Genomic DNA, 47,631 nt, shown 5'->3' on the forward strand with positions numbered 1-47,631 from the left:
GGAGGTGGGCGATCCCCAAGCCTCCGGTCGCCGACGCTCCCGGCTCGCCGCGCGTTCGAACACACAAGTCCCGTCACGCCCGGCGTCACTCCACCAGGGAGACGCCGACGCCGCCCTGGAAGATCCGCTCCAGGCACAGCCGCATGTTGTTGATGCGGTTCTCGTAGGTCCCGGTGATGATCTGCGACTCGGGGATGGTCGTCGCCGCGCCGAGGAGCCCGGTCCCGCGGGCCGGCACCGTGGGCGTGCCCGGCCCGGTCCCGCCGGCGGCCGCGACGTCGGCCAGGAACTGCAGCGCGGTGGGCCGGAACGTCGCGTCCGGGGCCAGGCCCGCGTCGAACAGGTCGCCGAACCCGATTGGGTACACCCGGCACGGCGCGTTCGGCAGGCTCAGCCCGCTGTCCCCGGAGGTGACCGGCGACATCGGCTTGCCCATCTGGGTGACGACCTCGACGGCCTTCTGGCCCGGGGTCTCGTCCCCGGTCCACGTCGCCTTGCCCTGGCCGGTCACCGAGAACGTCGAGTTGTACCCGGCCGGGTTGAACTTCACGTCCCGGTGCGCGTTGGGCACCCCGTCGGTCTCGAAGATGACCATCTTGCCGGCCCCGCGGCGGCCCTTCACCGTGCCGTACACGTTGGTCGGCAGGTTCGCCGACGGGGACAACAGGTTGAACGCGTACAGCAGCCCGGTGTTCGGGTCCGTGTACCCGTTGGCGTTGGGGAGCTCGTCGGCGGCGACCGAGTTGAACGACGCGTTGTACGGCCGCACCTCGCACGTCACCGACGACCCGCCGTTGGCCTGGTCGATGGTGTTCAGCAGCGACTTGGGGTAGAACAGCGCGTTCTTCAGGGACCGGAAGTTCTGCCCCATCGGCCGGCGGATCGAGTTGTGCCCGGGCCACCCGAACATGACCAGCCCGACGTAGTGGTTCGGGTGGTTGTTCCGAACGTCGTCGAGGGCCGAGTTCATCCCGGCCTTGAGCTGCCAGCAGTGGGCCTCGTGGCTCGTGCCCGGGAGCCAGTTGCTGTTCGACGTGTTGATGAACCCGATCATCGACAGCGGGCCGAACCAGAAGTGCAGCCGCGGGCGGTTCGGGCTGTCGCCGTACGACTGGTGCGGCTTGACCGCCGGCCACGTCCCGGTCGGCCCGGTCCACGCCTCCACGGTCGCGGTGCCCACGGCCCGGCCGCCCTTGCTCCAGTTGTCCGGGCTCCCGTACAGGTCGCCGCCGCTGTTGCGGTTGTTCGACAGGACGTAGTCGATGTACCGCCGCCACCACACCTTGTCGAGCACCTCCTGGGTGCCCCCCTTGCTGGTGTCCACGTCGTTGGGAATGGACGTGTAGTACACGACGTGCCCGGCCCGGAGGTTGGGCGGGAGCGTCTGCGGGCCGCTCTTGATCCACTTCAGCACCGCCGGGTAGTCCACCTGCCACCGGACGATCTTCGGCACCGGCGGCGGCGACGGGGGCTTCGGCGGCTGCGGCGGGCCGGGCGGCTTCGGCGGTTGCGGGGGCTGGGGCGGCTGCGGCGGCTTCGGCGGCTCCGGCTTGGGGATCGGCTTCTCGCTCTGGCGGGTGCGGAGCCGCCGCCCGCGGGCGGGGCGAACGGGGCCGTCGTCCGTGTCGTCCTCAGCGTCGGCGTCCGCGACGGCCAGGTCGAACGGCTGATCGGCCGCGCCCACCTGGGTGATCGGCACGCTCCCGGCCAGCACCGGGCCGTCGCCGCGGTTCAGCAGGTACGCGTTGATCCCGTTGGGCACGTCCGGGTCCTGCGGGTCGAACCGGACCGTCTTGGTCCCGTCGAACCGCACGAAGAACCGCCGCCGCCAGTCGCCGGCGACGTAGTTGGCGTCGCCCGGCTGGCCGACCGGGGTGCGGGGGTCGGGCGGCCAGACGAAGAACGTCTTGCCCCAGTACCCCGGCCCCATCGAGTACCCCTTGAACGTGTCCTCCGCGGCGACCTGCTCCGAGAAGGTACCCGGTTCCAGCGGCGTCTGGCTCGCCCCCCGGGTCGCGCGGTACTTCGCGACGTCCAGGTCGTACCCGTACTGTTCCCAGGCCGGGTCGCGGAACCGGGCCAGGGGCACGGTCCCGATCTTCCCGCCGCTGACGGTGTACCCGAGCAGTTCGGCGGCGGAGGCGGCCGCCCGCTTGGTGCCGGTCCACGTGGTGTCGGCCTTGTCGATCGCCCCGTCGGTCCGCCGCAACCGGTCGCCGACGTAGGTGACGCCCCCCGCGTCGGTCATCGTGCCGAACGACCCGGGGGCGGGGGTCGGCCCCTTCGGGGTCGCCTCGGTCCCGACGTGGAACGCGTTGTACCCGGCGAAGTCGTAGGTCGGCGGGGCGTACGCGGCCGGGTTCCCGCCGGACTCGGGCGGGCTCCACCGGTGGAACGCGTTCTTCAAATTCGGATACCCGCCCACGAGGGACAGCGGGTACGCGGGGGTCGCCGGCGCGGCAACGTTCGACGGGTCGAAGTGGAAGTCCCGGATGACCGCCGGGCCGCCGTTGGTGGCGATGCAGAAGTTGTTCTGCGGGATCGACTCGCCGTCGCCGTTCGACTGGTTCTGGGTGGCCCGGAGGGCGCTCGCCCCGTTCCCGTTGCCGACCGGGGCGTTGGCGTAGTGCCCGAACGCCGGCACCAGGTTGTCGGGGTTCATCGAGCGGTTCTTGTAGTTGAACGTGCTCCCGTTGGCCATCGACCCGGTCATGTCGAGCACGAACGCCACGTCGATCGGGCGGAACACGGCGGTGGCCTTGGCCCCGACCGGGAGCCCGTTGACCCCGAGCACCCGCATGAAGTACGTCGGCTGGTTGGTGAGGAGCGTGACCCGGATCGCGGTCCACGACGCCCCCGGGGCGGGGACCGCGGGGCCGGCGGTCACGTCGGTCCAGGCGGCGACCCGGAAGATCTGGGCCGTGGTGTCGTAGAGGTACTGCCCGGCCTCGATCTTCTGGATGTTGGCGGCGGTGAACGCGTGGTTCAGGAACCGGTTCGAGGTGACCGCGGCCTTCCCCTTGGCGATCGCCGGGCCGATGTTGTTGGCGACCGCGGCCGGCTTGTTGTGCAGGGTCCGGCACGCGGCCAGGGCGGCCGCGTCGGCCGCGTTCTGGCTCTGGGTCCGGGTGACGGCCACGACCCCGAGGTCGACGGCCAGGCCGACGAACCCGAACAGGCCGACGAGGCACACCGCGAGGAGGGGGAGGATGGTGCCCGTTCGCTGCCGAGTGGGGGGGCGATAGAGCAAGGCTCGCTCCTTCAGAGGTGGTGCCGGTTCGCCTCTCGCGGGCCGGGCCGTCGGGGCTGGGTGAGAGGTGACCCTCAGTACCGACGGCCGCGTCCTTCTCGGGCTCAATCTTTGCCCGTGAGAGGAACGTGATATTAGCCTTCTACGTCAGAATGTCTCCAGAGAAATCCGACAGTTGCGGGTCGTTTCACGATATCTTCACATTATTTGGAGGCAATAATCGATTGCGGGCGAGTGTCTTGAGTACCTAAAGTGATTCCGGTAAACAAGATGTGTTTCAGATCACGGAACGGGAAATGTAAGTAAACACCAAGTAGTTGTCAATCGGTTAAATGCCGCGCACCCGAGCGCGGGCGGGTGGACGCCGTGCGGAGGAGCAACTTCGGTCGCTGGCAGAGGCGGGAGCACCACGGGCCGCGGCGCTCCCGGCTCTGCCGCACGGGCACCGCCGGGTCACACCGAGTTCGATTGATACGTGGGTGTTCTTGAGCCGGCCGCTGTGAGGCCGGGCCTGTGCGAGCCCCCGAGCACCGGCCTCGGAGAGGCCGGCTACTGGAATACATCAACCAGACTCGGTTAGGAGTTACGCAGTTGGGCTCGGATCTGCTTGCTTTTGGTGGGGCAGACATTCGTGTCTGCCTCGTGAGGCGGTTGGAGGCAGACACGAATGTCTGCCCCACCAACCCAACCGCGTAACTCCTCTCGGTATCACTCCGTAACGCAGAAGCACGACGACGGGAGCTTCACGTCGGCCCGCTTCCAGACCTCAGTGAACTTCGCCTTCGCCTTTTCGGCTTCGTCCTTCTTGCCCTGCGCGTCGAGGCTGGCGGCGAGCCCGTACAGCGACCAGCCGTTGTCGGGCCAGCGGCGCAGGTCCTCGCGGTACACGGCCTCGGCGGCGGCTGCCTTCTTGTCGCGGAGCAGCACCGCCCCCAGCGCGTGCCGCGTCGGGACGAACCAGTCCGGCGGCTCGGAGTACCGGAGCTTGTCCTCGCGGGCGACCGCGGCTTCGAGCGCCTTCGCTGCGTCGCTGAGCTTCCCCTCGCGGAGCAGGATCTCGCCCCGGAGGTTGTCGCTCGCGACGGCGAGCACGTCGGCGGCGAGGTTGTTGCCGAACGTCGCGCCCTCGGGGATCTTCGCGGCCGCGGCCTTGAACGCGGCCTCCGCGGTGCGGGCGTCGTCGAGCTTGCCCTTCGCGGCGAACGCCACGCCGCGGCTGTAGTGCCGCATCGCACGGGCGATCGGGAAGATCTCCGCCGGCTCCGGCTCCTTCAGGATGTCGTCCCACCGGCCGAACCGCTTGAGGACCTCGAGCGGCTGCGCGACGAACCCGTCGGCGATGGCGGCGTTCTCCTTCACCGCGAGCCACTCCTTCGGCACGCCGGCGGTCATCTCGCGGATGTGGTTGAGCGCGAGGTCCGACCGCCCCTGCATGACCGCGGCGTACGCGAGCATGTGGTAGTTGTGGGCCATGTACAGCCGGTAGAAGCCCTGCTCGGGGACGGTCTTCTGGTACGCGCGGTCGGCGGCGATGGCCCCGCGGTTGGCCTCGACGGCCTCGTTCCACCGGCCGCGGCGGATGTCGATGTGCGACGGCATGTGGAGCAGGTGCCCCAGTGCCGGCTGCGCGCCGCGGAGCCGGTCGGCCGCGTCGTCGGCCTTCCCGGGCTCGGGCGACGCCTCGGTCGCGTGGATGTAGAGGTGGTTGGCGAGCGGGTGGTCGGGGTTGGCCTTCCGCACGGCTTCGAGCACGCGGAGGATCTCGGGCGTCTCGGGGGCCGGCTTGCCGTCGGCGGTCCACAGTTCCCACGGCCGCAGGTTCATGAGCGACTCGGCGTACAGCGAGCCGACGTCGGCGTCTTTCGGGTGCGCCTCGAACGCGGCCCGCATCGCCTCGGAGTACGCCTTTTCGAGCGGCTTGATGTCCTTCGGGAGCGGGTCGGCGTAGCGGCTGTTCAGCGCCTCGATGAGCGCCTTGTTCGCGGGGGATTCCGCTTTGCTCTTCGCGCGGGCGGCCTTCGCCGCGTCGTAGGCGACCTTGGCCCGCTCGGGCGGGAAGCTCGGGTTGTTGTAGTTCACCCCGCTCGCGAGCGCGACGCCCCAGTGCGCCATCGCGCAGTCGGGGTCGAGCTCGGCGGCGCGGCGAAACGCGCGGACCGCCTCGTCGTGGTTGTAGGCGAACATGAACATGAGCCCCTGGTCGAAGTACCGCTGGGCCTCGGGCTTGCTGGTGGCGACGGGCCGCGTGTGCTTGCCGAGCCCGTCGAACAGCGGGACCGCGGGCGGTTTCGGTGCCTCGGCCGGACACAGGCCCGCGACCGCCGCGAGAGCGAACAGGGACCACGGAGCGAACTTCATGGCGAACTCCTCGGGCGACAACTTGGGTGTCCGATGTTTTAGCGAGGTGCGCAGCGGTCCGCGGGTTCAGCGTCCCTGGTGGGGCAGACATTCGTGTCTGCCTCCCGAGGCGTTTGGAGGCAGACACGAATGTCTGCCCCACCAAAGAAAAGTCGTCAACGCGAACCGTGCCGTCAATCGAGCTGTGCGGCCCCGCTCGCGGCCGGGTCGTAGGGCTCGATCCACTGGATGAGTTCGATGCGGTTGCCGTCCGGGTCGTGGACGAAGAACCGGTCGCAGTGCGGGATCGGGCCGGTTTCGAGGACCTCCACCCCCAGGGCGCGGCAGTGCGAGCGGGCGGCGCTCACGTCGGCGACCCGCAGCGCGAAGTGCCGCGGGCTGCGGGTGTCCGGCTGCGGCTTCTGGAGCAGGTGGAGCGTCTGCCCGGCCCCGAGGTCGAACCACAGCGCGACGAAGTCGAACGTCTTCGGCTTCGGGACCTCCGGCAACCCCAGCACGGTCCGGTAGAACCACCGGGCTTTCGCCAAATCGGTGATCAGAACCGAACAATGATCGAGGGCCGTACAACGAATACCAGTCATTGGGAGGCTCCACGCAGCCGCGGTGGGACGACATGAGCTTTTTGCGACTGAAGACGACGGAGTGCAAGGTCGGCGTGGTCGGCCTGTACAACAGCGGCAAGACCGTGCTGCTGACGTCGTTGATAAACCACCTGCAGGACCACGACCAAGACCGCTTCCCGCTCGGGTCGAAGGCGACGCGGCTCCGCAAGTTCGCGGTGGTGCCGCCCGACGCCGGCTGGGCTGCGTTCAACTACGCCGGCCACCGCGACGCGCTCGTGGGCGCCGGGAAGTGGCCGTCGAAGACCACCGACCGGTCGCAGTTCGCCTGCCGGTTCGAGCGGTCCGACTGGACGTTCAGCGACACGCTGCTGAAGCTGTACGACCTCCCCGGCGAGCGGATCGCCGACGCCGGCATGGTCGGCCGCGACTTCACCGGGTGGTCCGAGAAGGTGCTCGCGCTGTTCGTCAACGACACGGGCTACCGCGCCTGCACGACCCCGTTCCTCGACGCGATCAAGAGGCCGGGCGCGACCGCCGCCGAGTTGCTCCACGCCTACAAGCTGTCGCTCGCGAACCTGATCCTGAACTTCAAGCCGCTCGTGTCGCCGTCGACGTTCCTGCTCGACGTCCACGGGAGCGCCGCCCGACCCGACACGCCCGAGGCCCTCGCCGCGACGCGGTTCAGCGGGGCCGACGCGGAGAACCAGTTCTGCCCGCTGCCGGCCGACCTGCGGACCCCCGGCACCGAACTGTTCGACTCGTTCTCGTTCCGCTACGACCGGTACGTCGAGCGGGTCGTCGAGCCGACGATCGTGGCGTTCCGGTCGTGTACCGCGCTCGTGGTGCTCGTGGACGTGACGATGCTCCTGGCCGGCGGCGTCGGCATGTACGACGACAACCGGCAGATCGTCCGCGACCTGTTCGACGTGCTGTCGCCCGGCGAGAACGCGGTGTTCGGCCCGGTGCTGCGGGGGCTCAGCAAGGTGCTGCTCCCGCACCAGTGGCGGCCGGGGTGGATCACGCGCGTCGCGTTCGCCGCGCCGAAGATGGACCTCGTCCACCCCGCCGACCGCGACCGGATGCTGATGCTGTTGCGGCGGATGGCGGAGCGGTACGCCGCGGATCGCGACGGGCTGAAGTACGACTTCTTCAACCTGTCGTCGGTGGTCTCGACGCGGGCGCTGCCGCTCGAAGCCGGCGGCCGGGTGCTGGTCGGCACGCCGCTCCGCGGGGCCGACGGCCGCAAGATCCCGCCCGGGGCCGAGCAGCGGTTCACGGTGAGCGAACTGCCCGACGACTGGCCGCTGGCGTGGGCACCGGGGGCGTACTCGTTCCCCGAGGTGTACCCGCGAATGCCGGCCCGCAAGGACTACCCGCCCGACCAGGTGAACGTCGACCGGCTGGCGACGTTCGTGATCGAGTGAGTGGTGAGTGGGCAGTACCGGAAGCCACGAGGCACCCGGTGTAGCCGCGGATGCGGCGACCGAGGGTAGCCAGGGGTGGAGCGAGTCTTCGAGCGCGACCCCTGGTCCGGGGAGCAAAGGGAACGCAGCCCCGGAGGGGCGACAGAACCCCGGGGCGATCCGCCTCGCGCCGGGGACCAGGGGTTTGCCCGAAGCGGGCCGCACCCCTGGCTACCCTCGGTCGCCGCTCCGCGGCTCCAAACCACTGCCCACCGCCCACTCACCACTCACGGCCGGTACACGAACTCGTGCGTGTTGAACATCACGACGCACAGGTCGGCCAGGGCTCGCGTGCGTGCCGCGTCGGTGCCCGGCGGTAGCGACTTCGGGTCGAGGCCGATCGGCTGGTTCGCCTTCATGCGGCCGCGGATCGTTTCGGCCTGCGCGTCGAGGAACTCGACAGCGAGCTTCACTTCTTCGGCCCGCGGTGGCCGGCCTACGGTCCTCCGATAGAGCGCCTCCAACTGCTTCGCGGTGTCGGCGTGCTCCTTCACGAGCGCGACGGCGAGCGTACGGCCCTGCTCCTGCACGAACGGGCCGTTCATCAGGATCAGCGCCTGCGGGGCGGACGTGCTGACCGGCCGGAACGCGCAACTGTTCAGCGTGTCCGGCTGGTCGAGCGCCTCCAGCAGCGGGAGCCGCACGTTCCGCTTGTTGAACAGGTACAACGACCGCCGCGTGTGTTGCGTCGCGTCGGGCGTGACCGGCCACAGTCCGTCGGGCTCGCCCTCGGTGAAGATCAGGTCGTACACCTCGGGCTCCAGCGGCACCTTCACCGACGGCCCGCCGACCTGCCGGTTCAGCGTGCCGGCCGCCGCGAGCACCGCGTCGCGCACCGCCTCCGCTTCGAGCCGCCGCCGCGACATCTTCCAGAGCAGCGCGTTGTCGCTGTCGAGTTTCGCGCCGTGGGTCGTGGTGCTGGACTGACGGTACGTGGCCGACGTGACGATCAGGCGGTGGAGGTGCTTGAGGGACCACTTGCGTTCCACCAGTTCGCACGCGAGCCAGTCGAGCAGTTCGGGGTGCGTCGGCTTGTCGCCGCGGAGCCCGAAGTCGTTGGGCGTCGCCACGATCCCGCGGCCGAAGTGCGACTGCCACACGCGGTTCGCCACGACGCGGGCCGTGAGCGGGTGGTCGGGCCGCGTCAGCCACTTCGCGAACTCGATGCGGTTCTTGGGCGCGTTCTCGCCGGTCACCAGAACTCGCGGGAACCCCGGGCCGACGGCGAGCGTGCGGCGGTTCACGTCGCCGCGCTTCAGCACGAACGCCTGCGCCGGGGTGCCGGCCGACGCGACGGCCCACGCCGCGGCGGTCGGCGGCGGTAGCCGCGCTTCGAGTGCGTGGATCTGCTCGCGGAGCTTCGTGCGGGCCTCGCGGTCGGCCGGCGACAGCGCCGCGACGACCTCGTCCCAGGTCACCTTCAGCAGCGTGTTGGCCTGCGACGCGAGCGTCTTCTGCTCGACGGTCCGCTTGTCGGCCGGCGTGTCGAGCGCGTCGCGGAACTTCGGCTCCAGCTTCTCGCGCTTGGCCTTTGCGATCCGGTCGCGGTACGGGGAGTCGAGCGCCGCCACCTTCGCCTTGAGCGGCGAAATCAGCGCGCCGAGCGCGTCGGCGTCCTTCTTGCGCTGGGCCTGCTCGGCCGGCGACGCGAACTCGAAGTCGAGGTACGCGGTCGGGGTGAAGAACGCCTGCATGCGGTAGTAGTCGCCGGCCGAGAACGGGTCGAACTTGTGGTCGTGGCACCGGGCGCACCCGACCGTGAGGCCGAGGAACGCGGACCCGACCCCGTTGACCATCTCCGTGAGCCGCTCCTGCCGCAGCACCTCCGCGTCCTGGTTCCCGCCGACCATGTGGGCCGGCCCGCACCGGTGCATCCCGCTCGCGATCAGTGCGTCGACGCCCGCACTCGGCCGCCGGAACGGTGCGAACAGCGCCCACCCGGTCGCGTTCTTCGCCCGCGACGCCTCGGCCTTCCAGAGTTCGTCGCCCGCGAGTTGCTCGGTCAGGAAGCGGTCGTAGGGCAGGTCGCTGTTGAACGCCGCCACGACGTAGTCGCGGTACCGCCAGGCGTGCGGCCGCTCGCCGTCGGCCTCGTACCCGTTCGACTCCGCGAACCGCACCACGTCGAGCCAGTGCTGCGCCTGCCGCTCGCCGAAGTGCGGGCTCGCGAGCAACCGATCGACGACCTTCTCGTAGGCGTCCGGTGCCGCGTCGTTAACGAACGCTTCCACTTCCGCCGGCGTGGGCGGCAGGCCGGTGAGGTCGAGCGTGACGCGACGGATCAGCGTGACGCGATCGGCCTCGGGCGACGGCTTCAACCCGACCGCGTCGAGCTTCGCGCCAACGAACGCATCGACGGGGTTCCCCGCGGCCGGCGCCTTCGGCCGCACGGGCGGCTTGAACGCCCAGTGCTCGCGGTCCGCGGGAAGGAGCTCGGGATCGGCGTACTTCTCCTGGCCGCCGACGGGCGCGACGAGGGTGAGTGCGAGGAGCAGGAGTGCGAGACGCGGCATCGGGTCGGCTCCGCGGTGGGTAGACGCCCACAGTACCCGCGGACCGGTCCGGAAGGCAAGGACCGACACGGGGCTGCTATCTTTCGACCGCACAGTTGGGCAGCGCCCGTTTGAGGGCCGCGACCCCCTCGTCCGTCACCCGTGTACGGGCCAGCGTCAGGGAGGTCAGCGCCGGGAGCGCGATCAGTTCCTTCAGCCCGTCGTCCGACACCTCCGTGTCGTTGAGTGCGAGCACGGACAGTTTTTTGAGGGGGACCAACTCCTTCAGGCCCGTGTCGGTGACCTTGCTACGCCCCAGGTACAGGGCGGTCAGGTGCGGGAACGTCGCGACGGTCGCGAGGCCGCCATCGGACATCTCGGTGAACGCGAGGTTGAGGGCGGCGAGGTTCTTGAACCCGGCCAGTTCCTTCACCGCCGCACTGGTCGCCCGTGTCCCTCGCAGGTCGAACGCGACGACGTCGTCCGGGCCGCTCGGCCGCCGGCCCTTTGGGCCGGTCGCCGCCTTGAGCGCGTGGAGCACGCCGCCCGCCCGCAGTGCGGCGAGCGACTTGTCGGTAACGTTCAGGTCGGTGAGGACGAGCGAGTTCAACTTCTTGAACTGAGCGAGGTGCCCCAGCCCCGCGTCGGCCAGCGGGACGAGGGACAGATCGAGGTGCGTGAGGTTCCTCAGCGGTGCGAGGTCCTTGAGGCCCTTTTCCGTTACCCGGGCGAACCGGAGGTTGAGCGAAGTGACCTCGTCGGCGCGGGCGGCCCGCGACCCCTCGGCGGTCGTGGCGGCCGGGAGCGCGTGGAGGAGGTTCGCCTCCCGCAGCGCCGCGAGCGTGTCGTCGGACACCTCCGTGCTGAGCGTCACGAGCGTCAACTTCTTCAGGGGAGCCAGTGCCTTCAACCCCGCGTCGGTGACGCGCGTCCCCGAGACGTTCAGAGTTGTGAGGCTCGCCAGCGGTGCGAGGTCCTTCAGCCCCGCGTCGGAGATCGGGTTCCGGCTGACGTCGAGGGCGGTGAGTCGCGTGAGCGCCGCGAGGTCTTTGAGAGAAGCGTCGGTCAGGTTCGCGTCGCGGGCGGTGAGCGACGTGAGGCTCGCGAGCCGCCCGACCTCCTTGACGTGGGCGGGCGACAGCTTGGCCCTGCCGACGTCGAGGGACGTGACGGCCTTGAGCCTCCCGAGGTTGCGGAAGTCGTCGTCCGAGAGCGGGACCGTGAGGCCGCTCAGGTCGAGGGCGGTCACCGCCTTCGCGGGCGAGGCGTCGCGGGCCACCGTCCCGCCCCACCGCTCGACGGTTCGGGCGACGCGGGCCTCGTCGCGCGGGTCCGGCAGTGACCCGTCCCGTTTCGGTGCCGGGGGCAGCAGGGGCGCGGGGCCGGGGGCGGCCGGCTCCGGTTCCGGTGTCTCCGGTGGTTTCGGCTTCGCGCAACCGACGACCCAGATCGACAGGACGAGAACACTCACGGCACGCGACATGGCGGCCTCCGGGCACGAGCGGCCGATCGAAATGGCTCTGCGACGTTCAGACGCTCGCCGGCTATCAGCGTTTCACGCTTCTGGCAGCACCGCGTGCGGTTCGGCGAAGATCGCGGGGACGCCGCCGGTGTGGATGAACACCAGCGCGCTCCCGGGGCGATATTTCCCCGCACGCACGTCCGCTATCAGTGCGGCCAGCGCCTTCGCCGAGTAGACGTGGTCGAGCAGGATCGCCTCCGTCGTCGCGAGCACCTTCAGCGCCTCGCGGCCGCCGGGGGAGGGGTGCCCGTAGCCGGGGGCGACGTGCGACTCGTCCGCGTCAATGTCGGCGGCGGTGAGGCGGTGCGGGAGCCCGAGGCGCGCGGCGGCGGCGTTCGCGTCCTCGGCCATCCGCGTCGGGATGTGCCACGGCCAGTGCATCGGACAGATGAGCCGGGCCTTGCAGTCCCAGCCCAGCAGCGCCTTCCCGAGCGCGACGCCGGCCCCGGTCGCACCCGCGGACGACACGTAGAGCGCGTCGGGCGTCACGCCCCGCGCCGCGAGTTGCTCGGCGATCTCCGCGACGCACAAAGCATAGCTCACGGACGACAGCGGGACCACCCGCGGCGGGTGCCAGAAGTACGGGGTGCGGCCGGCGGCGCGGAACTCGTCGGCTTTTGCAGCCAGCAGCGCGTTCAGTTCGGGGCCGATCGCGTCGTCGGTGAACTCGACGTGCGCGCCGACGAGGTAGTCGAGCAGGAGGTTCCCCTGCGGTTCCGTTCGGTGGTGGGCGCGGCTCAGGTACAGGCGGCACTCCAGGCCGAGCTTCGCGCACCCGGCGGCCGTCTGGCGGCAGTTGTTCGACTGCACCCCGGCCCCCCACACGACCAGGTCGCACCCCTGGTCGACCGCGTCGCCGAGCAGGAACTCGTTGTGGCGGGCCTTGTTGCCGCCGAGGAGGAGCCCCGTGCAGTCGTCGCGCTTCACGAACACGCGGACCCCGCCGCCGATCTTCGCGGCGAACCGCGGAACCTCTTCGAGCGGCGTGGGCAGGTGCGCGAGCCGGGCACGCGGGAGCTTGTCCACCGCGGCGCGGAGTTCGGCCGGCGTCAGGGGCGGGTGCGACATGCGGTCACCTCGGGGAAACGGTCCGGCTATTCTCGCCGCCGCGGGTCCGGCGGCCACAGCGGTTCGGTATCGATCCGGGCGGAACCCATCGGCACCGCCGATGCGCAACGAACGGGCTTTGCGATGTAAGCGCGGGCACCCACGCGAAGAATACCTGTGGCGGGGGGCAACGACCCGCCGCCCCCGCCGGGTTCGCTTCTGTCGAGTTTTCGGGCAAACCGCTCAAGTTGTCGCGCAACTTCGCCGACGACTGACCTTCTTTTCTTGAGCGGTGCCGGGTACTACCAGAACCGGAAAGAACGAATCGAATTCCGCGTCGGGTGTATCGAATAAGTAGTTGAGGCGAGCCACCGAACCTGGTCCGCGTGTCGGGTGTCCGAAGTCCGACCGGTCCTGAATTAACCGGACACGGGAGCGGGCCTGAATCCGAGAAAACCAGGCCCCGCGACATTCCGCCGCGGAAGGCGCTTCTAGAATGGGTTAGCGATAAGGGGTGCTGGCGACCCCATCACCACACACCGGGAGCCGAGATGAGCAACACGCCCAATCGTGCCACCAACCCGGCAGGGAAGCCGAAGAAGAAGGACGTGGCCCTGGACCTGACCACCGCCCGGCAGATGCTCCCGCTCGTGAAGAGCATCGTGTCGGACATCATAAATTCCCGCCAGACCCTCAGCCGCCTCACGCCCGAGCAGGAGCGGCTCGACCGCCACCGCCGCGACCTCGTCTGGCAGGAGCGGCAGCGCCGCTACCAGGTCCGCGACGAGATCGCCGTCGTCGAGCAGGTGCTCCAGACCGCCGAGGGCGAACTCGCCGGCCTGGGCGTGAGCCTGATCGACGAGGACGCCGGCGAGGTGGACTTCCCCACCAAGATCAACGGCCGCCCTGCGGCCTACACCTGGCGGTTCGGCGACGCCGTCGTCGCCCACTGGCACTACCAAGGCGAGGAGCAACTCCGCCCCATCCCCACCGACGGCGGGGACCAGAACATGACCGCCGCGTCACCCGTCCGCTACCGCGGCAACCCGTGACGCCGAACGGAACCTGAACAACACGCACGGGCGGCCAACTCACGTTGGTCGCCCGTGCGGCGTTTCCAGACCTCACTCGCTCTCGTCCGCCTCATCGTTTCGGATTGGTTCCGGCCGCACACGACTGAACCCGCCGTCGCAAACTGCGGCCACGGGCCATGTTACTCGAACTGACGATCTTTCTTACGGTCTTGTGTGGTTGATTCCGGACTTCAGAATGGTTCCGGGCGAGGGGTGTGCCTCTCGTCTGGAACCAATAAGATCTGTTAGATCGACGCAGGGCTCACGCCTCGGCGTTGATGGTGTCGATGAGCTGCCGCAGGCGGCCGATGCCGTGCCGGTCGAACCGGAACTTGAGCCGCGGGAGCTTCGCCAGATCGGGCTCGTTGGCCTCCTCGGGCAGCGCCGCGACCTGCTCGAACTTGCCGCCCGCGAGGATGTCGCCGAACCCCCACTGGACCCGCTCGAGCGTGCGGTCGGTGAGCCCGGTGCGGAGCCGCAGGAGCAGGTTCCCGCGGACGTACCGCATGCTGTGGTACACGCGGTAGAAGTTGGTCACCTCCTTCACCGCGTCCTCGACCGAGTCGGTGACGCGGAACAGGCTCAGGTCGTGCGGGGAGATGTACCCGCGGGTCAGGAGCGCGTCCTCGACGAACCGCTGCCACAGCTTCCAGTAGCACCCGCCGGGCTCGTCCACCATTACGATCGGGAAGATGTGCGACTTGCCGGTCTGCACCAGGGTGAGCGCCTCGTAGGCCTCGTCGTGGGTGCCGAACCCGCCCGGGAACAGGACGACGGCGTCGGCCTCCTTGATGAACATGAGCTTGCGGGTGAAGAAGTACCGCAGCGTGACGAGCTTCGGGTCGCCGTGGACCACCGGGTTGGCCGACTGCTCGAACGGGAGCAGAATGTTGAGGCCGAAGCTGCGGTCGCGGCCCGCCCCCTTGTGCCCGGCCTCCATGATCCCGCTGCCGGCCCCGGTGATCGCCATCCACCCCTCTTCGACGATCCGCCGGCCGAACACCTCCGCGGCGGCGTAGGCCGGGTGGTCGGGCTTCGTGCGGGCGGACCCGAACACGACCGCCTTGCGGGTGCCGCGGTACGCGGCGAACACCTTGAAGCAGTACCGCAACTCGCGGACCGCGGTGGCGACGAGCTTCACGTCGCCGCGGGCGGCCCCGTCGCGGAGCAGCTTGTCGGCCGTCTCCTTGATCTGCGTGGCGAACTCGTCGGCCCTGGCGGTCGGGCGGCCGCTCCGCACGGCGGCCTCGGCGGGCTCGGGGTCAACGACGGCGTCGAACGGGGTGGGCGGGAGAGAGGAATCCATGGTGTGGGCCGCACGGCGGTGAACGGGGGTCCGTAAACGCACCCCATTCTACGCGCGCTCCACGTCTTCCGAGCCACGGGGCTTGCCCCCCGTGGTGCCTGGCGCACGCTGCCACCACGGGGGCAAGCCCCGTGGCTCGACAGCGATCTCCACTACTTCGCGTCGGCGACCGCGGGGACGGGCAGTTCGGGTACCGGGGCGGCCCGGCGGGCGGCCGTCAGGAGCGGCTGCGGGTAGACGCCGAAGAACACCGTCGCGCCGGCCAGCGCGACCGAGGCCATGAGCGTGGGCACGGCCCGTGAACCGACGAGCGGGGTGAGGGCGGTGCGGAGGTACATGACCCCGACGACGCGGAGGTAGTAGTACGCGCCGACCGCGGAGTTCACCGCCGCGACGACCGCGAGCAGCCGGTACAGGTTCCGCATCGCCGCGGTGTCGGCCGGGGCGGTGAACGTGCCGATGAACAGCAGGAGCTTGCCGGCGAACCCGGCCGTGAGCGGCAGGCCGATCAGACTGAGCAGGAACACGGTCATCACCCCGGCCGAGATCGGGTGCGTCTTCCCGAGCCCGGCGAGGTCGTCGATCGCGCCGACCTCGCGGGCCGGCGTGCTGAGGTACAGGATGACCGCGAACGCGCCGAACGTCATCAGGGCGTAGGCGACGAGGTACACGAGTAGGGCGTCGACCCCGCCGACCGTCGGGCCGATGACGCGGGCGGCCCCGTCGATCTTCACCACCTGGCCCGCGGCCTCGGGGAGCGAGCACGCGACGACCACGCCCATGAGCATGTACCCGCCGTGCGCCACGCCGGAGTACGCCAGCATCCGGCGGACGTTGTCCTGCAGCAGCGCCAGCACGTTGCCGACGGTCATGGTCAGGATCGCGAGGATCCACAGCAGCAGCGGGAGCTGCGTGGCGGTGTCAAACGGGAGGTGCCGCACGTCCGCCCCGAACAGGCCGAGCAACCGGGCGAGAGCGGCCAACCCGGCGACCTTCGGCAGCACCGCCAGCATCGCGACCACGCCGGCCGGCCCGCCCTCGTACACGTCCGGGGCGTAGAAGTGGAACGGCACGGCGGTGATCTTGAACCCGATCCCGGCGACCACCAGCACGATGCCGACCAGCGCCATCGACGACAGCGCCTCGGAGTTGGCCTTGGTCAAAGCGTCGGTGACGACCGCGAGGTTGGTGCTGCCGGTCAGTCCGTAGAGGTAGCTGAACCCGAACAGCAGCACGGCCGACGACAGCACGCTGAGCAGGAAGTACTTCGCGGCCGCCTCCTGGCTGGGCCGGGTGCGGGACGGGAGGTACAGCAGGACGTAGGTCGGGATGCTGATCAGTTCGAGCGCCAGGAACAGGCTGATGAGGTCGTTCGCCCGGCCGGTGAGCGACACGCCCGCCACCGCGACGAGGAGCGAGCCGTAGTACTCGGCGGCGTGCCCGCGGTTCACCTCGGGCCACGACAGGAACAGCAGCACCGCGCCGCTGATGAGCGCGACCCAGCGGATGAAGTTGGCGGCCGCGTCGGGCACGATCGGGGCGGCGGTGAGCACCTCGGGCGTCGGGGTCCGCACGGTGCCCGCGAGGACCATCGCCGCGATGACGCCGAGGAGCGACACGGTGAACCAGATCCAGCGGCGGTTGAAGGCGCTGCCGAACAGGAACACGACGCACGCCGTGCCGACCAGGGCGATCTCCGGGACGACGAGCCGGAAGACGCCGGTGAACGTGTGCTGCAACTGCGGGTCGGACAGCGGATTCACGGTTGGTTGGCCCTTGTTGCGGTTCGTCGGCACGAGAAGCGATGGCACGCGGATCGGGCGGATCAGAGCCGGGATTCAATACGGATCAGACAGCACCGACGTTCCGAGAACGGACTCCTCTCCGATCCTCTTCATCCTGCCTTTGATCCGCTTCGTCCGCGTCCCATCGCTTCGATCCCGGTCGCTCACGCTCCCGGCTCGCCAAAACTGTTACCTACCGGTCCGTCTTGCCCGTCTTCGGCGCGGGCGGCGGCTCGGCCGCCACGAGCACCCTGGTGGGCTTCGGGGCGCCGCCGACCCGGGCTCGGGCGTCGTCGCCGATGCGGGTCACGATGCGGACGTCGGCCTTCATGGTGTCGAGCACCGGCTGCGGGTACACCCCGAGCACGAAGCACAGCGCCGCCAGCGAGCCGAACGCGATCAACTCGCGGCCGGTCGCGTCGGCGGGCGGGGCCGCGCCGGGCGTCTCGGCCGGCGGCTCCTTGAGCGGGCTGAAGAACACACGCTGGAGCATCGTCATGATGTACCACGAACTCAGGAAGATGCTGAACGCCGCGATGCCGGCGAGCGCATAGTGGTGGTTCCCCGGCGCGTCGGCCCGGAACAGCCCGGCCAGCATCAGCATCTCGCTCACGAAGTTGTTCAGCCCCGGCAGGCCGACGCTCGCGAGGCACAGCACGAACGCCAGCACCGCGAAGTTCGGGAACCGGCCCATCATGCCGCCGAACTGCGTCATGCTCGTGGTGCGGTACCGGTCGGCGAGGAACGCGAGCAGCGCGAACACGGCCCCGGTGCTGAGCCCGTGGTTGACCATGTGCAGCACCGACCCGGCCACGCCCTCGGTGTTGAACGCGAAGACGGCCAGCACGACGAACCCGAGGTGCGACACGGAGCTGTACGCCGCCATCTGCTTCATGTCCTTCTGCGCGTAGGCACAGAGGGCCGCGTACACGATGCCGAACGCCGCGAGCGTGCCGACGACCGGGAGCCCGTAGGCGATCGCGGCGTCGGGCGTCAGCGGGAGCACGAACCTCAGGATGCCGAACGTGCCGAGCTTCGCCAGCACCGCGGACAGCAGCACGGTGACGCCGACCGGGGCCTCGCCGTACGCGCTCGGGAGCCAGGTGTGGAACGGGAAGATCGGGGTCTTCACCATGAACCCGGCCATGAGAGCGACGAACAGCCAGAGCTGCGTCTGGTGCAGGGCGGCGAGCTTCTCGGGCTTCCCGGCGAGCGCCTCGGCCTGCGCCGCGTGGAGCCAGTGCTGCACGTTGGCCATCAGGTCCGGGAGCGAGAACGTGATCTGGCCGGTCGTCGGGTCCGGGTTGGTCACGACCACGCCGATGACGCCGACGAGGGTGAGCAGGCTCCCGGCGAGGGTGTACAGGAAGAACTTGCGGGCCGCGTCGCGGCGGGCCGAGCCCTGGCCCCACCGGCCGATCAGGAAGAACGCCGGCACCAGCGTCAGCTCGAAGAACACGTAGAAGAGGATCACGTCGAACGAGAGGAACGCGCCCACCGCGGCCCCCTGCAGGACGAACAGCCAGGCGTAGAACGCGCCGCGGCGCTCGGTGACCGACTCCCACGACACGAGGACCGCCGGGATCACCATGAAGCTGGTGAGCGCGACGAGCCACAGGTTCAGGCCGTCCACCCCGACGAAGAACTGCACGAACGGCCCGGCCCGGCCGGCGCTGGGCGGCGTCGCGGTCAGGCTCATGAGGGTCCACGCGGTGCGGCCGTCGTCGCCGGCCCGCGCGCCCGGGACCATCGCCGGCTCGAACTTGGCGAGGTCGGTGCCCTGACCCGCGGAAATTTCGTCCCGGGTGGTCAGGTGCATCGACGCGATGGTGGCGAGGCTCGCCGTCAGCCCGAGGTGGACCAGGGCGAGCAGCAGGGCGACGCGGCGGCCCCGCTTCCCGAACAGGCTGACGAACAGCGCGGCGAGGAACGGGAACAGCACCACCAGCAGCACCAGGGTGCGGCCGGTCCGCGGGGCGGCGACGATCTCGTAGATCTTGTCCATGCGATCCTTACCTGGCACCGAGTCGCGTTGATCGGCGACTGTAGCCGGCCTCTGTGAGGCCGGGCCCGTGCGAGTCCCCCAGCACCGGCCTCACAGAGGCCGGCTACAGACAGAAACGGTCAGCGCGCGATCCGGAACGCCACGAAGCTCAGCAGCACGGTCAGGCCCAGCGCCATCGACAGGGCGTAGAACTGCACCAGCCCGTTCTGCACCGGCCGCACCCACCAGCCCAGGAGCCGGGGCACGGCCGAGACCAGCCGGGCCACCGCGTCGAGGAACCCGTCGAACGCGGCCGACAGGAACGCCAGCACCCCGCCGGGCTTCACGAACACCGCCCCGTAGATCTCGTCGACGTACAGCTTGTTCCGCGACGCCGCGAACACCGGCTCGACCAGCGCCGGCAGCTTCTCGGTCCCGTGGCGGTACATCACCAGCGCCAGCGACAGCCCGAACAGCGACGCCGCGGTGCCCACCCCCGCGAGCGTCCAGTTGAACTTGTGCGGGGGCAACTCGTGGGCCTTCGACGCAACGAACGCCTGCTGGAGCGTCGGCGCGTCGTTGAGGAAGTGGCTGAACGTGTGGTTGAACGGCTCGACGGCGATGCCGACCGCGACCGCCCCGACGGCCAGCACCATCAGCGGGATGGTCATCCGCGGCGGCGACTCGTGGGCGTGGTGCCCGGCCTCCTCGGGGACGCGCTCCGGCCCCCAGAACGTCAGCAGGTACGCCCGGAACGTGTAGAACGCGGTCATGAACGCGGTCACCAGGCCGACGAGCAGCAGCACGAAGTAGCCGCCGGTGTACCTCTCGCCCTCGGCCGCGAACTCCAGCGACTCCAGGACCATGTCCTTCGACCAGAACCCGGAGAGCAGCGGCAGGGCGGCCAGGGACCCGGCGCCGCACAGGAACGTCAGGTGCGTGACCGGCAGGAGCTTCCTCAGCCCGCCGAACCGCCGCATGTCGATCACCCCGCCCATCGCGTGCATCACGCTGCCGGCGGCGAGGAACAACAGGGCCTTGAAGAAGGCGTGGGTGAACAGGTGGAACATCGCGGCCGTCACGGCGAACACCGGGCTGATCGCGCCGCCGGTGCCGAGGGCCATGAACATGTACCCGAGCTGGCTCACCGTTGAGTACGCCAGCACCCGCTTGAGGTCGGTCTGGGCCAGGGCGATGAACGCCGCGAGGATCGCGGTGACGCCGCCGGTCCACGCGACGACGATCTGCGCGTCGGGGCACATCGCGAACAGCGGGGCGCACCGGGCCAGCAGGTACACGCCGGCGGTCACCATCGTGGCCGCGTGGATGAGGGCCGACACGGGGGTCGGGCCCTCCATCGCGTCCGGCAACCAGACGTAGAGCGGGAACTGGGCGCTCTTGCCGACCGCGCCGCAGAACAGCAGCAGGCACGCGGCGGTCAACTCCGCCTGGTCCGGCGGGGTCTTGGTCAGGTAGTCGAACAGCGCCGTCAGGCTCGTGTTCCACCCGCCCATCTTCCACAGGAGGAAGATGCCGAGGATGAACCCGACGTCGCCGAGCCGCGTGACGAGGAACGCCTTGCGGGCCGCGGCGGCCGCCGAGGGCTTCTCGAAGTAGTACCCGACGAGCAGGTACGAGCAGACGCCCACGCCTTCCCAGAACGCGACGAGCAGCAGGAAGTTGTTCGCCAGCACCAACCCGCACATGCTGAACACGAACAGGCTCATGACCGCGAAGAACCGGGCGTACCCCTTCTCGCCGTGCATGTACCCGGAGGCGAACAGCGCGATCCACGTCGAGATGAACGTGACCATCGCGAGCATGACCGCGGAGATCGGGTCCACCACGATCTGGAAGCTGACCTTCAGGTGCCCGGCCGCGAACCACGTCATCGGGTCGGAGATGAACCGGTGGTTCTGCGTGTCGGCTGCGGCGACCTTCGTGAGCACGACGATGCCGAGGACCGCGGCGGTGCCGCACGCCAGCACGAGCGGCAGGTGCGCGAACTTTGCGGCCGGCCCCTTGCGGACCGCGAGCACGGTGGCGAGGACGCACGCGACGAGCGGCAGCGCGAGGGCCGTGAGGGCGAGCGTGATCGGGTCAGACATTCGCGGGCTCCTCCGCCTTCACCGGCGTCGGCCGCACCCCGGCGGGGGCGAGGAGGTCGTCGGGCACGGTCACCTCGGTCGGGAGCGGCTCGGTGTCGATGACCGGGGGCACCCCGGCCTCGCGGAGCGACTGCCAGTCGGACGCGTCGAGCGACTTGCCGCGGCGGTACAGGGTCAGGAACAGGGCCAGGGCGATCCCCGCCTCGCACGCGGCGACGGCGATGATGAACAGCACGAACGCCTGGCCCTGGAGGTTCCCGTGATACCGACCGAACGCGGCGAAGTTGATCGCCACGCCCTGGAACATCATCTCGGCGCACAGGAACATGGTGATCATGTTCCGACGGGTCAGGAACCCGACGAGGCCGATCCCAAACAGCGCGGCGGCGACCGCGAGGTAGTGCCACAAGGTAATCACGCCGCGGCCCCCTTGCGCTGTGCGATGGCGATGGCCCCGATGGTGGCGACCAGCAGCAGCGTGCCGGCCAGTTCGACCGCGAGCAGGTGGTCGGTGTACAGCAGGTACCCGAGGTTGGCGACGTTCCGGGCCGGCAGGTCGCCTGAGCCCGCGAGCAGCAGCGTCTCGTCGCGGAGCTTACGGAGTTCGTCCCTCGCGGCCTGGCGGTCCGGCTTGCCGTCGAGCAGGTGGCCCGACACCGCGTCGTGGGCCTTCTCGTTCAGCCGGCGCACCTCGGCGGCCCGCTTCAGCACGCGGGCGGCCTGCTGGTCGCCCCGGAGCGGCGTCACCTTCCCGCCGGGCTGGGTCGGCACCTTTTCGAGGCGGGCGGTCAGCGAGCCGTCGCGGCTGAGGGCGTCCGACCCGACGACGGTTCCGATCTGGTCGCGGACGGCGTCGAAGTGGTCGCGAACGGCCCCGCGGTCGGCGACCGGGGCGGTGCCGGGGAGCTGCTCCTCGGCGGCGTCGAGCTTCTCGACCGCGGCGAGCAGCGCGGCCCGCTCGGCGGTCGTCAGCACCTGGGCCGGGAGCCGCTGTGCCGGTTTCGGGGTCTCGCCCGCGGCGACCGGCTTCAAGCCGGCGTCCGAGACGTACAGGGTGAACAGGACGAGGCCGGTGAACGCGAACCCGGCGAGCGAGCCGAGGAGCGGCTCGCGGCTGCGGTTGTTCTCGTCGGACGGGCCGCCGGCGTGCGACAGCATCAGCACGAACAGGAACGTGACGATGATCGCCCCGGCGTAGATGATGATCGTCGCGGCCATCAGGAACGGCGCGGCGAGCAGCAGGAACAGCCCGCAGGTGCTCAGGATCACGAACGCGAAGGCGATGGCGCCGCGGCCCGGGTTCGACTGCGTCACCAGCACGGTGCCGAACAGGAGCGCGGAGCCGGAGAACAGGTAGAACAGCACGGTCCCGATGAGGTCCGGCATCGGGTCGCCGAACGTCTTGTAGACCCACGCGGCGAACACGGCAACCGAGGCGACGAGGGCGGCGACCCCGGCGGCCACCCGCCGGCCCCGCGGCTGGGGCACGAGGAGGGCGAACCCGGCGACGGCGAGGACCACGGCGAGGGCAATTTGCCCCGCGGCGAGCTGCGTCGGTGTCAGCGAGGATGGGCTCATTCAGGGCTCGTGCAGTTTTTCACAAGCGGGACGCGAATGGTATATGACGCGCTCCGCTTCGCGTCGCGGGGAAACGATGGTTCACGTTCCCGGCGGCGCTTCGGACGCCACGCTCAGGCGGCCGGCCCGCGTGCGCACGGGGTCGGTGCCGGCCTTCGTCGTCTGGTCGAACACGCTCAGGAGCTTTTCCTTGTCGAACACCATCTGCTCGCGGCTCAGGCCGGTGAGGTCGTAGAGCGTCGTGAGTTCGATGGCGTCGACCGGGCACGCCTCCTCGCACATCCCGCAGTAGATGCACCGCAGCTCGTCGATGACGAACGTCTCGGGGTACTTCTCGCGGTCCTTCCACTCGGGCGGGGCCGGGGCGGCGACGATGTCGATGCAGTGGGCCGGGCACGCGGTCGCGCACATGTAGCACGCGACGCACTTGACGCGGTCCTTCTCGTCGCGGTTCAGCCGGTGGACGCCGCGGTAGTTCCCGGGCATCTTGGGCTCCTGCTCCGGGTACTGCTCGGTCTTCACCTGCGGGCGGAAGATGTGGCCGATGGTGGTCTTCAGCCCGTCGAGCACCGCGGGGACGTAGAGCTGCTCCCAGAAGCCCAGTCGGGCTTCCTCGACCCACTTCACGTCGGACTCGGGGATCGGCATATGAGGCTCCAAAAGCCCCCGCACCGCGGTGCGGGGGCTTCGTTCTTTCCTTAGCTCGCGTACGTGACGCCCGCGGGGATGCCGGCGGGCAGCTTGACGACCTTGCGCTTCGGGTTCGTCACCGAGCCCGCGGTCCAGACCGAGAACAGCCCGGCCCCGACGACGAGCACGCCCGAGGTCGCGGTCAGCACCACGAGCGGCCACCCCATCTGCTTCACGACCATGACGCAGATCAGGTTCAGCAGCGCCAGCGGCAGCAGCACCTTCCACGCGATGTTCATGAGCTGGTCGAACCGGAACCGGGGGATCGTCCACCGGATCAACTGGGCGAAGATGCACAGGGCGAACATCTTCCCGCACAGGATCACGAGCCGCAGCACGGCGGTGACGACCGGGTCGCCGGAGACCGACTCCAGCCCGAACAGGCTCCACCCGCCCAGGAACAGCACGGCCAGCATGAAGCTGCCCGCGATGAGGTGGACGTACTCCGAGAGGAGCATCAGCCCGAGCTTGAGGGCCGAGTACTCCGTGTGGTAGCCGCCGACGAGTTCCTGCTCCGCTTCCGGGAGGTCGAACGGGAGCCGGCTGGCCTCGGCGTAGCTGCTGGTCATGAACAGGAACAGGGCGAGCGGCTGGAACAGGAGCAGCCAGTACGGGCCGCTCGCGGTCTGCCAGTCGATGATCTTCTCGGGGTTCAGCGACCCGACGATGAGGAACACGCCGAGGACCGACATGCCGAGCGGGATCTCGTAGCTGATGATCTGGGCCGACGCCCGCATCGCCCCGATCAGCGAGTACTTGTTGTTGGCGCTCCAGCCGGCCAGAACCCCGCCGTACACGGCGAGCGAGCCGACCGCGAACAGGTACAGCACGCCGATGTCCATGCCCGGGTTGACCACGAACGAGAAGTGCGACCGGTACTCGGCCTGCCGCTGCTCGAACGTCGCCACGGGGGTCGGTTCCCCGGCCGCCGGCGCGGTGATCGCGACCGGGTTTGGGGGGGGCGTGGTGCTGCCGAACGGCACGACGGCGAGCGCCAGCAGGGCGGTGCCGACGGCGACGGCCGGCGCGAGGACGTAGAAGAGCTTGTCGACGTGGTCCGGGATCACCTCTTCCTTGAGGAAGAACTTCCCGCCGTCGGCCATGGGCTGGAGCAGGCCGCCGGGGCCGACGCGGTTGGGGCCGACGCGGTCCTGCATCCACGCCGAGAGCTTCCGCTCGGTGAGCGTGAGGAACGCGCACAGCCCGAGGACCGCGCCGACGAGGGCGACGATCACGATCGCGGTGTAGATCGGGTTGAATGGGGGCATATCGCAGCTTCTTGTAGGGCCGGCTGTGCCGGCCGATTCGTTTTCGTCTCGGCCGGCACAGCCGGCCCTACGGTCAGACCGTTGCCAACTCGAAGCGCACGCCGTTGGTCGGCAGTTCCTTCGCCGCGAGGTGCGCGAACGCCGGGATCGCGGCGGCCAGTTCCGCACGGACCGCGGCGGCCTGAACGAGCCCCTTGCGGCCGAGCAGGTCGAACGCCAGTTGCAGTTCGGTCCGCACCTCGGTCGGCGGCCGCACCGACCGCTCGAACGTCTGGGCGAGGCCCGCGTGGTTCACGAACGTGCCGGCCTTCTCGAAGTTGCTCGTCGCCGGAAGGAGGAACGACGCAGACGCCGTGACCGGACCGGCGAACAGGTCCTGCGCGACGACGAGGGCCGGGGCCTTCCAGTTGGCGGGCAGCGAAGCGGCGAGTTGGTCCTTGTCCGGGTAGCCGCCGACGAACCAGAGGGCCGTCAGGCCCTCCTTGGCAACGTCGGCGAACGCCGGCGTGCTGCCCTGGAAGTGCGCGAGGACCGCCTCGACGCCGCGGCGGTTCGGGCACTTCTCGGCGCGGATCACGAACTTCGTCGGCTCGACCGGGTTGCCCTTCACGTCCTTGGGGTACTTGTCGTCCTGCCCGACGACCGGCACCGGCCCGAGCGCGAGCCGCACGTCGGCCGAGAGGCTCTTGAAGTACGTCGCGTAGAGGAACGCTTCCTCGACCGTGAGGAACGGCGAGAGCACGCCCACGACCGTCTTCGCGCTCGCCTGTGCGGCGTCGGCGAACGCCTTCTTGAGTTGCGGGGTGATGACGTTCCACGGCGCCGGCTTCAGCGCGCCGTCGGCCTTTGCGAGCGGACGCTGGAGCCGCTCGGCGGAGTTCGCGAAGTGGTAGCCGTACCGGCCCTCGTCGCACATGAAGTGCCCCTGGGCCTCGGGGTTCGGCCGGGCGCGCAGGCGGTACACGATGTCCTTGTTCGTGTCGACAAAGGTGCTGCACCCGGTGCTGCACCGCGAGCACACGCCGCTGCTCTCCTTCAGGTACCAGACCCGCTGCTTGTAGAGGAAGTCCTTGCTACCGAGCGCGCCGACGGGGCACAGGTCGACGACGTTGCCGGCGAGTTTGTTCTCCAGCGGGCGGCCGGGGAACGTGTCGATCTCCTCGTGGTGCCCGCGGCCGCTGACCATCAGTTCGGCGGTGCCGCTGATCTCGCGGGTGAACCGCACGCACCGCGTACACATGATGCAGCGGTCGGTGAACAGCGTGATCTTGCTCGACAGGTGCGGCTTGTTCGGCGGGGTGTTCTTGACGTCCACCATCCGCGACTCGGACCGGCCGTACTTGAACGAGAAGTCCTGGAGCTTGCACTCGCCGGCCTTGTCGCAGACGGGGCAGTCGAGCGGGTGGTTGATGAGCAGGCCTTCGAGCGTGTCGGCCTGCGACTTCTTGGCCCGCGCGCCGGGCGCGCCGCCCTTGAGGTAGTTGGCGTCGTAGGGGCGGGCGGGGAACGAGGCGTCGCGCTTGTCGTACTCGCCGGTGACGATGTGGGTGCCGTCACGCACGGGGGTCTGGCACCCGGGCACGACCTTGGGCTGCATGGTCAGCACGCCGTCCTTCGGGTTGACGTCGCCGACCTCGACGAGGCACATGCGGCAACTGGCGACGACGCTGAGCGCCTCGTGCCAGCAGTAGTGCGGGATGAACTGCCCGGCCAGTTCCGCGGCCTGGACGCAGTTCAGCTTCCGGTTGCCGATCTCCACCGGCTTGTCATTCACGTAAACCGTCGGCATGTTGAGGAACTCAATAAATATCGGAACCGGCCCCGCCGCAAAACAGACCCACCGACCGACTAACTAGATGCGACCGAGCGCGAGTAAGGCGATCGCCGGGCGGACCACACTTCCACTCAGCCGCTGCGAGTAGCTCCAACCCAGGTGCTCCGCGCTGGCGTATTTGAGAATCCCGATTCCCAGGGTGTAGCACTTCTCCCAGACTGCTTTCTTGACGTCCCCGTGGTCGTCTCTCCAGCCGTTGCTGAGCGCCCCGGGGTGGTAGTACGCCACCCATCGGCCGTTCACCTTCCAACCGAGAACCTGTGTACCGCCGTTCGCGACAATCAGTGGGGGCGGTTGGAAACCGAGCCCTGGGTGAATCCGGTCGTCTCTCGGAACAGCCGTTGCTGGGACCCCCGTAATCTGGTTCATCTCCTTGACGAAACTCGCGTGAAACGCCGGGCCGCTGAGGTTGTCGCACAGAACCATGCCGCGCTTGTCCATCAGGTACTCGCGGAGTCGCTTCCGCTGCGTGTCGTCAGGGGTAAACGGTGCGACACCTCCGACGAAGATCAGCGGGAGCGGGTTCTTGGCCGATACCAGCGCAAGATCCTCGTACCCGATGGATCGGTCCTTCTCGCCCACTTGGGCCTGTGGGTCTTGCTTCTTCAGCTCCAATAACAGGTTTCGATCTCCACCGGCACCAAAGTTCTTGTCCCAGTCCTTGGCGGAGTAGCGGAGCCGGACGAGTTCAAACTTCCCTGGCTCCCACGGGAGCGGCTCGCCCTGCTTCGGAGCAGGGGCGGGTTGCTGTTGCGCCCCCTCACGCTGAGCGGCCTCGGCCCGTTTCGGGACCGGCACTGGGGCGATCTCCCGGTCCGAGCCACCCGCAATACCGTCCGGGGCCGGTTGCTGTCCGCAGCCGGTCGCGACACTCAGCCAGGTTATAACCAGCAGCGCTCGCATTGCGCCTCACGCTCCGCAACAACGGCCTCGCCCCTTGCCTGCCTCAGTGCGCCCCGACGACTTCGAGCGACTTCGCGTACACGCTTTTCGCGCCGCTCTTGATGCTCGCCTCGAACTCGGCCCGGAACTTTCGGATCGCGGTCTTCACCGGCCACCCGGCCCCGTCGGACAGCCCGCAGATCGTCGTGCCGGGCATGATGCCGATGCGGTCGGCGACATCGACCAGCACGTCGAGGTCTTCCTTGCGGCCCTGGCCGCGGCGGAGCCGGTCCACGATCTTCAGCATCCACCCGGTGCCCTCGCGGCACGGGGTGCACTGCCCGCAGCTCTCGTGGCTGAAGAACTGGCAGACGTTGTGCAGCACGTCGACCATGCTGGTCTGGTCGTCGATGACGGTGACGGCCGCGGTGCCGAGGCCGAGGCACCCGACGCGGCCGGGGCCGTTGAAGTCGAGCGGGATGTCGTACTCGGTCTGGCCGTCGGAGCCCTTGAGCGGCGCGTTGACGTCAACGAACCCCATGCTCAGCCCGCCGGGGTTCACGGCCTTCGCCTTGCGGCCCTTCCACACGCCGCCGCCGTGCTTCTCGACGAGGTCGCGGAGCGTCACGCCCATCGGCAGCTCGACGCAGACCGGCTTCTCGACGTGGCCCGCGAGCGTGTACAGCTTCGGGCCGTAGCTCCCGGCGTCGCGGGGGTTCTTCGGGTCGGGCGGGACGCCGAGCGACTTGAACCACTCGTTGCCGCGCTTCATGATCTGCGTGACGCACGCCATCGTCTCGACGTTGTTGACGATGGTGGGCTTGCGGAACGCGCCCTCGACGGCGGGGAAGGGCGGCTTGATCCGCGGCCACGCCCGCTTGCCCTCGAGCGACTCGATGAGGCCGGTCTCCTCGCCGCAGATGTACGCCCCGGCCCCGCGGTGCATGACGATGTCGAGGTCGAACCCGCTGCCGTTGATGTTCTTGCCGAGCAGCTTCGCGGCGTACAGCTCGTCGATCGCGGCCTGCATGCTGCGGTACGAGTCGCCGTACTCGTAGCGGACGTAGAAGTACGCGCACTTGGACTTAATGGCGTAGCACGCCAGCATGATCCCTTCGATGACCTGGTGGGGGTCCTTCTCCATCAGGATGCGGTTGTTGTACGTGCAGGGCTCGGACTCATCCGCGTTGACGCACAGGTAGATCGGCCCCGGGTGGTCCTTCGGCAGGAACGTCCACTTGAGGCCGGTCGGGAACCCGGCCCCGCCGCGGCCGCGGAGCCCGGAGTTCTTGACCTGGTCGATGACCTGGGCCGGCTGCATCTCCTTGAGGGCGCGCTCGAACGCGGCGTAGCCGCCGTCGGCGCGGTAGCCCTCCAGCTTATCGCTGTTGGGCGTCCCGATGCGGGCCAGGAGTACGGGTTCGTAGGGCATATTTGGGAGCTCTCAGCTAACAGCCATCAGCTTTCAGCCGAACACGACAGCCGGCTTCATTCGTCAGCTCTTCTGCTTTCCTGCTTGCTGAAAGCTGAGAGCCGTCGGCCGACGGCTCGCGTTCAGCGAAGCTTCAACTGCGTGATCAGTTCGTCGGCGCGTTCGGGCGTCACGTTCATGACGTGGACGTCTTCCTTGAGGCACGCCGGGGCGCCGTCGCACGCGCCGATGCACTCGGCGAACTCCAGCGTGATCGAGCCGTCGGGGGTCGTGTGCCCGCACTTCACGCCGAGCTTGTGCTCGCAGTGCTCGATCAGCTCGTACGCGCCGCGGAGCATGCACGCGAGCCCGCGGCACACCCACAGGCGGGTTTTGCCGAGCTTCTCGCCCTCGCCCTTGTAGAAGGCGTAGAAGGTCATCGTGTCCTGCACCTCCGACGGGTGCAGTTCGAGGATCTCGGCGATCTCGGCGATGGCCTCGTTCGACACGGTCCGCAGTTCGTCGTGGACGAGGTGCAGCGCCGGCAGCGTCGCCGCCTGCTTCCGGGGGTACTTCGGGAGGAACGCCCGGATCCGGTTCTTCATGTCTTCGGACAGTGCAGGCATACTTTCCCCTCACACACGCCGCTCACTCACCCCGCCGGATTCATTCGGCAACAATGCGACACTTCGGGATCGCTTGTTTTAGAGCCGCAATTCCTTCCTTCGTCACCTTGGATCTCCCGATCTCAAGGTGACGAAGCTCGTTCAGAGCTGGTAACGCCTTCACACCCTCGTCCGTAACGGTGGTTTTGCTAAGCCACACAGTCTGAAGTTTCGGCAACTTAGCAAGAACCTTGGCGCACTCGTCGCCGACCTTGGTGCCGTCGAGCCAAATCGAAGTTAAGTTCACGAACCCCGCGAGATGCGGCGCACTCGCGTCGGTGACCTTCGTGTCACTGAGGCGGAGTTCGCGGAGTTCGACCAATCCGGCCAACGATTTCAGCCCGTCTTCAGTCACGGGTACGTTACGGAGGTCCAGTTTGCGGACCGTCTTGAGTTTCCCAATCTCTTCCATCGCGGCGTTTGAGACCTTGCTATTCGGCAGGTCAAGTTCGGTGAGTTTCGGGAGTGCCGCAAGTTTGCCCACCCCCTTGCCCGTCACCTTCGTTCCTGACAGGTTGAGCACCTCCAAACTGGGCAGTTTCGAGAGCGGCTCGAAGCAGTCGTCTGTGACAGGGGTGCCGCTCAGGTCGAGTTCTCGCAGTTTGGTCAAGCGGCTCAGGTGGACGAGCCCGTTGTCGCTTACCTTCGACGGGTAGAGGACGAGCGTTTCCAAGTTCTTGCACGCAGCCAATTCTTTCAACTCGACGTTGCCGAAATTGTCGTACACCTGCAGCCAAGTCAACCCTGGTAGCGCGGCAAGTTCCTTCACACCCTCCTTCGTGATCGCGGACTCCCAACCGTTGTTCCCGAGTGCGATGGTTGTGGAGAGTTTGATCTTCCACAACCGCTTCGGGGCGAACTTCGCCAGCCCTTTCAGGTGCAGGTCGTTCGTCTTGTTACCAAGCTGCATCTCGAAGCCGGCTTGGTAGTGAGCTGCTGACGTATTCTCGCCAGTGAACGCGAGCCATTCCTTGAGTGCCGCGAAGTCCTCGGCGTCGCCTGCCCCGCAGCGCGGGACGAGTCCCGCGAGAAGGAGGAACGGTACGGCCAGCAAGACACGCTGCATCTCTCGCTCCTTACCGGTCGAGTTCGGCGGCAATGATGTTCAGGCTCCCGAGGACTGCGGGCACGTCCGAGATCTGGTGCCCCTCGATCATCTGCGGGAACACCGCGAAGTGGATGAACGACGGCGGACGGGTGCGCGCCCGGAACGGCCGCCCGCCCCCGTCGGCGACGATGTAGAACCCCAGTTCGCCGTTCGCGGCCTCCTGCGCCCCGTACACCTCTTCGACAGGCGTCTCCCACCGGCGGTTCCACATGAACAGCTCGAAGTGCTGGATCAGCCCCTCGATGCTCCGGTACGTCGCGTTCTTGTCCGGGATCGTGAGCTTGTCTTCGAGGTTCACGTTCACCGGGCCGCCGGGGATGTTCTCCACCGCCGCGCGGACGATGTTCAGCGACTCCGCCATCTCACCCATGCGGACGAGGTACCGGTTGTAGCAGTCGCCGCCCTTGCCGCACACCACCTTGAACGACCCGGCGAGGTCCTTGTACGCGAGGTACGGCTCGTCCTTCCGCAGGTCGCGGACCACGCCCGCGGCCCGCGCCACCGGCCCCGAGCACCCGGTGTTGATCGCGTCTTCTTTGGAGATGACGCCGATCCCCTTGGTGCGGTCCACGAAGATGCGGTTGCGGTTCAGGAGCCGCACGAGGTCGGCGTGGGCCTTCGGGAAGGTCTTCACGAAGTCGCGGATCTTGGCGACCACGTCGTCGGAGACGTCGTTCATCAGCCCACCGACCCGGCAGAAGCTCGGGTGGAACCGCTGGCCCGACGCGAACTCCATGATGTCGTACACCTTCTCCCGCTGGTTGAAGGCGTACAGGAACGCGGTGAGCGCGCCGAGGTCGAGCGCCGCGGCACCGACGCACAACAGGTGGTCGCTGATGCGGGCGAGTTCGGCGAGGATCGTGCGGAGGTACTTGCACCGCGGCGTGATCTCGATGTTCAGCAGCTTCTCGACCGTGTGGAACCACGCGCACTCGTTCGCGAACGGACTGATGTAGTTCATCCGGTCGACGATGGTGACGTACTGGTTGAAGTCGAGGTCCTCGCCGAGCTTCTCGAAGCCGCTGTGGAGGAACCCGATGTCCGGCACGGCCTTGACGATCGTCTCGCCTTCGAGCGTCAGGATGAGCCGCAGGGTGGTGTGCGTGGCCGGGTGCTGCGGCCCGAAGTTCAGGGTGTACAGGTACTCCCGGTCCGCACCGGCGACGTCTTCCACGGGAGTGGCGGTTTCAAGTGGCATCGAAGACTCCAATCAGCCACGGATGAGCACGGATGAAACACGGATCAAGACAAGAACTCAGATCACGTCTTAGTTCCTATCCGTGTTTCATCCGTGCTCATCCGTGGCTCCTCTTCTCACCCCTCGGCCCGGGTCACCGGGCGGAAGTTGTGCCGCTCGCCGTACCCCCGCAGCGGGTAGTCCTTCCGCAGCGGGAACGCGGTGAACTCGTGCGGCATCAGGATGCGGCGCGGGTCGGGGTGGCCGGCGAAGCTCACCCCGAACATGTCGTACACCTCGCGCTCCATCCAGTCGGCGGCCTTCCACAGGTCGTACACCGACGGCAGCTCGGGGTCCGGGTCGTTGGCGTGCGCCTTCACGAACACCCGCTCGGCCGTGGTCGTGTTCACCAGCCCGTACACGACGCCGTACCGGTCGGTGGCCCCCGGGTAGTTCAGGTAGTCGATGCCGGCGAGTTCGGCGAGCATGTCGAACCCGCACTCGGTCTTCAGGCACTTCAGTAGCGGGAACACCGTCGCGTAGGCCTTCTCGGCCGACAGCACGACGCGGGGGTTGTCGCGGAACGTCGAGGTCGCGAACGCGCCGGGGAACCGGGCGGTCAGCGTGTCGAGGTACGCGGGCATTGAAATCTCCAGGCGAGCCGGGAGCGTAAGCGACCGGAGTTCTTGTTCAGCAATACCTCCGGTCGCTTACGCTCCCGGCTCGCCAAGCACTCAGTTCAGCGGGCGGCGGAACCGGGTCGCGGTGGTGTAGTCGCCCGGGGCGACGATCGCGTCTTCCGGCCCGAGTTCCTTGGCCAGCGGCGTCGGGCCTTCGTAGCTGTCGCGGGCGGCGAACTCGCGGGCGTCGATCGTCCCGGTCCGCTGCACCTTCTCCTGGATGTCGAGCACCGCGCGGATCAACTGCTCGGGCCGCGGCGGGCACCCCGGCACGTACACGTCCACGGGCAGGAACCGGTCGATGCCCTGCACGACCGAGTACGTGTCGAACACGCCGCCGCTGGACGCGCACGCGCCCATGCTGATGCACCACTTCGGCTCCGGCATTTGCAGCCAGATCCGCTGGAGGACCGGGATCATCTTCATGACCACGCGGCCGGCGACGATCATCAGGTCGCACTGCCGGGGCGAGAACCGCATGGCCTCGGCGCCGAACCGGGCGATGTCGTACCGGCTGCTCGCGGTCGCCATCAGCTCGATGCCGCAGCACGCGGTCGCGAACGGCATGGGCCACAGGCTGTGCTTGCGCAGCATGCTCGCCAGCGCGTCGATCTTGGTCACCAGGAAGTCGGGCATCAGGCCGGTTATCGCCACTGGAACACCCCCCGCTTCCATGAGTAGACGTAGGCGATCGCGAACGTCGCCATGAACACCAGGATCTCGAGGAACGCGACCCGGCCGAACACCGTGCGCCACAGTTGGTCGCCGCTCTCGCCGTAGGCGATCACCGCCCACGGGTACAGGAACAGGAGTTCGACGTCGAACACGAGGAACAGGATCGCGATCAGGTAAAACTTGATGTCGAACTGCATCCGGGCCGAGCCGACCGGGTCCATGCCGGACTCGTAGGCCATCTGCTTCACCTTCGTGAGCTTCCGCGGCTTGAACGGGAACAGGTGCGTGGCCGCGACCGTGGTGAGTGCGAACAGGACCGCGACCACGGCGTACACGAGAACCGGGTAGTACGCCTCCAGGCTGAAGGCGGGCTCCAGTCCGGCCGGTGTCTGGACCGGGGGCACGGTCATTCGTCGTCCCTCCCGCGCGGGTGTTTGTGAATTATTTCACAAGCCCGGCCAAAAAACAACCTCGACAGTGTGTCGAGGCGAGAGAGTTCCTCTGTTCCAGATACTACGGAAGGTGTTCGGGCCGTCAAGGAAATGGCCGATTTGAGCGGCCGGCTCGGACCAGGTCTTTGGGATCGGTGTCCGTCCGAGCCCGAGCGCCGAGCGAGGGTTCACGCTCACCCCTCGCTCGGCGCTCGGGCTCGAAGCCGCCGGGGGACACGACTCGATCGGAGCGGGCGTCAGCCCCACACGAGCTGGGCGGCGTCGAACGCCGGGCCGTCGACGCACACCCGCTTGTAGTCCCACCCGTCGGGCGTGGTCACCTTCGCCACGCAACTGAAGCAGATGCCGACGCCGCACGCCATCGGCGTCTCCAGCGACACCTGGCACGGCACCTCCCACGCGGCGGCGACCTTCGCGAGTGCGTGGAGCATCGGTTCCGGGCCGCACCCGACCAGCGGGCCGGTCTTACCGTGCGAGGCGAGCAACTGCGTGACGTACCCCTTCGTGCCGGTGCTCCCGTCGTCGCTCGCGAGGTGAACCTCGACCCCGGCGGCCCGGAAGTCGTCGACCCCGGCCGCGAGCGCCGCGGTGCGGACGCCGTAGTACAGCGACACCTTCCCGGTGCGCTGTCGCGGGGCGTCGCCGCCGAACCCGCGGGTGCCGAGCAGTTCGCGGGCGTAGGCCAGGAACGGCGTCTGCCCGATGCCGCCGGCGACGAGCGCGACCCGCTCCGGGGTGCCGACGTCGAGGAACGGCTTACCGAGCGGCCCCCACACTTCGAGCTTCTGGCCCGGTTCGACGCTCGCGAGCCGGCCGGTCATCTTCCCGACGACGAGGTACACGACGTCGAGCGCGACCGGCGTGCCGCTCGCATCGAGGACCGTGTCGTAGAGTGCGAAGGGCCGGCCGAGGAGCGGGTCGGTGGTGCCGGGGAGCCGGAGCATGACGAACTGCCCCGGGCGGATCGCACCGGCGACCTCGGGGCACTCGACCCGCACGCGGAACGTGCGCTCGGCGAGTTGGACGTGTTCGGTGACGCGGGCGGTGCGGTGGAACATGAAGAAACCACAAAGCAACAGGCAAAGTTGATCCACAGATTACGCACAAGACACAGATAAAACAGACAGAAACCCGAGGAGCGTGCGGTCCCTTCTTGTCTCCTCGTCCCCGGTCTTCAAATCTGTGTCTTCTGCGGAATCGGTGGATCACCCTCTTCTGTCTTCGTTGTTTGGTTTGGGCAGATCGCCCGGCTTTCGGTTGGCAGCCCGCGTGCGGGCCTGCTCGATCTTGTCCTTCGCGGTGGCGACGAACTTCCGCAGGTCGGCCATCTCGGTCTCGCTGATGCGGCGGGCCTTGCCCTTGGGCAGCTTGTCGAGCTTGATGGGGCCGATGGCGACGCGGCGGAGCTTCATGACCTTGTGGCCGAGCTTCGCGAGCATGCGGCGGATCTCGCGGTTCTTCCCCTCGGTCAGCACGACCCGCAGCCAGGTACTGTTCCCCTGGGCCTTGAGCCGCTTGACGCTCCGGGCCTTCACCTTGCCCTCGCTGAGCCACACGCCGTCGAGGAGCTTCTGGAGGTCGTCCGGTCCCGGCTTCCCGGCGACCAGCACGAAGTACATCTTCGGGATGCCGTACCGCGGGTGCATCAGCGAGACGGCGAGGTCGCCGTCGTTGGTCATCAGGAGCAACCCCTCGCTGGCCTCGTCGAGCCGGCCGACGGTGTACACCCGCTGGTCGACGTGGGGCAGGAGGTCAATAGCCCGGGGGCGGCCGTCCGGGTCGTCGTTGGTGCAGAGGTGCCCGACGGGCTTGTTGACGGCCCAGTAGACGAGCCGCTCGGCCTTCACCGGCTGGTCGTCCACGGCGACCTGGTGCGCGGCCGGGTCGACCTTGATGCCCAGGTCGGTGACGCGGACGCCGTTGATCTTCACGCGGCCGGCGACGATGAGGGTGTCGCAGAACCGGCGGGAGCCGACGCCGGCGTGGGCCAGAAACTTGTTGAGGCGTTCCATAATTGAACATTATAGCCGGGGCCGGGAACGCGAAACAGGGGCCAGCGCCCCTGTTCCTTGCGGTCCGTCGGCTCACGCGGGTCGCCGCCTCACGCGGGCCGCCACGGAGGGCGGCCCCTACGAGACGTCGGCTCTGGGTTTGTAGGGGCCGCCCTCCGTGGCGGCCCGCCAACCACCCGTCCGGTTCTCGACGTGATTTCGACAAGGCATCGTGCGGTCAGTTCTCGCCCTTCTCGCCACGGCGCTCGGCCGGGGCGGGCTTGGCGGTGCCGCCCGCCGGCTTGACGCCCGCGTCCCCGGCCCCCTTGGGCTCGCCCGGTGACGTGCGGAACGGGACGGGGACCGTCGCCGCGTCGCTCATCCCCGCGGACCGCTGCCCCTCCAGGCGGGCCAGCTTCTCGCGGCAGTCCTGGAGGCCGCGCTGGATGTCCTTGATCGTGTCGTCGAGTTGCTTGGCCTGGGCGTCGCGGCTCGCCTTTCGCTCAAGGTCGGCAAGTTTGTTCTGATCCAGGCTCTTCTGGAGCGTGAGCACCTCGTCGCGGACCGCCTTCAGCCCCTCGGCGTTCGCCTGCGCCCGCTCCCGCAGGACCTCGAGCGCGGCCGCCTCCTTCTTGATCAGTTCGATGTCCTTGCGGACGAGGTCGAGGCACGCCGCGGAGTCCTTCTTGTGCCCTTCGAGGGCCGCGGCCGCGCCGCCGACCCGCTCCTTGAGCACCTCGCACTCGGCCTTCTGCGAGTCGAGCGCCCGGATCCGCTCGTACTGGGTGGTCATCCGCGAGTTGAACTCGTCCTTGCGGATCAGCTCGGCGCGGGCCTCGCGCTCGCGGCTGAGTTCGCTCCGCAACTCGGCGATGTTCGACGAGACGTTGTTGTACAGCGTGATCGTGCCGAGCGTGACCATGCTCAGGATGGTGCCGCCGAACACCCGCCAGAAGAGCGACATCTGCTCCTCGTCCTTGGGCTTTGCGGCCGGCTCGCCCCCCCCGGTGCGAACGACCTCGACGAGTGCCGGCGTCTCGTCCCCGCTGCTGTCCGGCCCCGGTTCCTGATCGAACCTCTTCTGTGACGCGTGCGACACGGCTTCCTACCCCCCGACTGGGCGCGTCTTCCCCTGACCGCGCCGCGATGTGAAGTCCCGGATACCGGGGGGGCATAGCGAACCTTCCCCTGGTCCGCAACCCGACCCCGGCGACTGGGAACGGCCGCGCCCGCCCGACTTGCGCCGTCACATGGCCGCGGAGACCTCCTTCGCCCGGAGCAACTCGACCCTGTCGCCGCGGCCGACGGCGTACTCGAAGTTCGTCTTGGCGGTGCAGGCCGCACCGACGTTTCCCTTCGGGTCGAGCGCCAGGAACGCGACCCGGGCCGGGTGGACCCCGCGGCGGCCGGCGGTCCTGTTGACCCGCTCGCACGCGAGCACGCACGCCTCCTGCGGCGACTTCCCGGAGCGCATCAGCTCCACGACGTAGCTGCTCCCGGCGATGCGGATGATCTCCTCGCCGACCCCGGTGCCGCCGGCCGCGCCCGCGAGGTCGTCGGCGTACAGCCCGGCCCCGATGATCGGCGAGTCGCCCACCCGGCCCGGCAACTTGTACGCGAGCCCGCTCGTGGTACACGCCCCGCCGAGGCTCCCCTTCTTGTCGCGGGTCAGCACGGTGACCGTGTCGTGGTGGTCCGCGTCGATGTTGATCTCCGAGGCTCCGTCGCACGGGGCCGGCGGGTTCGCGCCCGGCCTCTGCTTGAGGTCCGGGTGCCGCTCCAGCCACTCCTTGATGGCGTCGGCGGTGTACGGCACTTCGAGCGGGAACCCCTGCTGGAGCGCGAACCACTTCGCGGCCTCGCCGACGAGCAGGACGTGCGGGGTCTTGTCCATGACGCGGCGGGCCAGGGCGGCCGGGTGCTTGATGTGCTCGACCCCGGCGACCGCCCCGCACGAGAGCGTCTTGCCGTCCATGACGCACGCGTCGAGCGTGAGCCGGCCGAGGCGGTCCGGGAGGCTCCCGAACCCGACCGACGTGCGGCACGAGTAGTCGTCCTCGACGGCCTGCGCGCCGGCGATGGCCGCGTCGAGGGCCGGGTCGCCGTTCGCCAGCGCCTTCAGCGCGGCCTCCGCGGCGACTTTACCGAACGGCCACGTCGCGATCACGATGGGGTCGGGCATGGGATTCTGAGAGTGTTGGGAGTGTTGAGGTGTTGAAAGTGTTGGGGTGTTGTACGCCGCGGCTTCGATTCGAGGAATGCGTGGGTGACCGCAAACACTCCCGGCACGTCAACACTCTCAACACTCTTCAACACCACAACACTCCGCCCCACAAAAACCGCGACCCGTGCGCGACACCCGGGAAGGTGCCGCGCACGGGTCGGGTGCGCTCAGGAGGGAGGCGGCGAGAGCCCCGTCCGGCGAATCCGCGTACCGCCCCCGCGGTCGGGACTCGAGCCGGTGGCTCGGAGCGGCGCTCGTCCCCGGCCGTCAGGAGACCGCCGGCAGGTTGGTCTGACCCTCCACCTTCTGTTGGTGCAGGGGCAGCAGCTCCTGGCGGTAGATCGGCACGTCCCGTGGTGCCTCGATCCCGAGCCGGATCTTGCCCCGGTCGATGTCCACGACCGTGATGCAGATGTTGTCGCCGATGAAAATCTTTTCCCCGAGCTTGCGACTGAGTACCAGCATGGGGTTGTCCTCCGTTGAGCGCCAGTCGTCCTGAAAACGCTTTCCAATTCTACGCCACGAATCGCGCGGCCCCGGCCTGGGAAGCCAAATGCGGAGCGGGACATTTGGTTCGCAGGGCGCACCGTCGGCACAACGGGCGCACCCCGACCTTTACCTACGCTCCCGGACGCAATCGGTGATTTCGCCGGGGCTTGCGCCGGTCGGCGCGGCCAGGGACCGTCCCGGCGCGGCCCCCGGTTCGGACCGACCCGCGCCGCCGGAACAACCCCGCCAACCAGACTCGGACGGACACTTTGGCTTCGGGGTGTTGTGACACCGCGCTGTCACTCGCCAAACGTAAGAGTGGCGAAAACGGTTGAAGGTTCGCCCCGCGACCGAGTTATGCCAAGTCCGGTTGAACCGGACCCGGACGCATCCACCAGACTTCGGTATCGGACGGGGACAAACACGCACCGGCGAGGGGGCGCCGCTTCCCGCGCCCCCTCGCCGGTGGTGACATTCGGACGTGTGGTCAGGCCGCCACGGCCTGCTGCTGGCCCTTCAGGAACTCGTGCGGGCGGGTGTCGCCGGCGAACCGCGCGTCGGCCGGGTGGAACAGCGCCTGCTTGAGCTTCGCCCGCTGCTCGAGGACCGCGAGCTTCTCCGGCGTGCCGGGGGCGGCGGTCGTCGGTGCCGTGGGGAGCGGGGCGTTTCCGGTGAAATTCCCGACCCCGCGGCGTGCATACTTGCTCGTGGACGGGTACAGTTCCTTGACGTTCGGGGTGTAGTAGCAGCTCCAGCACAGGCCCCGGGGGCGGTTCACCTTGGACTTCGAGCAGTGGCGGCAGGTGGCGATCATGACTGACTCCGCTTCAGTGATTGATTGCGTGTGTTGGGGGTGGAGGCGCCTCGGGACCGGGCCGGGTCAGGCCGCGGCGGTCTCGGTCTTCTCGTGTTGCAGGCCCGCGGCGGCGGGCCGCTCGATCGGGAACCGCTCGGCCAGGGACCGCTCGACCTCGGCGAGGAGGTCGCGCCGCATGTCGGCGCGGGGGGTGTCGTCGAACCAGTTGAGGAACCACCGGCACGCGGCGGGCTCGCCGAGCCGCTGGTCGGCCTCGAAGCAGGCCCGGGCGAAGAACTCCTCGACCTGGCCGACGGTCTCGAGGTCGTCGCCCTGCCACCCGCAGAACCCGAGGGCGCAGGCGGCCTCGACGGGCCAGTCCTGGACGCACATCAGCGGGGGCGGGGTGGTGGTGCTGCCCTGCGTGAGCCGGGGGTCGTCGCCCTGGAGGGCGGCCCGCAAGGACTCGAGGCCGCTCGTCGAGATGACGGGGGCGAACCCTTCTCGCCACACCAGACGCCAGCTTTCCATGGTCCTTCCCTCCCTCGTGCTCGTTCCGCCGTTGCGTTCACCCGTCGGCTGCTCAACTCCTCAGTAGCACCCGACACGATTACTTATACGCCCGTACACTACACGTGTCAACTCGACCGCGGCGTTTTTTTTGACTTTTCTCCCCCGGAACGGCGATCCGGCGAAATCGGATCGATAAATGGCGGTTGTTAGCAGTCGGGGACGGGTGAAATTAGACATTTCTGGACATCGCCGAGTGGTGTACAGCGGAGTTCGGAGCGGGTCGTGCGATCCGGGAAGAGTTTGCAGGGGCGGAGCAGGGCGGGCATACGGTGCGTGCGAGGGGATCGTGGCGGAAGGAAGGGGCCGCGATGAACACGAAGGTGCGGGTGCTGGTGACTCTGCTCGTCTGCCTTCTGGGGTCGAGCGTCAGCGCGTTGGGGCTCTGGGGCGTTTTCGTTGTCCTGGCCGAAATAAGAGATGAGGCGACGCGCGCCACCGAGCGCTTTGCCCTTACACTCCGACCCAGAGGCCATCAAGGGCACGAGATTGCGAGCTTGCTCATCGAGTGTGCTGACTGGGTGCTTCAGTGGTTCCGGCAGGTATTCCTTCGGTGGTTGGGAATCACTCCGGGAACTTGAGGAGCGCCGGTTCCGGTTCGCGAGCGGGCTTCCTCAACGCTCGGCCAGGTTCGGATTGGTTCGGGGGTGTCGGGGTTGGTTCCGGACGTGTTTCGGATGATTCCGGACGTGTTTCGGTTGGTTCCGGATGCCTCCGTGAGTCTCCTGAGTCTCCGCGAGTCTCCTGGGTGGGCACCCCCAACCGGCCGGAACCATCGCGCCCGCCCTCAACGCCCTCATCGATTGCATTCGGTCCACCCGGTCCGACCCGAAGTAGCCCGTTTCGCGGGGGAATCGGGTGCGGTATGATGTTTCGCGTGGGCCTTCGATTGTGAAGGCGCGGCACCGGCTCGCCCGTCACCCGACGCACGCGGTAGGACACCTCCCATGCCACGCAAGATCGTCATCGTCGCCGACCCGGGGATCGACACCGCCTTCGCCGTCGCGCTCGCCCTCAACGACCCCAACCTCGACGTCCTCGGCCTGCTCCCGACCGCCGGGAACGTCAGCGCCGAGCAGGCCACGGCCAACGTCCACACGCTCATCGACGTCATCGACCCGCCCAAGTGGCCCCGGCTTGCGGCTGCGCTGCCGGCCCGGTACGACGCCGACGGCCTCGCCCTCCACGGCCCCGGCGGGCTCGGCGGGGTGAACTTTCCGAGCGCCACCCGGCACACGCTCCACCCGGCCGACAAGGTGCTGTGCGAACTCGCCCACGAGTACCCGCGGCAGGTCACCGTCGTGAACCTCGGCCCGCTCACCACCCTCGCGACGGCCCTCGACCGCGACCCGACGCTCCCGGCGGTACTCGACCAGACGGTCATCATCGGCGGGGCGTGGACCGTGCCCGGGAACGCCGGTCCGGTCGCCGAGTTCCACATCCACCTCGACCCCGACGCGGCCAAGCGGGTGATGCACGGCGAACTCCACCCCCTGCTCGTTCCGCTCGACGTCACCCGCAAACTCGTCTTCTCCCCGCTGGACCTGTTGGAACTCCCGAACCCGGACTCGCGGACGTGCCAGTTCCTGCGGAAGATCGTGCCGTTCGGCATCCGGGCGAGTTCCAACCTCTACGGGATCGAGGGGTTCCACCTGAAGGACGTGCTGGGCACGGTGGCGGTCGCGGTCCCCGCCCTGGTGTCGAGCGAGCCGCACTACGTGGACGTCGAGACCCGCGGCGAACTGACCCGCGGCATGACCGTCGTGGACGCCCGCCCGAGCCCCACAGCGGCCGCGAACTGCCGGGTCGCGACGAGCGTTTCGGTCGCCGAGGTGCGGGACTACATCGTCAAGGTGCTGAAGCAGGCGGCGTGACCCGGAAATTCGAAATCCGAAGCACGAAACTCGAAACTCGGGCGTGTGCTGTTGCGGGTCTTGTTGTCTTGGGCTTCATCTTTCGAGTTTCGTGCTTCGGATTTCGAATTTCCGGGCCAGGCCCGGTCATGAAAGGCGCATGAGACCTGGGGCGATATCCCGTGACACGGGCGGGAGCTCGGGGGTACATTTCTCTGTGGATCGGTCCGTGCCGCCCGGGGTTTCGCCATGGTTCGCAATCGCCTCGTGAAGTTGGGTGCGTTCGGCCTGCTGGTCGGGGGCGTCCTCGTGTACGGCCCCGTCCACACGACCGCCCAGTTCAAGGGCCGCGACGGCGGTGCCCCGGTGGCCCCCCCGGCGGGCGGGTTCGGTGGGCAACCCGGCGGTGGGTTCAGCAGGGGGAGCGGCGGCCCCGGCGGCGGGTTCAAGGCCGACCCGGAGATGGTCTGGTCGATGCTCCAGCGCAGCGCCGCCGGCCCCGACGGCACCATCGACCTCGGCAAGATCGACCCGCGGATGCGCGAGTTCGGCCGCCAGCGGGCCGAGCGCGACGGGAGCATCCCGCTGCCCGACAGCGGCATCATGACCAAGGCGCAGTACCTCGACCACTTCGCCCGCAGCGAGGCGGCCAAGGCCGCGCGGGCCGCCGCCGGCCCCGCCCCCGGCGGCCCCCCGGGCGCGCCGATGACGTTCACGACGAGTGCCCCGGGCGGCCCACCGGCCGGCGGCCCCCCTGGGGGCTCCGGCGGCCCCCCCGGCGGCTTCGGTGGCCCCCCGGGCGGGGGCAACCCCGACGACCGGGCCGCCCAGCGCCTCAAGGAACAGGACCGCGACGGCGACGGCCGGATCGCGTTCGCCGAGGCCGACGACCGCCTCAAGCAGAACTTCCAGCAGATCGACCGCAACGGCGACGGGTTCGTCGACGGCGACGAGTACCGCGGCTACTACGCCAACCGCGGCGGCCCCGGCGGCAGCGACCGGGACCGCGGTGGGGACCGGGGCGGGTTCGGCGGCCCCCCGGGCGGGTTCAACGGCCCCAACTGGGGCGACCCCAACAACGGCTTCGGCCGCAAGGACGAGAAGAAGGACGCGGTCGAGCCCAAGCCGGTCGCCATGCGGTACGGCCACCTGCCGAAGGACCTCCCGGAGTGGTACGACAAGTACGACACCGACAAGGACGGACAGGTCGCGCTGTACGAGTGGCGGAAGTCGGGCGACGACATCGCCAGGTTCCTCGAAATGGACCTCAACGGCGACGGGCTCATCACCGCCGACGAGTTGGTGCGGTTCAACTTCAAGCAGTCCGAGGACGCCCGGATCGCGGCCATCACGGGCGAGGGCGGCGCGTTCCCGTCATCATCGGGCCGGTCGGTTGCCAGCCGCGGCACCGGCGGGTTCGCCCTCCCGGGCTCGACCCCGCCGTCGTCCGACAAGGTGAGCGCCGCCACCGACAAGCCGGCCGGCGGCCCGCCCTCGGGCAAGGGCTGGAACCGCGAGGAGAGGACCGACAAGGGCGAGAAGAGCGACAAGCCGAACCCGTTCCGCGAGGGCGGCTTCGGCAAGAAGAAGTGACCCCGCTCGATCACTGCCGCAAAAATTCGAAGCACGAAGCACGAAAGGTATCCAGGCGGCGAGTTTGGTTCGTGCTTCGATTTTCGTGCTTCGAACTTGAAGTCAGAACCGCCCCGTAGAATGACCGGGTCCACCCCACGGCACCCGGAACGCGGCATGTCCCTTCTGCTCAGCGCGCAAAACCTCACCAAGTCGTTCGCCCACCGGCCCCTGTTCGCGGGGCTCTGTCTCGACCTCCGCGCCGGCGAGCGGGTCGGCCTCATCGGCCCGAACGGGGCCGGCAAGTCCACGCTGGTGAAGATCCTCGCCGGCCTCGAACCCGCCGACGCCGGCACCGTCACCAGCCGCCGCGGGGTCCGGGTCGGGTACATCCCGCAGGACGACGCGTTCCCCCCCGGGCTGACCGTTCACGGCGTCGTCACCGCGGCGCTGGCGGCCGAGGTGCCCGAGGAGCACGAGCGCGACACCCAGGCCACCATCACCCTCACGCAGGTCGGGTTCGACGACCTCGACCAGCTCGCCGAGACGCTCTCGGGCGGGTGGCGCAAGCGGCTCGCGCTCGCCCGCGAACTCGCCCGCAAGCCGGACCTGCTGCTCCTCGACGAGCCCACCAACCACCTCGACCTCCCCGGCGTCGTGTGGCTCGAGCGGCTCCTGCGGAACGCGCCGTTCGGCTACCTCGCGGCCACCCACGACCGGGCGTTCCTCCGGGCCATCGCCGACGAGATCCTCGAGGTGAGCCGCGTGTACCCCGGCGGCGCGTTCCGCATCGCGGCCGGGTACGACGACTTCGCCGAGAAGCGGGACGAGTTCCTGGACGGCCAGGAGCGGCAGCGGCAGGCGGTCGCCAACCAGGTCCGCCGCGAGACCGAGTGGCTCGGCCACAAGGCCCAGGCCCGCACCCGCAAGGCGAGTTCGCGGATCGAGGCCGCCGGCCAGCGGCGCGAGGAACTCGCCGACCTGAAGTACCGCACGGCCGCCGCCGGGGTCGCCGGGATCGACTTCGCCGGCACCGGCCGGCAGACCCGGAAGCTCCTCTCCGCGACCGGCGTCGCCAAGGCGCTCGGCGGCCGCCCGCTGTTCTCGGGCCTCGACATCCTGCTGAGCCCCGGGACGAAGCTCGGGCTCCTCGGCCCCAACGGCAGCGGGAAGAGCACGCTCATGAAGGTGCTCGCCGGGGACGCCGCGGCCGACGCCGGCACCGTCACCCGGGCCGACGGGCTGCGGGTCGTGATGTTCGAGCAGGGCCGGGCGGCGCTCGACCTCTCGCAGCCGCTGCGGAAGGCGCTGTCCCCGAACGGCGAGACGGTCACGTTCGGCGACCGCCAGTTGCACGTCGCCGCGTGGGCGCAGCGGTTCCTGTTCTCCCCCGAGCACCTGAACCTCGAACTCAGCGCCCTCTCCGGCGGCGAGCAGGCCCGGGTGCGGATCGCCCAGCTCATGCAGAAGCCGGCCGACGTCCTGTTCCTCGACGAGCCGACCAACGACCTCGACATCGCGTCGCTGGAGGTGCTGGAGGACAGCCTCGCGGAGTTCCCCGGGGCGGTGGTGCTGGTGACGCACGACCGCGACCTGATGGACCGGCTCTGCACCGAGGTGATAGGCCTCGACGGCCGCGGCGGGGCCGCCCCGTACGGCAGCGTGAGCCAGTGGCTAACGGCCTACGAGCGCTCGACCGCGGACCTGAACAAGCCCGCGGCCGCGGCCGCCCCGAAGCCGCAAGCGGCCGCGGCGAAGCTGAAGAAGCTGAGCTACCGCGAGCAGCAGGAGTGGGACGGGATGGAGGCGGCGATCACCGCGGCGGAGGCGACCGTCGCCGCCCGCGAGGCGGATGTGGCGCGGGTGCCGCCGAGCGACCACGTCGGGATGGGCACCGCGTGCCGCGCCCTCGAAGACGCGCAGGCCGCGGTGGAGAGGCTCTTCGCCCGCTGGCAGGAGCTGGAGGCCCGGCGGTCCGGAGGGTGATGCCCGTTTCAGTCTGGTGGGGCAGGCATTCTTGCCTGCCTCCAGGTGCTTCCGGAGGCAGGCAAGAATGCCTGCCCCACCCAGGGCAAATGATCCACGACATCGGGTCTGACTCGGGGCACTCCCGCTTCCGACCAGTTTCCGGAATTCTGTGACACGTTGAGACGGCGGATCGCGATTGAACGATTCAGAGGAGTAGATGACGAAAAAACGATTCAGGGGAGGACGGCGCGTGGGCGATCGCGCCGTCCTCAACCCCGAATCGCGCTCCAAGGGCAATGGTGGAGCAGGAGCGGTGGTGAGACTGGTGAGCGGTGATTCGTCATCTTCATCTGGGCGTGGACTACCTCATAGCAATTGAGAAGCCGCGATTTCTCATGATTCACATTATTCGCACAAGCCCTTTCAGAGACGGCGTTTAGAAATTGTAACGGCAGCGTGGTGCGCATTCTTACGATCGTTCAACTTGTCGGAGTGCCGGACAGTCGGCCTCTGCAATCGGACACTCGCGTCTTGAAAGGGGGCCGGATACAATCGCCCCCGCACCCCTTGCGTTCCTCCCGGAGAACCACGAATGGCGATCGAGCCGCTGGCAATCGGCGTGTGTAGCTGGTCGTTGCAGGTGACCAGCGTCCCCGAACTCAAGGGGTTCCTCGACCGGCTCGGGGTCGACGTCGTCCAGATCGCCTGCGGCGACCCGCACCACGCCTCGTGGGCCGAGGGCGACGCCATGCCCGCCGCGGCGACCGCCGCCGGGTTCCGCATGAGCGGCGCGATGCTGGGGTTCCCCGGCGAGGACTACACCACCCCGAAGACCATCGAGCGGACCGGCGGGTTCGGCGACCCGGCGACCCGGCCCGAGCGGCTCGAGCGGTTCCGGTGGGGACTGGCCCGCACCCGCGAACTCGGTCTGACCGACCTCATGCTCCACGCCGGGTTCCTCCCGCACCCCGGCGACCCGGCCCGCACCCCGTTCCTCGACACGCTCGCCAGGGTCTCGGAGCTGGCGCGCGAGGCCGGCGTCACGGTCGCGTTCGAGACCGGCCAGGAGTCGAGCGCGCTGCTGCTCCGGACGCTCACCGACCTGAAGTGCGACAACCTGATGGTCAACTTCGACCCGGCGAACATGCTCCTCTACGACATGGACGACCCGCTCGAGGCGATCGAGGTGCTGGCCCCGCACGTTCGCAGCGTCCACCTGAAAGACGCTGTTCGGCCGACGGTGGAGGGGGCGTGGGGGGAAGAGGTGCCGCTCGGCCGCGGGCAGACGAACACGCGGGCGTTCGTGAAGGCTCTGAAGCGGATCGGCTTCCAGGGGCCGCTGTGCATCGAGCGCGAGGCCGGCACGCAGCTCGAACGGTTCCAGGACATCGAGCACGGCGTGCGGTTCTTGCGCGAGTGCCTCGCCGAGGCATAGGCAGGGAAAGAAGCGATGGCACGCGGAGGACGCGGATCAAAGACGGGATTGAAGAAGATCAAACGGGTTCCTGCTGTGCCCGATCCTCTTCATCCCGGCTTTGATCCGCGTCCTCCGCGTGCCATCGCTTCTCGACTTGAGCGCTACGGCAGCGCCGCGACCTTCGTCCGCTGGAGCCACTGCGTCAGGGCCGGGGAGGTGAACTGCACCACGCGGCGCGCGTCGTCGGTTCCCGGCGCGTCGGGCGTGCGGACGCGGAGCCAGAACTCGTCGCCGTTCTGGGAGTCGCGGCCGATCAGGTAGGTGCCGGCGACCCCGGGGAAGGTGACCGAGACCTCGTCGACGGGTTCGGTGTCGTGCGGGCGCACCGGCTCGGCGGCGAGGACCAGGTCGAGGAACGTGCGGACCTCAATCGGGTCGGTGACGATGATTCCCCCGGCGTTGCGGCGGAACGCGACGGACGCGGGCGGCTCCTCGCGGAGCGCCCGGAACTGGTTGAGGTGCTGTTCGCGGAACGGCTTCTCGGGGTCGCGGGTCAGCGCGTCCTTCACCGCGCCGAGGACCGCGAGCGCGACGGCCACCCCGACGGCGACTTGCAACAGGCTCGGCCCGCGGCGGACCGCCGGGGCGTGGAACTCGCCGACGGGGACCGGGACAACCTCGGCGGCCGCGGGGTCGGGGCCCGGCGTGCCGAGCGGTGCGGGAACGAAGTCGGTCCCGCAGTGCGGGCACCACGGCGGCCGCCGGCCGCGGTCGCCGAGCCGCACCGCGTGCAGGCATCGTGAACAGCGCTCTTCCACCGGCGCACCTCCGGGAGAGCATCTTAGCCCGTCCCGCCGCCAACGACACGGGGGCGCGCTCTGCCGGGGTGCCGGGAGTCGCCACCGCGCTCGGCCTACCTCTCCGGTGGTAGCCAGCCCAGCGCCGCACAGGCGTGGCAGACGTCGGACGGCCCGGACGGGTCGCGCCATCCCACCCCGCGGCACCCGACGCACAACAGAGCGCCGGCTGGCTGGGCGGGCAGCCACACGGCCAGCTCGGGGCGGTACTTGGCCCCGATGACGACCTCTAACACTTTCCGCGGACCGTCCTCGATTGGGGTGACGGTGTCGTCCCACGGGCACCAGCAGTACACCCCGCCGTCCGGGTCGAGCAGTGTACACCACGCCGGCCCGCCGCTGATCGCCACGGCGTCCGGCCACGCGGTCTCCGGGCCGGCCCACCGATCGGACGCGACCCACTGGCGGATGCGGTCGTGCAGCTCGGTGGGCAACGGCCCGAGAGAGACTTCCACCCGCAGACCCTCCTGCCGCCGAAAGAATCCATGCAAGCCGTGTGCGTTAGTGTGAGGGGTGGTCGCCCT

The 47,631-nt window shown here is 68.9% G+C and carries 38 protein-coding genes; 6 read left to right on the top strand and 32 right to left on the bottom strand.

The window, feature by feature from the left end:
- Positions 1–85: 85 nt before the first annotated feature.
- The 3 genes from ACTIGN_RS24195 to ACTIGN_RS24205 all read right to left on the bottom strand — a co-directional run bounded on the left by ACTIGN_RS24195 (position 86) and on the right by ACTIGN_RS24205 (position 6,189).
- Positions 86–3,250, bottom strand: coding sequence for a pilus assembly protein TadG-related protein (locus ACTIGN_RS24195; protein ID WP_439628668.1), 3,165 nt, complete (start codon positions 3,248–3,250; stop codon positions 86–88).
- A 708-nt stretch (positions 3,251–3,958) separates the two neighbouring features.
- A complete protein-coding gene (locus ACTIGN_RS24200) occupies positions 3,959–5,608 on the bottom strand; it encodes a tetratricopeptide repeat protein (RefSeq protein WP_439628670.1) in 1,650 nt (549 codons plus the stop codon).
- Between the two features lie 173 nt (positions 5,609–5,781).
- Complete coding sequence (locus ACTIGN_RS24205) at positions 5,782–6,189, bottom strand: VOC family protein (RefSeq protein WP_439628672.1); 408 nt, start codon at positions 6,187–6,189, stop codon at positions 5,782–5,784.
- 32 nt (positions 6,190–6,221) lie between these two features.
- Between ACTIGN_RS24205 and ACTIGN_RS24210 the strand changes: the two genes are divergently transcribed.
- Positions 6,222–7,595 carry a YcjX family protein gene (locus tag ACTIGN_RS24210; RefSeq protein ID WP_439628674.1) on the top strand — a complete coding sequence of 458 codons (1,374 nt, stop codon included), beginning with the start codon at positions 6,222–6,224 and terminating at the stop codon, positions 7,593–7,595.
- A 266-nt stretch (positions 7,596–7,861) separates the two neighbouring features.
- Here the strand turns inward: ACTIGN_RS24210 and ACTIGN_RS24215 are convergent, their stop codons facing one another.
- From ACTIGN_RS24215 to ACTIGN_RS24225, 3 genes are all read right to left on the bottom strand, one after another.
- Positions 7,862–10,147 carry a DUF1549 and DUF1553 domain-containing protein gene (locus ACTIGN_RS24215; RefSeq protein WP_439628676.1) on the bottom strand — a complete coding sequence of 762 codons (2,286 nt, stop codon included), beginning with the start codon at positions 10,145–10,147 and terminating at the stop codon, positions 7,862–7,864.
- A 76-nt stretch (positions 10,148–10,223) separates the two neighbouring features.
- A complete protein-coding gene (locus ACTIGN_RS24220; RefSeq protein ID WP_439628678.1) occupies positions 10,224–11,609 on the bottom strand; it encodes a leucine-rich repeat domain-containing protein in 1,386 nt (461 codons plus the stop codon).
- Between the two features lie 72 nt (positions 11,610–11,681).
- Positions 11,682–12,716 carry a 1-aminocyclopropane-1-carboxylate deaminase/D-cysteine desulfhydrase gene (locus tag ACTIGN_RS24225; protein ID WP_439628680.1) on the bottom strand — a complete coding sequence of 345 codons (1,035 nt, stop codon included), beginning with the start codon at positions 12,714–12,716 and terminating at the stop codon, positions 11,682–11,684.
- Positions 12,717–13,246: 530 nt separating this feature from the next.
- On the opposite strand from ACTIGN_RS24225, the gene ACTIGN_RS24230 reads away from it, so the two are divergent.
- Positions 13,247–13,747: a DUF2203 domain-containing protein gene (locus ACTIGN_RS24230; protein WP_439628682.1), complete on the top strand. Its 501-nt coding sequence runs from the start codon at positions 13,247–13,249 to the stop codon at positions 13,745–13,747.
- Positions 13,748–14,030: 283 nt separating this feature from the next.
- Here the strand turns inward: ACTIGN_RS24230 and ACTIGN_RS24235 are convergent, their stop codons facing one another.
- From ACTIGN_RS24235 to ACTIGN_RS24350, 24 genes are all read right to left on the bottom strand, one after another.
- The gene (locus tag ACTIGN_RS24235; protein ID WP_439628684.1) at positions 14,031–15,074 is read right to left on the bottom strand and encodes a TIGR00730 family Rossman fold protein; all 1,044 of its coding nucleotides are present in this window, start codon (positions 15,072–15,074) and stop codon (positions 14,031–14,033) included.
- A 152-nt stretch (positions 15,075–15,226) separates the two neighbouring features.
- Positions 15,227–16,837, bottom strand: coding sequence for an NADH-quinone oxidoreductase subunit N (locus ACTIGN_RS24240; RefSeq protein WP_439628686.1), 1,611 nt, complete (start codon positions 16,835–16,837; stop codon positions 15,227–15,229).
- Between the two features lie 214 nt (positions 16,838–17,051).
- Positions 17,052–18,863, bottom strand: coding sequence for a complex I subunit 4 family protein (locus ACTIGN_RS24245; RefSeq protein WP_439628688.1), 1,812 nt, complete (start codon positions 18,861–18,863; stop codon positions 17,052–17,054).
- Positions 18,864–18,982: 119 nt separating this feature from the next.
- Positions 18,983–20,950, bottom strand: coding sequence for an NADH-quinone oxidoreductase subunit L (gene nuoL, locus ACTIGN_RS24250; protein WP_439628690.1), 1,968 nt, complete (start codon positions 20,948–20,950; stop codon positions 18,983–18,985).
- Positions 20,943–21,368, bottom strand: coding sequence for an NADH-quinone oxidoreductase subunit NuoK (nuoK, locus tag ACTIGN_RS24255; RefSeq protein WP_439628692.1), 426 nt, complete (start codon positions 21,366–21,368; stop codon positions 20,943–20,945). Before nuoK ends, nuoL begins: the two co-directional genes overlap by 8 nt.
- Entirely contained in the window at positions 21,365–22,528 is a 1,164-nt protein-coding gene (locus ACTIGN_RS24260) for an NADH-quinone oxidoreductase subunit J (RefSeq protein ID WP_439628694.1), read from the bottom strand. Before ACTIGN_RS24260 ends, nuoK begins: the two co-directional genes overlap by 4 nt.
- 81 nt (positions 22,529–22,609) lie before the next feature.
- Positions 22,610–23,176 (bottom strand): NuoI/complex I 23 kDa subunit family protein, encoded by a 567-nt coding sequence (locus tag ACTIGN_RS24265; protein ID WP_439628696.1) that lies wholly within the window; start codon positions 23,174–23,176, stop codon positions 22,610–22,612.
- A 50-nt stretch (positions 23,177–23,226) separates the two neighbouring features.
- A complete protein-coding gene (nuoH, locus tag ACTIGN_RS24270; protein ID WP_439628698.1) occupies positions 23,227–24,486 on the bottom strand; it encodes an NADH-quinone oxidoreductase subunit NuoH in 1,260 nt (419 codons plus the stop codon).
- A 73-nt stretch (positions 24,487–24,559) separates the two neighbouring features.
- On the bottom strand, positions 24,560–26,275 hold the full coding sequence (locus ACTIGN_RS24275) for a molybdopterin-dependent oxidoreductase (protein ID WP_439628700.1): 1,716 nt from the start codon (positions 26,273–26,275) through the stop codon (positions 24,560–24,562).
- Between the two features lie 63 nt (positions 26,276–26,338).
- Positions 26,339–27,223: a DUF4159 domain-containing protein gene (locus ACTIGN_RS24280; RefSeq protein WP_439628702.1), complete on the bottom strand. Its 885-nt coding sequence runs from the start codon at positions 27,221–27,223 to the stop codon at positions 26,339–26,341.
- 43 nt (positions 27,224–27,266) lie between these two features.
- On the bottom strand, positions 27,267–28,634 hold the full coding sequence (gene nuoF / locus ACTIGN_RS24285) for an NADH-quinone oxidoreductase subunit NuoF (protein ID WP_439628704.1): 1,368 nt from the start codon (positions 28,632–28,634) through the stop codon (positions 27,267–27,269).
- 122 nt (positions 28,635–28,756) lie between these two features.
- Positions 28,757–29,239 (bottom strand): NADH-quinone oxidoreductase subunit NuoE family protein, encoded by a 483-nt coding sequence (locus ACTIGN_RS24290; RefSeq protein WP_439628706.1) that lies wholly within the window; start codon positions 29,237–29,239, stop codon positions 28,757–28,759.
- A gap of 40 nt (positions 29,240–29,279) precedes the next feature.
- On the bottom strand, positions 29,280–30,344 hold the full coding sequence (locus ACTIGN_RS24295; RefSeq protein ID WP_439628708.1) for a leucine-rich repeat domain-containing protein: 1,065 nt from the start codon (positions 30,342–30,344) through the stop codon (positions 29,280–29,282).
- A 10-nt stretch (positions 30,345–30,354) separates the two neighbouring features.
- On the bottom strand, positions 30,355–31,584 hold the full coding sequence (locus ACTIGN_RS24300; RefSeq protein ID WP_439628710.1) for an NADH-quinone oxidoreductase subunit D: 1,230 nt from the start codon (positions 31,582–31,584) through the stop codon (positions 30,355–30,357).
- A gap of 116 nt (positions 31,585–31,700) precedes the next feature.
- On the bottom strand, positions 31,701–32,207 hold the full coding sequence (locus ACTIGN_RS24305) for an NADH-quinone oxidoreductase subunit C (RefSeq protein ID WP_439628712.1): 507 nt from the start codon (positions 32,205–32,207) through the stop codon (positions 31,701–31,703).
- A gap of 90 nt (positions 32,208–32,297) precedes the next feature.
- Complete coding sequence (locus ACTIGN_RS24310; protein WP_439628713.1) at positions 32,298–32,879, bottom strand: NADH-quinone oxidoreductase subunit B; 582 nt, start codon at positions 32,877–32,879, stop codon at positions 32,298–32,300.
- Between the two features lie 8 nt (positions 32,880–32,887).
- A complete protein-coding gene (locus ACTIGN_RS24315) occupies positions 32,888–33,328 on the bottom strand; it encodes an NADH-quinone oxidoreductase subunit A (protein ID WP_439628715.1) in 441 nt (146 codons plus the stop codon).
- Between the two features lie 278 nt (positions 33,329–33,606).
- Complete coding sequence (locus tag ACTIGN_RS24320; protein WP_439628717.1) at positions 33,607–34,428, bottom strand: dihydroorotate dehydrogenase electron transfer subunit; 822 nt, start codon at positions 34,426–34,428, stop codon at positions 33,607–33,609.
- 147 nt (positions 34,429–34,575) lie between these two features.
- A complete protein-coding gene (locus ACTIGN_RS24325) occupies positions 34,576–35,382 on the bottom strand; it encodes a pseudouridine synthase (protein ID WP_439628719.1) in 807 nt (268 codons plus the stop codon).
- A 217-nt stretch (positions 35,383–35,599) separates the two neighbouring features.
- Positions 35,600–36,460, bottom strand: coding sequence for a hypothetical protein (locus ACTIGN_RS24330; protein WP_439628721.1), 861 nt, complete (start codon positions 36,458–36,460; stop codon positions 35,600–35,602).
- Positions 36,461–36,607: 147 nt separating this feature from the next.
- Positions 36,608–37,543 carry an isoaspartyl peptidase/L-asparaginase gene (locus ACTIGN_RS24335; protein WP_439628723.1) on the bottom strand — a complete coding sequence of 312 codons (936 nt, stop codon included), beginning with the start codon at positions 37,541–37,543 and terminating at the stop codon, positions 36,608–36,610.
- Between the two features lie 309 nt (positions 37,544–37,852).
- The gene (locus ACTIGN_RS24340; RefSeq protein ID WP_144944391.1) at positions 37,853–38,050 is read right to left on the bottom strand and encodes a carbon storage regulator; all 198 of its coding nucleotides are present in this window, start codon (positions 38,048–38,050) and stop codon (positions 37,853–37,855) included.
- 511 nt (positions 38,051–38,561) lie between these two features.
- Positions 38,562–38,888, bottom strand: a complete 327-nt coding sequence (locus tag ACTIGN_RS24345; protein ID WP_439628725.1) for a hypothetical protein — start codon at positions 38,886–38,888, stop codon at positions 38,562–38,564.
- Positions 38,889–38,954: 66 nt separating this feature from the next.
- A complete protein-coding gene (locus tag ACTIGN_RS24350) occupies positions 38,955–39,401 on the bottom strand; it encodes a hypothetical protein (protein WP_439628727.1) in 447 nt (148 codons plus the stop codon).
- A gap of 986 nt (positions 39,402–40,387) precedes the next feature.
- Here ACTIGN_RS24350 and ACTIGN_RS24355 point away from each other — a divergent pair.
- The 4 genes from ACTIGN_RS24355 (at position 40,388) to ACTIGN_RS24370 (ending at position 46,268) form a co-directional block, all read left to right on the top strand.
- Entirely contained in the window at positions 40,388–41,314 is a 927-nt protein-coding gene (locus tag ACTIGN_RS24355; RefSeq protein WP_439628729.1) for a nucleoside hydrolase, read from the top strand.
- 228 nt (positions 41,315–41,542) lie between these two features.
- Positions 41,543–42,886 carry a hypothetical protein gene (locus ACTIGN_RS24360; protein WP_439628731.1) on the top strand — a complete coding sequence of 448 codons (1,344 nt, stop codon included), beginning with the start codon at positions 41,543–41,545 and terminating at the stop codon, positions 42,884–42,886.
- Between the two features lie 156 nt (positions 42,887–43,042).
- On the top strand, positions 43,043–44,851 hold the full coding sequence (locus ACTIGN_RS24365; RefSeq protein WP_439628733.1) for an ABC-F family ATP-binding cassette domain-containing protein: 1,809 nt from the start codon (positions 43,043–43,045) through the stop codon (positions 44,849–44,851).
- A gap of 574 nt (positions 44,852–45,425) precedes the next feature.
- Positions 45,426–46,268, top strand: coding sequence for a sugar phosphate isomerase/epimerase family protein (locus ACTIGN_RS24370; RefSeq protein ID WP_439628735.1), 843 nt, complete (start codon positions 45,426–45,428; stop codon positions 46,266–46,268).
- Positions 46,269–46,411: 143 nt separating this feature from the next.
- On the opposite strand, the gene ACTIGN_RS24375 is transcribed toward ACTIGN_RS24370, so the two are convergent.
- Entirely contained in the window at positions 46,412–47,068 is a 657-nt protein-coding gene (locus ACTIGN_RS24375) for a hypothetical protein (RefSeq protein WP_439628737.1), read from the bottom strand.
- Positions 47,069–47,163: 95 nt separating this feature from the next.
- On the bottom strand, positions 47,164–47,562 hold the full coding sequence (locus ACTIGN_RS24380) for a hypothetical protein (protein WP_439628739.1): 399 nt from the start codon (positions 47,560–47,562) through the stop codon (positions 47,164–47,166).
- Between the last annotated feature and the right edge of the window lie 69 nt (positions 47,563–47,631).

Origin of the sequence: Gemmata sp. (assembly GCF_051859125.1) — a bacterium.
GTDB lineage: Bacteria > Planctomycetota > Planctomycetia > Gemmatales > Gemmataceae > Gemmata.

Bases quoted from the DNA above. Each gene is read 5' to 3' on its own strand.
- ACTIGN_RS24350 (WP_439628727.1), bottom strand. From the start codon at position 39,401: ATGGAAAGCTGGCGTCTGGTGTGGCGAGAAGGGTTCGCCCCCGTCATC.
- ACTIGN_RS24355 (WP_439628729.1), top strand. From the start codon at position 40,388: ATGCCACGCAAGATCGTCATCGTCGCCGACCCGGGGATCGACACCGCC.
- ACTIGN_RS24345 (WP_439628725.1), bottom strand. From the start codon at position 38,888: ATGATCGCCACCTGCCGCCACTGCTCGAAGTCCAAGGTGAACCGCCCC.
- ACTIGN_RS24225 (WP_439628680.1), bottom strand. From the start codon at position 12,716: ATGTCGCACCCGCCCCTGACGCCGGCCGAACTCCGCGCCGCGGTGGAC.
- ACTIGN_RS24340 (WP_144944391.1), bottom strand. From the start codon at position 38,050: ATGCTGGTACTCAGTCGCAAGCTCGGGGAAAAGATTTTCATCGGCGAC.
- ACTIGN_RS24220 (WP_439628678.1), bottom strand. From the start codon at position 11,609: ATGTCGCGTGCCGTGAGTGTTCTCGTCCTGTCGATCTGGGTCGTCGGT.
- ACTIGN_RS24205 (WP_439628672.1), bottom strand. From the start codon at position 6,189: ATGACTGGTATTCGTTGTACGGCCCTCGATCATTGTTCGGTTCTGATC.
- nuoH (WP_439628698.1), bottom strand. From the start codon at position 24,486: ATGCCCCCATTCAACCCGATCTACACCGCGATCGTGATCGTCGCCCTC.
- ACTIGN_RS24295 (WP_439628708.1), bottom strand. From the start codon at position 30,344: ATGCAGCGTGTCTTGCTGGCCGTACCGTTCCTCCTTCTCGCGGGACTC.
- ACTIGN_RS24315 (WP_439628715.1), bottom strand. From the start codon at position 33,328: ATGACCGTGCCCCCGGTCCAGACACCGGCCGGACTGGAGCCCGCCTTC.
- ACTIGN_RS24320 (WP_439628717.1), bottom strand. From the start codon at position 34,428: ATGTTCCACCGCACCGCCCGCGTCACCGAACACGTCCAACTCGCCGAG.
- ACTIGN_RS24200 (WP_439628670.1), bottom strand. From the start codon at position 5,608: ATGAAGTTCGCTCCGTGGTCCCTGTTCGCTCTCGCGGCGGTCGCGGGC.
- ACTIGN_RS24260 (WP_439628694.1), bottom strand. From the start codon at position 22,528: ATGAGCCCATCCTCGCTGACACCGACGCAGCTCGCCGCGGGGCAAATT.
- ACTIGN_RS24210 (WP_439628674.1), top strand. From the start codon at position 6,222: ATGAGCTTTTTGCGACTGAAGACGACGGAGTGCAAGGTCGGCGTGGTC.
- ACTIGN_RS24310 (WP_439628713.1), bottom strand. From the start codon at position 32,879: ATGCCCGACTTCCTGGTGACCAAGATCGACGCGCTGGCGAGCATGCTG.
- ACTIGN_RS24360 (WP_439628731.1), top strand. From the start codon at position 41,543: ATGGTTCGCAATCGCCTCGTGAAGTTGGGTGCGTTCGGCCTGCTGGTC.
- ACTIGN_RS24365 (WP_439628733.1), top strand. From the start codon at position 43,043: ATGTCCCTTCTGCTCAGCGCGCAAAACCTCACCAAGTCGTTCGCCCAC.
- ACTIGN_RS24280 (WP_439628702.1), bottom strand. From the start codon at position 27,223: ATGCGAGCGCTGCTGGTTATAACCTGGCTGAGTGTCGCGACCGGCTGC.
- ACTIGN_RS24335 (WP_439628723.1), bottom strand. From the start codon at position 37,543: ATGCCCGACCCCATCGTGATCGCGACGTGGCCGTTCGGTAAAGTCGCC.
- ACTIGN_RS24275 (WP_439628700.1), bottom strand. From the start codon at position 26,275: ATGCCGACGGTTTACGTGAATGACAAGCCGGTGGAGATCGGCAACCGG.
- ACTIGN_RS24305 (WP_439628712.1), bottom strand. From the start codon at position 32,207: ATGCCCGCGTACCTCGACACGCTGACCGCCCGGTTCCCCGGCGCGTTC.
- ACTIGN_RS24265 (WP_439628696.1), bottom strand. From the start codon at position 23,176: ATGCCGATCCCCGAGTCCGACGTGAAGTGGGTCGAGGAAGCCCGACTG.
- ACTIGN_RS24245 (WP_439628688.1), bottom strand. From the start codon at position 18,863: ATGGACAAGATCTACGAGATCGTCGCCGCCCCGCGGACCGGCCGCACC.
- ACTIGN_RS24325 (WP_439628719.1), bottom strand. From the start codon at position 35,382: ATGGAACGCCTCAACAAGTTTCTGGCCCACGCCGGCGTCGGCTCCCGC.
- nuoL (WP_439628690.1), bottom strand. From the start codon at position 20,950: ATGTCTGACCCGATCACGCTCGCCCTCACGGCCCTCGCGCTGCCGCTC.
- ACTIGN_RS24235 (WP_439628684.1), bottom strand. From the start codon at position 15,074: ATGGATTCCTCTCTCCCGCCCACCCCGTTCGACGCCGTCGTTGACCCC.
- ACTIGN_RS24215 (WP_439628676.1), bottom strand. From the start codon at position 10,147: ATGCCGCGTCTCGCACTCCTGCTCCTCGCACTCACCCTCGTCGCGCCC.
- ACTIGN_RS24300 (WP_439628710.1), bottom strand. From the start codon at position 31,584: ATGCCACTTGAAACCGCCACTCCCGTGGAAGACGTCGCCGGTGCGGAC.
- nuoF (WP_439628704.1), bottom strand. From the start codon at position 28,634: ATGCCCTACGAACCCGTACTCCTGGCCCGCATCGGGACGCCCAACAGC.
- ACTIGN_RS24230 (WP_439628682.1), top strand. From the start codon at position 13,247: ATGAGCAACACGCCCAATCGTGCCACCAACCCGGCAGGGAAGCCGAAG.
- ACTIGN_RS24290 (WP_439628706.1), bottom strand. From the start codon at position 29,239: ATGCCTGCACTGTCCGAAGACATGAAGAACCGGATCCGGGCGTTCCTC.
- ACTIGN_RS24370 (WP_439628735.1), top strand. From the start codon at position 45,426: ATGGCGATCGAGCCGCTGGCAATCGGCGTGTGTAGCTGGTCGTTGCAG.